Genomic DNA, 56,719 nt, shown 5'->3' on the forward strand with positions numbered 1-56,719 from the left:
AGCAGGCGCGCCAGCGTTTCTGCCAGCAGTGTCTTACCGCTACCGGTTGGGCCGATCAGCAGGATGTTACTTTTGCCCAGCTCAATACCGTTGCTGGTATCGCCATTGCGCAGGCGTTTGTAGTGGTTGTAAACAGCAACCGCCAGCACTTTTTTCGCCTTTTCCTGACCAATAACATAGTCATCGAGATGGTGACGAATTTCGTGTGGCGTTGGCAGAGCGCTACGCTCGCGATGGGGCGCAACCTCTTTAATCTCTTCACGAATGATGTCATTACATAAATCGACACATTCGTCGCAAATATAGACTGACGGCCCGGCAATCAGCTTACGGACTTCATGCTGGCTTTTGCCGCAGAAAGAGCAGTACAGCAACTTACCTGAACCGTCTTTGCGCTTATCTGTCATCAGCTAACCTCTTTTCGTTCTCAGACCTACTCTGGTGTACGGCACTGGCCGTACAACAACGGCCGGTATGCATGCAACTCACCTGCCTGCCCCCCGTTAACTATAGCGTAAGGGCCAGGCAGGTGCGTCTTATTGACGGTGTGTCAGGATAGAGTCAACCAGACCATACTCTACCGCTTCGCTGGCAGAGAGGAAACGATCGCGTTCGGTATCGCGCTCAATCTGCTCCAGTGATTTGCCGGTATGCTCAGCCATCAGCTCATTCATGCGCTGTTTTACTTTCAGAATTTCACGCGCGTGAATTTCAATATCCGTTGCCTGTCCCTGATAGCCGCCCAGCGGCTGGTGAATCATCACGCGGGAGTTAGGCAGGCAGAAACGTTTACCTTTGGTTCCTGCCGTCAGCAAAAACGCGCCCATTGAGCACGCCTGACCCATACAGATGGTGCTGACGTCCGGCTTAATGAATTTCATGGTGTCGTAGATCGACATACCAGCCGTAATCACGCCACCCGGTGAATTGATGTAGAGATAGATATCTTTTTCCGGATTCTCTGCTTCCAGAAACAGCATCTGCGCCACAATCAGGTTCGCCATGTGATCTTCAACCTGACCGGTCAGAAAGATAACGCGCTCTTTAAGCAGGCGGGAATAGATGTCGTAAGAACGCTCGCCGCGCGAGGTTTGTTCGACCACCATTGGCACCAGCGCATTAGTTGGTGCAGTAAATTCACGATCGCCACTGTATGACATTACCGTCTCCTGATAAATTTCATTGGCAACATTCTGTACCGATTCTACGTGAGACGCGCTGCGAAAACTATGCACAGCCGCCTCGTTCCGACATTTCAGGACGGTTAATCAGCCAGCCTCACGGTTCTCTCGCATTCTTCCTCTATCTGGGGATGCTGCCCGGTTGTTTCAAGCATAACAACCTTTTCTCTATTCGCTAACCTGGAAAAAGAGCATAACGGATAATTTGCCGCTTAATTAGTCAAATAGCGGTGCAGGAAGGGGGTTTTTATCATAAATATAAAAAAGCCCGCGACAGGAGGTCGCGGGCTGAGCACATTCCGTTAAGTGATTAATCAGGCCGCAGAGGTCTGGTTCATCAGCTCCTGGAAAGAGGTCGCTTTGTCGGCGACTTTGGCTTTCGCCAGCAGAGCCTCGACCGCCTGCTCTTCCAGCGCAACGTTGCGCATGTTGTTCATCAGCTCGCTGTTCTTGCTGTAGAACTCGATAACTTCCTGCGGATCTTCATACGCAGAAGCCATCTCTTCAATCAGCGTCTTAACGCGATCTTCATCCGCTTTCAGCTCGTTGATGCGGATCACTTCGCCCAGCAGCAGACCTACAACAACGCGACGTTTTGCCTGCTCTTCGAACAGCTCACGTGGCAGTTCCAGCGCCTGCTTCTCATTGCCACCAAAGCGCTGAGCAGCCTGACGACGCAGCACGTCGATTTCGCCATCAATCAGAGCGGCTGGCACGTCGATGTTGTTCGCTTCAACCAGACCATCCAGAACCTGAGACTTCACGCGGTTACGGATAGCGCCTTTGAGCTCGCGCTCCATGTTTTTACGCACTTCTGCACGCAGGCCATCAACTGAACCATCTTCTACGCCGAAACGTTTGATGAAATCAGCGGTCAGCTCTGGCAGTTCACGGGTTTCAACTTTCTTCAGAACGATATCAAACTTCGCATCTTTCCCTTTCAGGTTTTCTGCGTGGTAATCGTCCGGGAATTTAACGTCGATAGTAAAGGTGTCACCCGCTTTCTTACCGGTGATGCCTTCTTCAAAACCAGGGATCATACGACCCTGACCCATCGCCAGTACGAAGTCAGACGCTTTACCGCCTTCAAACTCTTCGCCATCAACAAAACCGTTGAAATCGATGGTAGCGCGATCTTCAGCGGTAGCCGCTGCGTCAGTCTCTTTCCAGGTAGCCTGCTGCTTCTGCAGGGTATCCAGCATCGCGTCAACGTCTGCATCGGTCACTTCAACAACCGGTTTTTCAACTTCGATTGCGTCCAGACCCTGTAATTCCACTTCCGGGTAGACTTCAAACTCAACCGCATAGGTAAAGTCTTCGCCTTCTTTATACTCACCCGGCACGTAATCAGGCGCGCCTGCTGGATTGATTTTCTCTTTGATGATGGCGTCAACAAAGTTACGCGTCATCAGCTCGCCCAGCACATCCTGGCGAACAGAGGCGCCGTAGCGCTGATTGATGATATGCGATGGCACTTTACCTTTACGGAAACCATCGATACGGACTTTCTTAGCCACTTCAATCAGTTCTTTCTTAACTGCAGCGTCAATGCTGTCAGCTGGAATAGTAATCGAAATGCGGCGGCCCAGACCCTGGGTGGTTTCTACTGAAACTGTCATTTTGTTACCTCAAAAAATCACGTGCTCGGTCAACTTCAGACACCACACAATTAATGCGCCGTATCCAATAACCGGGACGGCCTCTGCGGGCAGAACCACATCCCTGTCACCAGAAGCGTCCCGAAGACATTCCGGAAAAATAGACGCCGCATTATAGCGGCATCGCCGGAATGAGTCGAGGCTGCAAACTCACCACTTTTTAACGACTTTGCTGCTTTTTTGCGCCGCAGATCGCGTTTAGCGTCTGAGAAACGAAAAAACGGCCCGCAGGCCGTTTCAGGAAAGGTTGAAGATGCCAGCATCAGGCAAGCGTACCGGCACCCCGGCAGTTAGGCGAAGCCAGGACAGTATCCTGCAGCCCGTGCCACTCTTTTTGCGTGTAGGTATGCAGCGCCAGCGCGTGTACGCTACCTGCCAGTTCCGCAGACAGTTCGCCATAGATGGCGCGATGCCGCTGTAAAAAGCGCTGGCCGGTAAAGTGATCGCTGACAATCACCACTTTAAAGTGACTTTCAGAACCGGCAGGCACGTTATGACGATAGCTTTCATCATGCACTTCGAGGTGTGCAGGTGTGAAAGCGTTGCGCAGCTTTTCTTCTATTTGTTCGCGAATCATTGTTTACACCCTCTCCGGCGAGCGCTGTGCCCCATCTGTTTAAATATTAGTAGGTTTTGCATTACTGCCCGGTAAAAATCAGAAAATATTCCCGCTCTGCAGCGCATCATAACCGGCAATCCGGGCGGGTCAACCTGCGGGTTTTCCTCCGGGCTGAAAAAAGCCTTTACAATCAATTTCCCGGTGGCTGGGGCTTTTTTCACCTCGCTGCAATGCTATGATGACGCCGGATTTATCTCCCAACCTAACGCTAATGAGAATGAGTATGTTGAAAAAACTGTTATTCCCTCTGCTGGCTGCTTTTGTTTTAGCCGGCTGTGCCAGCAACAGTACAACCCTGAACATTCAGCCAAAGATCCAGCTGCCACAACAGGATCCGAGCCTGATGGGCGTTACCGTCAGCGTAAACGGTGCCGATCAGCGCAGCGATCAGGCGCTGGCAAAGGTTAACCGCGATGGACAACTGGTTACGCTGACGCCATCACGCGACCTGCGTTTTCTGCTGCAGGAAGTGCTGGAGAAGCAGATGACCTCCCGCGGATATATGATTGGCCCGAACGGCGCAGTGGATCTGCAGATTGTGGTGAATGGCCTCTACGCTGACGTCACGCAGGGTAACGTGCGCTACAGCATCACCACGAAAGCGGATATCTCTATTATTGCCACGGCGAAAAACGGCAATAAGCAGGTGAAAAACTACCGTCAGACCTACAGCATTGAAGGCGCTTTCAATGCTACCAATGACAAGATCACCAACGCTGTGAATGCGACGCTGAGCGATGTGATCGCCGATATGGCGCAGGACACCAGCGTAAACAACTTCATTAAACAGAACGCACGCTAACCGCTCCGCTGTCATCTGCCCGGCCGTCTGTGCCGGGCACTACCTCAGGCTGGCTATGACCTCTCACTATCTGCGAATATTTACCCAACGTAACGCGGCGGTACTGCTGCTGCTTGGCTTCGCTTCCGGCTTGCCGCTGGCGCTGACCGCAGGCACGCTGCAGGCATGGATGACCGTAGAGAATGTCGACCTCAAAACCATTGGCTTCTTTTCGCTGGTAGGACAGGCTTACGTTTTCAAGTTTCTCTGGTCGCCGGTGATGGACCGCTATACGCCGCCGTTTCTGGGACGTCGCCGGGGCTGGCTACTGCTGACTCAGCTGTCGCTGATTGCCGGCATTGTCGCGCTCGGTTTTATGCATCCGGCTCAGGATTTAACGCTGCTGGCGGCCATCGCCGTGCTGGTCGCATTCTGTTCCGCCTCTCAGGATATCGTTTTTGATGCGTGGAAAACGGATATCCTGCCGCCGGAAGAGCGCGGCAGCGGCGCAGCGATTACGGTGCTGGGCTATCGCCTGGCGATGCTTATCTCCGGCGGGCTGGCACTCTGGCTTGCCGATCGCTATCTGGGCTGGCGCGCAACCTACTGGCTGATGGCGCTGCTAATGATCCCGGGGCTGATTGCCACGCTGCTGGCTCGCGAGCCCGCTGCGGCTAAACGCGAGCCGCATACGCTGCGCCAGGCCGTTACGTTTCCTCTGGCGGATTTTTTTCAGCGTAACAATGCCTGGCTGCTTATCACCCTGATCATCCTTTATAAGCTGGGAGATGCCTTCGCGGCGTCGCTGACAACAACCTTTCTTATCCGCGGCGTCGGCTTCAGCGCGGGCGATGTTGGCCTGGTGAATAAAACGCTGGGGCTGCTGGCGACGATTATCGGCGCACTCTATGGCGGCGTGCTGATGCAGCGTCTGAGCCTGTTTCGCGCTCTGATGCTGTTTGGCATTCTGCAGGCCGTATCGAACGCCGCTTACTGGCTGCTGGCGGTTACCCCGCCCCACCTCTGGAGCATGGCCAGCGCGGTGTTTATTGAAAATCTGTGTGGTGGCATGGGAACAGCAGCCTTTGTGGCGCTGCTGATGACCATGTGTAATAAAGCGTTCTCTGCCACCCAGTTCGCTCTGCTCTCAGCGCTGGCTGCTGTTGGCCGCGTTTATGTGGGTCCGGCCGCCGGCTGGCTGGTTGAGCTATGGGGCTGGTCAGCTTTCTATGCGTTTACCGTTGTGGCTGCGCTACCGGGACTGCTGCTGCTGTGGCTTAGCCGCACCACGCTTCTTCAGATGCAGCAGAGCGGCACGTTTATTCCGCGTACCAGCTGGCCTGTGGGCTATCGCTGGATTGTCCGCCTGTTCACCGCAGGCTGCGCGTTACTGGGCTGCTGGCTGCTGACGCTGGCGCTAACAGCTGCAGGTGCAGAATCGCTGACTGCGCTGCTGACGCCACTGTTTGAGGCGGGCATCGGCATTGCCGTTCTGGCCGTTATGCTGGGCGTGGTACTCGACTGTCTGGCGCTGAGGAAAACCCACCGGCTCGCTGAGCGATAGCCAGACACTATTTGCAGGCGCTATTTATTTTGTTTAAAAATAGCACCTGCGAATTCGCGCAAATAGCATTTTTTTCATCGCGAAATAAAAACATTAATTTAACAACATCGGGCGATATTTAAATCCGGTGAGCAATCAGTTTGTGGAAAAATTATCGCTCAAATGATGCATAATTGTTAAATAAGTGAGCATTAAAAGTACGGTTTATGCTTTCCCTGTTTTTTCTGCGGTTTCTGTCATTGCTTTTTGTTATATTGCCGCCAACTGCTTGTCGCGGTTAATAATTTGTCACTCTGCGTAACATCTGTGACTCCCTTAGCAAAAGGTGTCAACACCCTTCTGACACATCCTTAAGCTGGTTTACACTGCATAAACCTTACCGTAAAATGCGCGCACACTTAAACGACAATAGAGCCCTTGTCATTGAGGTCGTTAAATGAGACTCATGAAATACAATAAATGTTTGGGGATTTTGTCATTAATCGCAGGCGCTGTATTACTCAGCGGCTGCGATAGTGCGTTGTTAAATCCCAAGGGACAGATTGCAATGGAGCAACGTTCACTGATTCTGACAGCCTTTGGCTTGATGATGATTGTCGTTATTCCGGCAGTCTTAATGGCTGTTGTGTTTGCCTGGAAATATCGGGCGACCAATACCGAAGCGAAGTACAGCCCTAACTGGTCACACTCTAACAAAGTGGAAGCCGTGGTCTGGACCATTCCGATCCTGATCATCATCTTCCTCGGCGTGCTGACCTGGAAATCAACGCATGCGCTGGAGCCGGCTAAGCCGCTGGTCTCTGACGTCAAGCCTGTTGAGATCGATGTGGTTGCACTGGACTGGAAATGGCTGTTCATTTACCCGGAACAGGGTATTGCCACCGTTAACCAGATTGCCTTCCCGGCAAATACGCCAGTTAACTTCAAAATCACCTCTAACTCCGTGATGAACTCGTTCTTCATTCCTACGCTCGGCAGCCAGATCTACGCCATGGCGGGCATGCAGACCAAACTGCACCTGATCGCCAATGAGCCAGGAACGTTTGACGGTATCTCATCAAACTTCAGTGGTCGCGGTTTCTCTGGCATGAAGTTCAAGGCCATTGCAACTAAAGATGATGCGGAATTCCAGCAGTGGGTTGCCAAAGTTAAAGCGGCACCTAACACGCTGACCACCATGGATGAGTTTGAGAAACTGGCTTCGCCAAGTGAGAATCATCCGGTGGAATATTTCTCAACTGCGAGTCCTGAACTCTTCAAGCAGATTATTGATAAGTTCAAGATGAGCCACGGGAAAATGGACATGTCACACGAAGGCATGGACATGAATCACGCCGCTGCTGCGGGAACCGGGGAATAATACGATGTTCGGAAAATTAACACTGGATGCAGTGCCGTACCATGAGCCTATTATCATGGTTACGGTCGCCGCTATCATCATTGGTGGTCTGGCGCTGGTTGCCGCCCTCACCTATTTTGGTAAGTGGAAGTATCTGTGGTCAGAATGGCTTACCTCCGTTGACCACAAAAAACTGGGTATCATGTATATCATCATGGCATTCGTCATGCTGCTGCGCGGCTTTGCCGATGCAGTAATGATGCGTACCCAACAGGTTATGGCTTCTGCCGGTGAGGCGGGTATTCTGCCTCCGCACCACTACGATCAGATCTTCACCGCTCACGGCGTGATTATGATCTTCTTCGTGGCAATGCCATTTGTTGTAGGTCTGATGAACATCGCGGTTCCGCTGCAAATCGGTGCCCGTGACGTTGCGTTCCCGTTCCTGAACAACCTGAGCTTCTGGTTTACCGCGGTCGGTGTGATCCTGGTGAACATCTCTCTGGGTGTGGGCGAGTTCGCGCAGACTGGCTGGCTGGCTTATCCGCCGCTTTCTGGCGCGGAATATAGTCCTGGCGTCGGGGTCGACTACTGGATCTGGAGTCTCCAGCTTTCAGGGATCGGGACCACGCTGACCGGTATCAACTTCTTCGTGACCATTCTGAAGATGCGTGCGCCGGGCATGGACCTGTTCAAAATGCCGGTCTTTACCTGGGCATCACTCTGCACCAACGTCCTGATCATCGCTGCGTTCCCGGTTCTGACCGTGACGCTGGCACTGTTGACGCTTGATCGTTACCTCGACTTCCATTTCTTTACTAATGATATGGGCGGTAACATGATGATGTACGTCAACCTGATCTGGGTCTGGGGTCACCCGGAAGTGTACATCCTCGTTCTGCCGGTCTTTGGTGTCTTCTCTGAAGTTACCGCGACGTTCTCGAAAAAGCGTCTCTTTGGTTACACCTCACTGGTGTGGGCAACCATCGCCATTACCGTACTGTCGTTCATCGTCTGGCTGCACCACTTCTTCACCATGGGTGCGGGCGCTAACGTTAACGCCTTCTTCGGTATCATGACGATGATCATCGCGATTCCGACCGGGGTGAAAATCTTTAACTGGCTGTTCACCATGTATCAGGGTCGTATTGAGTTTAACTCAGCGATGCTGTGGACCATCGGCTTCCTGGTGACCTTCTCAGTCGGTGGTATGACCGGCGTACTGCTGGCCGTACCGGGCGCAGACTTTGTCCTGCACAACAGCCTGTTCCTGATTGCACACTTCCATAACGTTATTATCGGTGGTGTTGTCTTCGGTTGCATGGCCGGTGTGACTTACTGGTTCCCGAAAGCATTTGGCTTCACGCTGAACGAAACCTGGGGTAAACGCGCCTTCTGGTTCTGGATCATCGGCTTCTTTGTTGCCTTTATGCCGCTGTACGCACTGGGCTTCATGGGTATGACCCGTCGTCTGAGCCAGGATATCGATCCACAGTTCCACTCGCTGCTGGTTGTTGCAGCTGGCGGTGCGGCGCTGATTGCCTGCGGTATTCTGTGCCAGCTGGTTCAGTTCTGGGTATCGGTACGTGACCGCGATCAGAACCGCGATCTGACTGGTGACCCGTGGGGCGGTCGTACGCTGGAGTGGGCAACCTCTTCACCACCACCGTTCTACAACTTTGCTGTTATCCCTCATATCCACGAGCGTGATGCGTTCTGGGAAATGAAAGAGAAAGGCGAAGCGTACAAGCAGCCAGAAAAATATGAAGAAATTCATATGCCGAAAAACAGCGGCGCGGCCATTGTTATCGCTGCATTCGTAACAGTCTTCGGTTTCGCCATGATCTGGCATATCTGGTGGCTGGCGGGTCTCACTTTCCTGGGCACTATCGTGACCTGGATTGTGAAGAGCTTCGATGAGGACGTGGATTACTACGTTCCGGTTGCTGAAATCGAGCAGATCGAGAAGAAGCACTTTGATGACATCAGCAAAGCAGGTCTGAAATAATGTCGACTCAAACCGTAAAACACCACCACGACGCCCATGCGGAGCATGGGCATCACGATGCAGGAGCCAATAAAGTCTTTGGCTTCTGGATCTACCTGATGAGTGACTGCATTATCTTCGCAACGCTGTTTGCGACCTATGCAGTAATGGTCAACAACACTGCCGGTGGCCCGGCAGGTAAAGATATTTTCGAACTGCCGTTTGTGCTGGTTGAAACCGCGCTGCTGCTGCTGAGCTCCATTACTTATGGAATGGCAGTGATTGCGATGAACAACCAGAACAAAGGTTCGGTCATTGGCTGGCTGGCCCTGACCTTCCTGTTCGGTGCCGGATTTATCGGGATGGAAATCTATGAATTCCATCACCTGATTGCGGAAGGCTTCGGTCCAAACCGTAGTGGCTTCCTTTCTGGCTTCTTTACTCTGGTTGGTACGCACGGTCTGCACGTTACCTCTGGTCTGATCTGGATGGCGGTTCTGATGTTCCAGATCGCTAAACGTGGTCTGACTGAGAGCAACCGTACCCGTATCATGTGCCTGAGCCTGTTCTGGCACTTCCTGGATGTGGTGTGGATCTGCGTATTCACCGTTGTCTATCTGATGGGGGCCATGTAATGAGTCATTCTGTAAACGAACATGGTGCATCACACGGTAGCGTGAAGTCTTACATGATCGGCTTCATCCTCTCTATCATCCTGACGGCGATCCCGTTCTGGATGGTAATGGATGGCAGTGCCTCACACGGCACCATCCTGGGTGTGGTTCTGGTGTGTGCAGTGGTTCAGGTGCTGGTGCACCTGGTCTACTTCCTGCATCTGGACAGCAAATCAGAGGGTGGCTGGAACATGGTGGCCATTGTCTTCTCAGCAATCATCATTCTGATTGTTGTGATCGGTTCACTGTGGATTATGTGGAACCTCAACTACAACATGATGGCCCACTAAAGAGTCACGCGTAATGATTAAGCAATACCTGCAAGTAACAAAACCAGGAATTATTTTCGGAAATTTAATTTCTGTCATCGGTGGATTTCTGCTGGCCTCTAAAGGCAGCATCGATTATCCCCTGTTTCTCACCGCGCTGGCTGGCGTATCGCTGGTGGTCGCATCGGGTTGTGTATTCAACAATGTGATTGACCGCGATATCGACATCAAAATGGAGAGAACGCGGAACCGGGTTCTGGTCAAAGGCCTGATCTCGGCGAAAGTAAGCCTGGTTTATGCCACTGCGTTGGGTATTGCTGGCTTTGCGTTGCTGTATTTCGGCGCCAACCCGCTGGCCATGTGGCTGGCGGTCATGGGCTTCGTGGTCTATGTTGGCGTTTACAGCCTCTATATGAAGCGTCATTCGGTCTACGGAACGCTGATCGGCAGCCTCTCCGGTGCTGCGCCACCGGTAATTGGCTACTGCGCAGTCACCAATGAGTTTGATGCTGGCGCATTAATTTTACTGGCTATCTTTAGCCTGTGGCAGATGCCGCACTCCTACGCGATTGCCATCTTCCGCTTTAAAGATTACCAGGCCGCCAACATTCCGGTTCTGCCGGTGGTGAAAGGCATCTCTGTGGCGAAAAATCATATTACGCTCTACATTCTGGCGTTTATGATTGCCACGCTGATGCTCTCACTGGGTGGTTATGCGGGCTACAAATATCTGATCGTGGCTGCGGCGGTCAGCGTCTGGTGGCTGGGTATGGCACTCTCAGGTTACAAAACCTCAAACGATAAAGTCTGGGCGCGTAAACTGTTTGTGTTCTCTATCATCGCCATCACCGCGCTGAGCGTCATGATGTCAGTTGACTTCATGGCTCCCGCATCCAAAGACCTGCTCACTTACGTCTGGTAAGCGGGCACCGTCACTCTGAGAAAGGGCGCGATTTTCGCGCCCTTTCTTTTTGTTACCACTGCTTAAAAACAAATGTTTTACCCGCCCTCCCCTGCTCCCTAAAATGGGTGCTAAATGCCCGAAATAAATCGATTTGCAGCAACAGGGTGTTACTGGCTGCTGCAGCATGGTGCATGACAGGCAGACACTTACAGAGGTTGGAATGAACGACAATAAAATGACGCCGGTAGAGCTGCGCGCTACATGGGGTTTAGGTACCGTTTTTTCCCTGCGTATGCTCGGAATGTTTATGGTTCTGCCGGTACTTACTACTTACGGCATGGCGTTGCAGGGTGCCAGCGAAACCCTGATTGGTCTGGCAATTGGTATTTATGGTCTGGCACAGGCCATTTTTCAGATCCCCTTCGGGCTGCTTTCCGATCGTATCGGACGCAAGCCGCTGATTGTCGGCGGCCTGCTGCTGTTTGTCCTTGGCAGCGTGATCGCCGCCACGACAACCTCAATCTGGGGCATTATTCTTGGTCGCGCCTTACAAGGCTCCGGCGCTATTGCCGCCGCCGTAATGGCGCTGCTGTCCGATCTCACCCGTGAGCAGAACCGCACTAAAGCGATGGCGTTTATCGGTATCAGTTTTGGCGTGACCTTTGCGATTGCCATGGTGGCCGGACCCATTGTCACGCACGCGCTGGGGCTGCATGCGCTGTTCTGGATGATTGCGCTGCTGGCAACGCTGGGTATCGTTATCACGCTGCTGGTCGTGCCGAACGCGCGCGGTCACGTGCTTAACCGCGAGTCCGGGATGGTAAAAGGCAGCATTCGCGCCGTGCTGGCCAATCCCAGACTGCTGAAGCTTAATATCGGCATTCTCTGTCTGCACGTGCTGCTGATGTCGAGCTTTGTCGCCCTGCCCGGCCAGTTTGAACTGGCAGGCCTCCCGGCAGCTGAGCACTGGAAAATCTATCTGGTGACCATGCTGGTTGCCTTTGTCGCCGTAGTGCCGGTCATTATCTACGCCGAAGTAAAGCGCCGTATGAAGCGGGTTTTTGTCAGCTGCGTGGCGCTGATTATCATCGCGGAAATCGTTCTCTGGGGAGCAGAAGGCCACTTCTGGACGCTGGTGGCTGGCGTGCAGCTCTTTTTCCTCGCGTTTAACGTAATGGAGGCCATTCTGCCCTCGCTGATCAGCAAAGAGTCACCGGCTGGTTATAAGGGCACCGCCATGGGTATCTACTCCACCAGCCAGTTTCTTGGAGTGGCGATTGGCGGCAGCCTCGGCGGCTGGATTTTTGGTCATATTGATGCGCAGACGGTATTTCTCATCGGAGCGATTATCGCTGCGGCCTGGCTGTTTGTCGCGATGTCGATGCAGGAGCCGCCTTACGTCAGCAGCCTGCGGCTGGTACTGAGCGACGCCGTGCTGGCCGTGCCGAATCTGGAAAAACGTCTGAAAGCTCAGCCTGGCGTGGCATCCGTATTTATCGTGCCGGAAGAGAAAAGCGCGTATATCAAAATCGACAGCAAAGTCACGAGCCGCGTTGAGATAGAGGCGCTGCTCGCCAGCTGCTGAATCTGAAGCCCGACCACTGCGTCGGGCTTTTTTTACAGCGATCTATCCGGCATGGTGCGCTGTCGATCTATCGCGGTACGGCGTGCGCCAGAGAGGATTAATCGCGGAAGTTTTTGAACTGGAATGGCTGGCCGAGGTTGCCACCGCGCACCAGCGCCATCGCGCCCTGCAGATCGTCGCGAGATTTGCCGGTCACGCGCAGTTCGTCGCCCTGAATCTGCGTCTGCACCTTAAGCTTGCTGTCTTTGATCAGCTTCACCAGCTTTTTGGCAACGTCGCTTTCAATGCCTTTTTTCAGTTTGGCTTCTACGCTCCAGCTTTTACCGCTGTGTTCAATCTCTTCCGGCACCTCTATCGCAGCGTTTTCAATACCGCGCTTCAGTAGCTTTTCACGCAGAATATCGACAATCTGCTTCACCTGAAAATCGGACTCGGTGGTGATTTTAATCGTCTCGTTCTTCTCATTCAGCTCAACGCTGGCGGTGACGTTACGAAAGTCGAAGCGGGTTGAGAGTTCACGGTTGGTATTTTCTACCGCGTTGCGGACTTCCTGCAGCTCGACTTCGGAAACGATATCGAAAGATGGCATCTTTTCTTCTCCTGATACTAAAGTGACATGCATAATACGCGTCTTGCTGCGCTAATAAAACACGCGGCAGCTCAAAGCTATACTGAGTATGTGATGTGAAAATACCCCGCCAGCAGGAGGCAGAATGAAAATTACCGTGCTGGGTTGCGGCGCGCTGGGGCAGGTCTGGCTGACTGCGCTGGCCCGTCAGGGTCACGACGTACAGGGCTGGCTGCGCGTGCCGCAGCCCTACTGTTCCGTTAACGTCACCGATCTGCAGGGCGAAGTGAGCAATCACACCTTTATCGCCAACGATCCGCTGTTTCTGGCGCGCAGCGACCTGTTGCTGGTTACCCTGAAAGCGCCACAGGTTTCGCCAGCAATTAAAAATCTTCAGAGCGTGCTGCGCGCGGACATGCCGGTTTTGCTGCTGCATAACGGTATGGGAACGCTGGAGGAGCTGCGCGATTTGACGCAGCCGCTGCTGCGCGGCATCACCACCCATGCGGCGATGCATGACGGGACAGTGATCCGCCACGTGGCGGCTGGCATCACGCATATCGGACCGGTCAGCTGTGACGCCGCGCCGTTGAGCCATCTCGCGGATCTGCTGCATCAGGCATTACCTGACGTTGCCTGGCATGATGATATTGCTTCCGCCTGCTGGCGCAAGCTGGCGGTGAACTGCGTTATCAATCCGCTAACGGTAGAGCATGAGTGCCTGAACGGCGCGCTGCGCGCCTGGCCGGAGCAGATCGATACGCTGTGCGACGAGCTGGCGCTGCTGCTGACGCGTGAAGGACAGCATATGGATGCAGAGACGCTACGCGCCATTATTTATGACGTTATCGACACGACTGCCGCCAATGTCTCTTCTATGCTGCAGGATATCCGTACGCAGCGACAAACTGAAATTGATTATATTACCGGCTATCTGCTGCGCCGCGCGCGCAGTCAGGGCATTACGCTGCCGGAGAATAGCCGCCTTTATGATCTGGTAAAACGTAAGGAGTCACAATATGAACGCCAGCCCATCCGTACTGGTATGCCTCGCTCATGGCAGTGAAGAGACCGAAGCGGTTACCACCATCGACGTGCTGGTGCGCGGCGGCATCACTGTCACTACCGCCAGCGCAGAGAGTGACGGCACACGGGAAATTATATGCTCGCGCGGCGTGCGCCTGCTGGCTGATGCCCCTCTGGCAGAAGTGGCAGATAACGATTTTGACGCCGTTGTTCTGCCCGGTGGTCTGAAAGGTGCGGAGACGTTCCGCGACAGCCCGCTGCTGGTGGAAACGGTGCGCCAGTTTCATCTGACAGGCAAAATTGTGGCGGCTATTTGCGCAGCGCCAGGCACGGTACTGGTGCCGCACGATCTTTTTCCGGTCGGGAATATGACCGGCTTTCCGGGCCTGAAAGAGACAATTCCGGATGCGAAATGGATGGAGCGCCGCGTGGTATGGGATCCGCGCGTCAATCTGCTCACCAGCCAGGGACCGGGTACAGCGTTTGATTTTGCATTAAAGCTGGTGGATCTGCTGCAGGATAAAGAGACCGCACGCGAAGTCGCCTCACAGCTGGTGCTGGCGGCAGGCATTTATAATTATCAGGAGTTCGACGAGCGCGAATAAAGTGCGCCTCTGCGAATTCCGTTGCGCGAAATTAATTCCGGTATCACCGTAGGGGGTGCATTAATGCGCCCCTGGGCCGAATCGGATGCCGCACATAAACCAGGGCGCCATTAATGGCGCCCCTACGAAGCCAGACGTAGGGGGCGCATTAATGCGCCCCAACAAATTCCGGTGATATCCCGGCGGATAATCCCGGTGGCGCCCCTGACGTGCTATGGGCGATAAACTTTCACGTTTGTAAAACCCTGCTCGTGCAGATAAAGCGCCTGCAGTTTGCTCATCACGCCACGATCGCAATAGAGCAGCCAGGTCCGGTTCTGATCCAAATCGCCAAACTGCGTGCTGAGCTTATAGAACGGCAGCGACTTCACCTCCACGCCGCTGAGATCCAGCGGGGAAGCGTCCTGCTCGTCAGCGGCACGGATATCGAGCACCACATCGTTAGTGCCAAAAGAGTCCACGGTCTCTACTTCCACCACTTCTTCTTCGGTCTGTTCAGCAATCTCGCGGATATCGAGATTAGTCGCTTCCTGCACCACGCGCTGAAGAATATCGAAGTTGAAATTCTGCTCTTCCGCTTCAATTTTGCCTTTCACCGCTTTAACCGTCGGGCTCTTTGAGATAACGCCGCAGTATTCCGGCATGGTGCGGGCGAAATCTTCCGTACCGATCTGCCGCGCCACGTTAATAATATGCTCTTTATCGTGTGAAATCAGCGGACGCAGGATCAGCGTATCGGATGCGTTATCGATCAGGCGCAGGTTGGTCAGCGTCTGGCTCGATACCTGACCCAGCGCTTCGCCGGTCACCAGCGCCTGTACACCGTAGCGCTCGGCAATCATTGACGCAGCGCGAACCATCATGCGCTTCAGCACCACGCCCATCTGCCCGTCATCAACGTTTTCCAGAATCTCGCCGACGACCGGCTCAAAATTGATGGCGACAAAGCGCACGCGGTGTGAGCGGCCAAAACGATTCCACAGATAGTGTGCTACCTGACGCACGCCAATCTCATGCGCCGCGCCGCCAAGATTAAAGAAGCAGTAATGTACGCGGCAGCCGCGTCGCATCAGCATATAGCTCGACACACCGGAATCAAAACCACCGGAGATCAGCGACATCACATCTTCCTGCGTGCCGATTGGAAAGCCGCCCAGCCCTTCAAAGCGACCGGTGATCAGCAGCAGACGATCGTCTTCAATCTCCAGATTAACCGTCTCATCCGGCTGCTTCAGCTGCACGCGCGCGCTGGCGATATGCTGATTCAGGCCGCCGCCTACATAACGCTCCACATCCTGTGAACTGAAGCTGTGGGTGCCGCGACGTTTTACGCGCACGCTGAAGCTTTTATTTTCCAGGCGCTCACGATTCAGCGCCAGCGTCTGCTCAAAGATATCGTGCATATCGGTGTAAGCACGATCTTCAACGGCGAGCACGTGGTGGATACCAGGAATACGCGTCAGCTCATCCACAATGGTTTCACGCAGCGCTTCGTTTTTGGCGCGTACTTCAATGTGATCCCAGTGGCGCACCACCTTGATATCCTCATTCAAAGAACGCAGGGTATTGCGGATATTGCCAGTAAGAATTTTGATAAAGCGCAGCCGCACCGACTGACTTTTGATGGTGATTTCAGGGAAGAGCTTGATGATAAACTTCATGGCGACACAGCTTCGTTGGGCAAATAAGTGCTAAAATCATCAGCACTTAGCTGGTAAGATCATAATATTGCGGGGATCGCGAGAGCGTCCGCATCCGAGGCGCAAAAGTATACCACCTTTACTGCGTGACTGCTTCTGCTACCGCAATCACATTCAACATTTTGCTTATTATTCCCCGTCGGCTACCATGACCGATTGCACGAAGATGTCCCAAACTGTGAGTCGACACTGATTATGCCGAAAAAAGCCGAAGCGCCTGTGAGTTTTGAAACCGCCCTGCAGCAGCTGGAGCAGATTGTGAGCCGGCTGGAAAGCGGCGAGCTGCCGCTGGAAGAGGCGCTGAATGAGTTTGAGCGCGGTGTGCAGCTGGCGCGCAGCGGTCAGCAGACGCTGCAGCAGGCTGAACAGCGCGTACAGATCCTGCTGAGCGATGATAAAACGGCCGACCTTACCCCTTTTACGCCGGATAACGACTAATGGATTTTGTCCAGCTACAGCAAACCTATCATGAGCGCGTAAATCAGGCGCTGACACGTTTAATAGATCCACTGCCTTTTCAGAGTTCCCCGCTGGTGAATGCCATGCATTATGGGGCACTATTAGGAGGTAAGCGTCTGCGTCCTTTTCTGGTCTATGCCACCGGTGAAATGCTTAACGCCGACGCAGCCAGCCTTGATGCGCCTGCCGCCGCCACAGAGTGTATTCACGCCTATTCGCTGATCCATGACGATCTGCCGGCAATGGATGATGACGCGCTGCGCCGCGGACAGCCTACCTGTCATATTCGTTATGGTGAAGATACGGCCATTCTGGCGGGCGATGCGCTGCAAACGCTGGCCTTCTCTATTCTGGCTGATGAACCGATGCCGGGCGTCAGCGCGGCAACGCGCGTGAGAATGATCTCTGAACTGGCGCAGGCCAGCGGCGTTGCCGGTATGTGCGGCGGCCAGGCGCTGGATTTAGCGGCCGAAGGCAGACAGATCGATCTGGCGCAGCTTGAGCAGATCCATCGCCATAAAACCGGCGCACTGATCCGTCTTGCCGTGCGTCTGGGTGCGCTGGCTGCAGGCGAGCCGGCTCGCCTGGCGCTGCCGCTGCTGGACACCTATGCTGATGCTATCGGCCTGGCGTTTCAGGTGCAGGATGACATTCTGGATGTCACCGGCGATACCGCCGTGCTGGGCAAAACCCAGGGCGCCGATCAGGCGCTGGGCAAAAGTACCTACCCTGCCCTGTTAGGGCTTGAGGGCGCGCGTACAAAAGCGCAGGCGCTCTATCAGGAAGCTTTGGGGGCGCTGGAGATCCTCGCCGGCCAGGGCTATGACACAAGCGTATTACAAGCGCTGGCAAGCTTCATAATTGAACGCGATAAATAACTTTCATAATGAGTCTCTGATGAGTTTTGATATTGCAAAATACCCGACACTGGCGTTAGCAGGCACGGTGCAGGAATTACGTTTACTGCCGAAAGAGAAACTTCCGGCCCTGTGCGACGAGCTGCGTCAGTATCTGCTGGATAGCGTCAGCCGCTCATCCGGCCACTTTGCGTCGGGTCTGGGCGTTGTCGAGCTGACCGTCGCATTGCATTACGTCTACAATACTCCGTTTGACCATCTGGTCTGGGACGTAGGCCATCAGGCTTATCCGCATAAAATTCTGACCGGACGCCGCGATCGCATCGGCACCATCCGGCAGAAAAACGGCCTGCACCCGTTTCCGTGGCGCGGTGAGAGCGAATATGACGTCCTGAGCGTCGGACACTCTTCTACCTCCATCAGCGCCGGTCTCGGCATGGCGGTCGCCGCCGAGCGGGAAGGTAAAGGTCGCCGCACCGCCTGTATCATTGGCGACGGCGCAATTACCGCCGGAATGGCGTTTGAGGCGATGAACCATGCCGGCGATATCAAGCCCGATATGCTGGTGATCCTCAACGACAATGAGATGTCGATCTCCGAGAACGTCGGCGCGCTGAATAACCGCCTGGCGCAGATCCTCTCCGGTAAAACCTATTCGCGCCTGCGCGAAGGCAGCAAGCGCGTGCTGGATGGTCTGCCGCCGATTAAAGAGCTGGTGAAGCGCACCGAAGAGCATCTGAAAGGCATGGTGGTGCCCGGCACGCTGTTCGAGGAGCTGGGCTTTAACTACATCGGTCCGGTTGACGGCCATGATGTGCTGACGCTGGTCAGCACGCTAAAGAATATGCGCGATCTTAAAGGTCCGCAGTTCCTGCATATCATGACCAAAAAAGGCAAAGGCTATGCCCCTGCCGAGCAGGATCCTATCGCCTGGCATGCCGTACCGAAGTTTGACCCGGCCAGCGGTGCGCTGCCAAAAAGCGTGCCTGGTCTGCCGAGCTACTCGAAGATTTTTGGCGACTGGCTGGGCGAGATCGCCGCTGACGATCCGCGCATGATGGCGGTCACGCCGGCAATGCGTGAAGGGTCCGGCATGGTGAGTTATTCGCGCGCCTATCCGCAGCAATATTTTGACGTGGCGATTGCTGAACAGCACGCCGTGACCTTTGCTGCCGGCATGGCGATTGGCGGTTACAAGCCGGTCGTGGCGATTTACTCCACCTTCCTGCAGCGCGCTTACGATCAGGTGATCCACGATGTGGCGATTCAGCAGCTGCCGGTGCTGTTTGCTATCGACCGCGGCGGTATTGTCGGCGCGGATGGTCAGACGCATCAGGGCGCATTTGATATAGCCTATCTGCGCTGCGTGCCCGGCATGGTGATTATGACGCCAAGCGACGAGAATGAGTGTCGCCTGATGCTCTACACCGGCTATCACTATCAGGCGGGTCCGAGCGCGGTGCGCTATCCGCGCGGTACCGGTACCGGTGCCACGCTTGAGCCACTTACCAGTCTGCCGCTGGGCAAAGGGGTGGTGAAGCGTCAGGGTGAAAAGCTGGCGATCCTCAATTTCGGCACGCTGCTGCCGGATGCGCAGGCCGCGGCTGAAGCACTGAACGCCACGCTGGTAGATATGCGCTTTGTGAAACCGCTGGATGAAACCCTGATTCGCGAGCTGGCGCAGAGCCATGATGCGCTGGTGACGCTGGAAGAAGGTGCCATCATGGGTGGCGCCGGCAGCGGCGTAAATGAGTTTGTGATGGCGAAACGCCTGGCCGTGCCGGTGCTCAACCTTGGCCTGCCAGATGAGTTTATTCCACAGGGTACTCAGGAAGAGGTGCGTCACGACTATCAACTGGATGCCGCCGGCATTCAGCAGCAGATCGCTGCCTGGCTCGCGCAATAACTCCCCTCTTCGCTCCTGCTGCTATGCTTACGGAATCCTTTTCCCACGCATAAGAGCAGGAGCTCTCAATGAAAACCGTTCGTTTAGGCCAGACCGATCTCCAGGTATCCCGACTCTGCTTAGGCTGCATGACCTATGGCGATCCGATGCGCGGCAACCACGCCTGGACGCTGCCGGAAGAGAGCAGCCGGCCGCTGATCAAACAGGCGCTGGACGCGGGGATCAACTTTTTTGATACCGCCAACAGCTATTCTGACGGCAGCAGCGAAGAGATCCTCGGACGCGCGCTGAAAGATTTCGCGCGGCGCGATGACGTGGTGGTCGCGACCAAAGTTTACTTCCCGCTCAGCAACCTGTCGCAGGGCCTGTCACGGCAGAATATTCTGCAGTCGATCGATGACAGCCTGATGCGACTCGGCATGGATCATGTGGATCTGCTGCAGATCCACCGCTGGGACTATGCAACGCCCGTTGAAGAGACGCTGCAGGCGCTGGATGAGGTCGTGAAAGCGGGTAAGGCGCGTTATATCGGCGCCTCTTCCATGCACGCCTCTCAGTTTGCTCAGGCACTGCAGCTGCAGCAAGATCATGGCTGGGCGCGCTTTGTCAGCATGCAGGATCAATACAATCTGATCCAGCGCGAAGAGGAAAAGGAGATGCACCCGCTCTGTCAGCGTGAGGGCATCGCCGTGCTGCCGTGGAGCCCGCTGGCGCGCGGCAAACTGACGCGCCCCTGGGGGGAAACTACCGCACGCTCGGTCTCTGATAATGTGATGGAGAAGTTGTATACCGGTACAGAAGAGAACGACGCCGCGATTGCGGAGCGACTGGCCACCATTGCCGCGGAGAAAAAGGTGACGCGCGCGCAGGTCGCACTGGCATGGCTGCTGCATAAACCCGCCGTGACCGCCCCTATTATCGGCGCTTCACGTGAGCAGCAGTTTGCCGAATTGGTTAAAGCGGTTGACGTTGAATTGAGTGCGGAAGATATCGCCGAGCTGGAGATGGTCTATCAGCCGCATCCGGCTGTAGGGTATGAGTAAGCAATTGATATCCGCATAAACCAGGGCGGCATAAATGCCGCCCCTACAAAAACATGACGTAGGGGGCGCATTTATGCGCCCCTGGCCGAGCCATGTACCGCGGTTATACGTATCGATGCGCCTGAAACCAGGGCGGCATAAATACCGCCCCTACAAAATATACGTAGGGGGCGCATTCATGCGCCCCTGGCCGAATCATATACCGCGGGTTATACGCATTAATGTGTCCCTGGCCGCCCTTACAGCAGCAGGCCGGCGCCGTATAATACGGCTGCGGAGACTACGCCGGCGATGATATCGTCGACCATAATGCCCATTCCGCCATGAACGTTCTTATCGAACCAGCGAATAGGCCACGGTTTCCAGATATCAAAAATCCGGAAGATGACAAAACCAGCCAGTACCCACCAGCCGTTAAGCACCGGGATCGCCATTAGCGTGATCCACATGCCGACAAACTCATCCCAGACGATGCTGCCGTGATCGTGTACGCCCATGTCACGCGCGGTGCGATGACAGAGATAGACGCCCACGCTGATACCCACCAGCACCACCAGCGAATAGAGCTGCAGCGGCAGAAACGTCATCAGCCACCAGAACGGGATCGCGGCCACCGAGCCTACGGTACCCGGCATAAAAGGGCTTAATCCGCTGCCAAAACCGGTTGCCAGCAGATGCCAGGGATTGCGCATCCGCAGGCGACTTTTCGCTACATCTTTATCGCGCGTCAAAATGGTCAAATCCTTTATGGTTAAAGCGGCGCGGCTTGCCGTGCTCCAGCAGCGTCAGCCCTTCCGCTTCCGGGGCGATCTGTCCGATACAGGTATAAGGTGCGCCAAGCCGGCCCAGCGCCACATCCAGCGCGCCGCGGTTAACTTCAGGCACCGTGAAGCAGAGTTCATAATCTTCACCGCCGCTCAGCGCCCAGCGCAGCACCTGCTCCGGCGCAAAATGATCGCGCAGCGTAGCGGAGAGCGGCAGCGCGTCGAGATTCAGGCGTGCGCCAACCCGGCTGGCCGTCAGAATATGGCCAAGATCGGAAATCAGGCCATCAGAGATATCGATTGCCGAGGTAGCAAGGCTGCGCAGCGCCTGGCCCTGCAGCACGCGCGGCATCGGACGCAGATGACGCTTGATCAGCACCTCGTGCACCGCCGGATCGTCAAGACGATGATGATGCTGCAGCAGCGACAGTCCCGCCGCGCTGTCACCCAGCGTGCCGGTAACGTAGATCCAGTCACCTGGCTTTGCACCGGAGCGCTTCAGCGCGCGCCCGACAGGCACCAGCCCGTGAATACCCAGCGTCAGGCTGAGCGGACCGCGCGTGGTGTCGCCGCCAATCAGCTGCATATCGTAGTAGTCGAGCAGCTCAAACAGGCTGTCGCTGAAGCCCGCCAGCCAGGTCTCATCGACCTCAGGCAGCGTCAGTGCCAGCGTCAGCCATGCCGGATCGGCGCCCATCGCAGCTAAATCGCTGAGGTTTACCGCCAGCGCTTTGTAGCCGAGATCGGCCGGATGGATATCGCGTAAGAAATGGACGCCCGCTACCAGCGTATCGGTGCTGATAGCGAGGGTCTGTTTGTCAGGAACGTTCAGTAACGCACAGTCATCACCAATGCCCTTCTCCACGTCGCGACGGGAGCTGGTTACACGGTTGAAATAGCGTGCGATCAGTTCAAATTCACCACAGGACATAAATCAGGTCTCAATGAAAAAAGGCCGGTCACCCGGCCTTCTGCACTACTTTCTGTTTGGTCGTATTTGCGGAGCGGCTTTATCCAGCACGCCGTTGACAAACTTATGGCTGTCTTCAGCGCCAAACACTTTTGCCAGCTCAATACCTTCGTTGATGGCGACTTTATAAGGCACATCCGCACGCTTGCTCAGCTCATAGAGCGAGAGGCGCAGGATCGCTTTTTCTACCTGACCCAGCTCTTCAAGCTGGCGCGACAGCCAGGGTTTCATCAGGCCATCCAGGTACGCGCTGTTGGTCGCCACACCGGCCAGCAGTTCGCGGAAATAGCTAATATCGACGTCTTTGACGTCTTGTTCCGCCAGAAACTGGTATTCCACATCGGCAATGTCGTTGTTGGACAACTGCCAGGAGTAGAGCGCCTGGACAGCGCACTCACGGGCGCGACGACGAGCAGCAGGTTTCACAAAATTCCCCTTACAAAAATCAGGCTTTAATGGCTTTCAATACGTTGATCATTTCAAGTGCGGTCAGCGCGGCTTCTGCGCCTTTGTTACCCGCTTTCGTGCCGGCGCGTTCAATCGCCTGCTCGATATTTTCGGTGGTCAGAACGCCGAAGGTGACCGGGATTTCGCAGCTCATTGCCACGTTAGCGATACCGGAGCTCGCTTCACCTGCCACATATTCGAAGTGGGCAGTGCCGCCACGGATCACCGTGCCCAGCGCAACAATCGCGTCGTGCTTACCGGTATTCGCCAGCGCGCGCGCGGCCAGCGGCAGCTCATAGGCGCCCGGCACCCAGACCACGGTGATGTTTTCAGCTTTAACCTGACCGATACGCTTCAGCGCATCTACCGCGCCATCCAGCAGACTGTCATTGATAAAGTTGTTAAAACGCGCAATCACGATGGCAATTTTAGCATCAGGCGTGGCAACAGCAGCTTCGATAACGTTCATACATATCCTTTGGGTGTGTGTTTTATAGCCCCCGCAGAAGGGGGCGGATTCTATCATACTCTTTAGCCGGGCGCTCAGGCTTTTCCGTGCATGCTTAACGCAGGGTCAGGGTAAGACGCAGATCGTCACCCACTTTGCGCACATCACGAAAATCGAGGCGCGGCGCGGCGCTCAACGCCTCCAGCCCGGGGAGCGTACAGAGCCCGCGTCCGGCGTCGCCAAGCAGTATCGGTGCGATATAAACAATCAGCTCATCCACCAGTCCGGCCTGAATCAGCGCGCCCGCCAGGCCCGCTCCCGCCTCGACCCAGACGCTGTTAATCTGACGCTGACCGAGCAGCATCATCATCGCGACCAGATCAAGCTGTTCGCCGCGCGGCGGCACCGCAATCTGCGTTACGCTCTCCGGCCACGCGGCGTCATCGGGAGCGGTACGCATCAGCCAGCTCTCACCCGGCTGATGAATCAGCCGGTGCTGCGGCGTCACGCGCTGCTGGCTGTCAACCACCACCCGCACCGGCTGCCGCAGAGTCTGCGTATCCAGCTGCTGGAGAACGCTGTCGCTGAGTTCATCTGCGCGTACCGTGAGTGACGGATCGTCGGCCAGCACGGTGGCACTGCTGGTAAGAATGGCGGAACTCTGCGCGCGGAACTGCTGCACATCCCGGCGGGCGGCCGCCGAGGTGATCCACTTGCTCTCACCGCTCGCCATCGCTGTGCGGCCATCCAGTGAAGCGCCAAGCTTGAGCTGTATCCAGGGAAACCCGGTGCGCATACGCTTGAGAAACCCGCGATTGAGCGCTTCCGCTTCCGCCATCATCAGCCCGTGACTGACTTCAATTCCCGCCTGCTGCAGGCGCCAGAGACCGCGCCCTGCGACCTGCGGGTTAGGATCCTGCATGGCGACCACCACGCGGCTGACGCCAGCAGCAATCAGCGCATCGCAGCAGGGTGGCGTCCGGCCATGATGGCTGCACGGCTCCAGCGTAACGTAGGCGGTTGCGCCGCGCGCCTGCTCTCCGGCCATGCGCAGCGCATGCACTTCAGCATGCGGTTCACCCGCGCGCTGATGCCAGCCTTCGCCGACAATTGTGCCGTCACGCACGATCACGCAGCCGACGTTGGGGTTGGGCGTGGTGGTGAAACGACCGCGTCGCGCCAGTTCCAGCGCGCGCGCCATATAGCGAGCATCGGTCATGATTCAGTCCTGTAAGCGGGCGATCTCTTCGCCAAAGTCGCGAATATCTTCAAAGCTGCGGTAGACCGAGGCGAAGCGGATGTAAGCGACCTTATCCAGTTTTTTTAGCTCTTCCATCACCAGATTGCCAATCAGCTTGCTGGCAATCTCACGTTCGCCGGTCGCACGCAGCTGGGTTTTAATGTGATTGACTGCGCTATCGACCGCATCAGCACTGACGGGGCGCTTCTCCAGCGCCTTCATCATGCCGCTGGTCAGCTTATCTTCGTTAAAAGGCTCACGCACGTCGTTGCTTTTTACCACGCGCGGCATCACCAGCTCCGCCATCTCAAACGTGGTAAAGCGCTCATGGCAGACCAGACACTGACGGCGGCGGCGCACCGAGGAACCTTCACTGACCAGGCGTGAGTCGATCACTTTGGTATCCACAGCGGAACAGAATGGGCAATGCATGACGTTTCCTGTCGCGAGATTTTGGGCCACATAGTGTAACGCGAACTCACATTTAACAAAACAGAGGCCGCCTGCGTGGCGGTTTTTTCAGCGCTCATAACCGCTTCTGCCAGCAAATGTCAAAAACGCACTACGCTTAAAGAGCCAATCCGGCACAATCACAGGAGGAACTATGGGTCTGTTTAACTTCGTCAAAGAAGCAGGAGAGAAACTGTGGGACAGCGTGACAGGCGGTGATGACTCCAGCAAAAAGCTGCAGGATCACATCAACAAGCTCGGCCTGCCAGATAGCGATAAAGTCAACGTCAATGTGCAGGGTGATACCGTAACCGTCAGCGGCGATGGCATTTCACAGGAGCTTAAAGAGAAGATTCTGGTGGCAGCCGGTAACGTTGCCGGCATCACTAAAGTGGATGATAAAGTTACCGTCAGCGACACCGCACGCGAAGCCAACCTCTACACAGTGAAGAAAGGCGACACCCTGAGCGCTATTTCCAAACAGGTCTACGGCGATCCGAATCAGTACAACAAAATCTTCGAAGCTAACAAGCCGATGCTGAGCCATCCGGACAAAATCTATCCGGGCCAGGTACTGCGTATTCCGGAATAAGGTGCGGGAGAGAGCATGAGACTCCTCAGGAGCTTACCGGTTCCGGCGGTGCTGTCGCTGCTGCTGCTGAGCAGCTGCAGCGCCCCGCCTCCTGCCCCTCAGGTCAGAGAGCTGCATCAGGAGGTGAGCCAGCTCAATCAGCAGATGCGTCATCTCACCCGCCGCGCCGGCGCGCTGGAGCAGCAGGGCCAGCTTAACAGCCGCTCCACTCAGGGCGCATGGCTGGTACCCGGTTCCGCGACGCCGGTTGATCTGGAGACGCAGCTGGGTACGCTGCGTCTCGCACTGCTGAACGTGAGTGCAGAAGCAAACGGCAGCCAGGCCAGCCTGGTTATCCGCTCTGCTGATGACAAGCCGGTACCCGCGCTGAGCGCGACCGTGGTGTGGGGTGAAAGCGATCCCGCCAGTGGTCAGCCGCTGGCCGCCGACAGCCTGAGTCAGCGCATCAGCGTGCCCGCCAGCCTGATGCCGCGCAGCACGGTAACAGTGCCGCTGCACCTGAGTGGCCTGACACCGGATCGGCTCGGCTATGTGCGCGTACATGAGGTAACGGCAGACGCCGCGCCATAAAAAAAGGCCCTTCCGGAGAAGGGCCTTTTTGCATCGGTCAGCGCCGGGCTTACGGCAGAATAGAAGGCTGATCGGCGCCCTCTTTTTCCACTTTCTGCACCAGCATATGCTCACGCTTCATCCCCAGCTTCAGCGCCAGCGCTGAAGAGACGTAGATGGATGAGATCGTACCGATCGTCACACCAATCAGCATCGTGAGCGAGAAGCCTTTCAGCAGCGCGCCGCCAAAGATGAACAGGATCAGGATCATCGCCAGCGTGGTGATAGAAGTGATCAGGGTACGGCTCAGCGTCTGGGTCAGCGACACGTTGGTGATATCGTAAGAAGAACCGCGACGGATCTTACGGAAGTTCTCACGAATACGGTCAGAAACCACAATCTTATCGTTAAGCGAGTAACCAATCACCGACATCAGCGAGGCAACGATGGTCAGATCGATTTCAATGCTGAATAGCGCCAGCAGGCCGCAGGTGATGATAACGTCATGCGCCAGCGCCAGCACGGTGCCCAGCGCCAGACGCCATTCAAAGCGAAACCCGATGTAGATAAGAATAGCGATCAGCGCAGAGAGCAGCGCCATCGCCCCCGCCTGCGCCAGGTCGCTACCTACGCTTGGTCCGACAAACTCAATGCGTTTTACCGTCGCGTTCTGCTGCGTGGTCTGATTGATAGAGGACAACACCTTGTTGCCCAGCTCCTGACCCGCATTGCCGGTCGCAGGTGGCATCCGCACCATCACGTCGCGGCTGCTGCCGAAGTTCTGCACCAGCGGCTCGTCAAAGCCCGCTTTTACCAGACCTTCGCGCAGCGCATCGAGATCTGCAGGTTTCTCCAGGTTAATCTCAATCACCGTACCGCCGGTGAAATCGAGTCCCCAGTTAAACCCGCGCACGCCGATAATGGCGATTGACGCCACGATCAGCAGACCCGAGATGATAAACGCCAGCGTATCCCAGCGCATAAAGTCTACGACCTTACGCCCGTGGTTCAGCTGTTCAATACTATATTCCTGTGCCACAACGCACTCCTCAGATAGACAGCTTGTTGATGCGTTTGCCGCCGTACACCAGGTTAACGATGGCACGGGTGCCGACGATAGCGGTAAACATCGAGGTTGCAATACCGATAGCGGTGGTGATTGCAAAGCCTTTGATGGAGCCGGTACCCACCGCATAAAGAATGATGACTTTAATCAGCGTGGTGACGTTGGCGTCGACGATACTGGAGAAGGCGCCTTTGTAGCCCTCATGAATCGCCTGCTGTACCGAGCGTCCGTTACGCAGCTCTTCTTTAATACGTTCGTTAATCAACACGTTGGCATCTACGGCAACCGCCAGCGTCAGCACGATACCGGCAATGCCCGGCATGGTGAGCGTGGCGCCTGGCAGCAGCGACATGATGCCGACAATCAGCACCAGGTTACACAGCAGCGCGCTGGTCGCAATCAGACCAAACTTTTTGTAGAACACCACCATAAAGATGATCGAAGCGATCAGACCCCACAGGCAGGCTTCCAGACCCTGGGTGATGTTCTGCTGACCCATAGTCGGGCCAATGGTACGCTCTTCGACAATCTGAATCGGCGCAATCAGCGCACCGGCACGCAGCAGCAGCGACAGCTGACGCGCTTCGTTCGGGTTGCTGATACCGGTGATGCGGAAGCTATTACCCAGCCGTGACTGAATGTTCGCCACGTTGATCACTTCTTCCTGCTTCGCCAGAATCGCTCTGCCGTTGGCATCTTTCTTGCCGCTGTCCTTGTACTCCACAAACAGGGTCGCCATCGGCTTGCCGATGTTGTCCTTGGTGAAATTCGACATGATGTTACCGCCCGCGCCATCCAGTGAAATATTCACCTGCGGCTGGTTGTACTCATCCATGCTGGACGTGGAATCGGTGATGTGATCGCCGGTAAGAATGACACGCTTATAGAGCACAACCGGCTGCCCTTCCCGCGTTTTCTTCACTTCTGAGTCACCCGGCACGCGTCCATTTGCCGCAGCACCCGGATCTACGCTGGTATTAACCAGACGGAACTCCAGCGTCGCGGTGGCACCAAGGATCTCTTTTGCCCGCGCGGTATCCTGGATACCCGGCAGCTCAACCACGATGCGGTCGGCACCCTGACGCTGCACCAGCGGCTCAGCAACGCCCAGCTGGTTAACACGGTTGCGCAGGATATTAATATTCTGCTGTACCGCATATTCCCGCGCTTCACTCAGGCGCGCATCGGTCATCACCGCGCGCATTGCATCGCTGCCCGCACTGGTGAATACCATATCGCGGTGGCGTGGCGTCAGGTAGCCGATCGCGTCATCGCGGCTTTTGGCGTCGCGGAAACGCACTTCCACACCGTAGTTAGCGAGTTTGCTGACGTTGGTATAAGGAATATTCTTTTCACGCAGATCGCTGCGCAGGCCGTCTGCATTCTGCTCCTGCAGCTTGCCCAGCGCGGTATCCATATCCACTTCCATCAGGAAGTGCACCCCGCCCCGCAGGTCCAGACCGAGTTTCATCGGTTCCGCTGCCAGCAGAGTGAGCCAGCGCGGCGTGGCCGGTGCGAGATTGAGGGCTACCACGAAATCGTCACCCAGCGCAGTTGTAAGCGCTTCGCGCGCGCGCAGCTGCACATCGGTGTTAGCGAAACGCGCCAGAATAGCGCCATTTTCCAGTGCGAGGGATTTGCTCTGAATGTTGTCTTGTTTGAGTACGTTCTGGATCTGATCCAACGTCTGCTCACTGGCGGCGCTTCCGCGCGCACCAGTGATCTGAACGGCCGGATCCTCACCATAAAGGTTAGGAAGCGCATACAGCAGGCCGATAAGAATAACGGCGACCAGCATGATGTACTTCCACAAAGGATAACGGTTTAACACGGCAGTTCCCTTCGGGAAGATAAAATTACAGCGCCTTCATCGACCCTTTCGGCAGGACGGCGGCCACGAAATCACGTTTAATCACTACTTCAGTGGTGTCGTTCAGGGCGATAGCGATATAACCGGTATCAGCAACTTTAGTGACACGACCCACCAGGCCGCCGTTGGTCAGCACTTCATCCCCTTTCGAGATGGAGTCCATCAGCTTTTTATGATCTTTGGCGCGCTTCTGCTGCGGTCGCAGGATCATGAAGTAGAAAATCAGACCAAAAACCACCAGCATGATCACCAGAGAATACGGACTTCCCTGTGACGGAGCGCCCGCTGCTGCGACGGCGTCAGAAATGAAAAAGCTCATTTAATTTCCCTCATTGATAGAATAATCAGACGTTTAACGGTGGAACCGCTTTGCCCGTCCGTAGGTAGAACTCGCTAACAAAGTGCTCTAATTTACCCTCTTCGATAGCCTGGCGTAAACCCGCCATCAGACGCTGGTAATAGCGCAGATTGTGAATCGTATTCAGGCGTGCGCCCAGTATTTCGTTACAGCGATCAAGATGGTGCAAGTAGGCGCGACTGTAATTGCGACAGGTGTAACAATCACACTCCGCATCCAGCGGCGCGGTGTCATCTTTATACTTCGCGTTGCGGATTTTCACCACGCCGTCGGTAACAAACAGATGACCGTTGCGCGCGTTGCGGGTAGGCATAACGCAGTCAAACATATCGATACCGCGGCGTACGCCTTCCACCAGATCTTCTGGCTTTCCGACGCCCATCAGATAGCGCGGTTTATCCTGCGGAATTTGCGGACAGACATGTTCCAGAATACGGTGCATATCCTCTTTCGGCTCACCCACCGCGAGGCCGCCCACAGCGTACCCATCAAAGCCAATCTCTACCAGACCTTTGACGGAGACATCTCGTAAATCTTCGTAAACACCGCCCTGGATAATCCCGAACAGCGCATTTTTATTACCGAGTGAATCAAAGCGATCGCGGCTGCGTTGTGCCCAGCGCAGCGACATCTCCATCGAACGTTTTGCATAATCCCAGTCAGCCGGATATGGCGTGCACTCATCGAAAATCATCACGATATCGGAGCCGAGATCGTACTGGATCTCCATCGATTTTTCCGGATCGAGGAAGATCGGATCGCCGTTGATCGGGTTGCGGAAATGCACGCCCGCTTCGGTGATCTTACGGATATCACCCAGGCTGAATACCTGGAAGCCGCCCGAATCGGTCAGAATCGGTCCCTGCCAGTTCATAAAGTCATGCAGATCGCCGTGCAGCTTCATGATCTCCTGCCCCGGACGCAGCCAGAGGTGGAAAGTGTTGCCCAGCAGGATCTGCGCACCGGTCTCTTTCACTTCTTCCGGCGTCATGCCTTTAACGGTGCCATACGTGCCCACCGGCATAAATGCCGGAGTTTCAACCACGCCGCGATCGAAAACCAGACGTCCGCGACGCGCGCGTCCGTCTGTTGTATCTAATTCAAATTTCACATTAACCTCATCAGAGAAACAGTCTGATTTACCCGACTGTAGCCGTGCCACCCGCAGGCGGCACCGGAACATTAAGGGTGTGTGCTTCCGACAGGTTCGTCAGGAGCGTGCGGATTACGGGTGATGTACATCGCATCCCCGTAGCTAAAGAAACGGTACTGTTCGGCCACCGCGCTCTGGTACGCCGCCATGGTGTTTTTATAGCCGGCAAACGCAGAAACCAGCATAATCAGCGTCGATTCCGGCAGATGGAAGTTGGTAATGAGCGCATCGATAATCTGGTAGCGATAGCCAGGATAGATAAAGATCTGCGTGTCATCAAAGAAAGGCGCCAGCGGCGCATCCTGACTCGCCTGAGCGGCGCTCTCCAGCGAGCGCACCGACGTGGTCCCTACCGCGACAACTTTATTGCCGCGTGCTTTACAGGCCAGCACCGCGTCAACCACATCCTGCGGCACCTCTGCATATTCCGAGTGCATGATATGGTCATTGATATTTTCAACGCGCACCGGCTGGAAGGTACCGGCCCCGACGTGCAGCGTCACAAACGCCATCTCTACCCCTTTGGCTTTCAGCGCCTCCAGCAGCGGTTCATCAAAGTGCAGCCCGGCGGTTGGTGCTGCCACCGCGCCAGGACGGGCGCTGTATACCGTCTGGTAAAGCTCGCGATCGGCCTCTTCATCCGGGCGATCGATATAGGGCGGCAGCGGCATATGGCCTACGCTATTGAGAATATCGAGCACCGCGCGTTCATCGGTAAAGGCGATCTCAAACAGCGCATCGTGCCGCGCCACCATGGTCGCTTTTACGCTCTCATCGTCGCCCAGCAGCAGCTCAGTGCCCGGCTTTGGCGCCTTTGAGGCACGCACGTGCGCCAGCACCCGCTTATCATCCAGCATACGCTCTACCAGCATTTCAATCCGGCCGCCGCTGGCTTTACGTCCATAGACGCGCGCCGGGATCACCCGCGTATTATTGAACACCAGCAGATCGCCGGGATTAAGCTTCTCCAGCACATCGGTAAAGACACCGTGCGTCAGGGCGCCGCTCGGGCCATCAAGGGACAGCAGACGGCATCCGCTGCGCTGCGCCTGGGGATAGTGGGCAATCAGGGATTCGGGCAACTCAAAGCTAAAATCGGCGACACGCATGTATAACTTTTCCGGACTCAAAAACAGGCGGCATAGTTTAGCGGAAAAGTGGGAAATTCTGAACAACTGGCTGCAGAGACGCGATTCTGCCTATAATAGCGCATGAATTTTCTTGCTCACCTTCATCTTGCCACGCTGGCAGAAAGCTCGCTGCTGGGCAACCTGCTGGCCGACTTTGTGCGCGGCAACGTTCAGGCGCAGTGGCCGGCACCGGTTGCAGCGGGGATCGCCCTGCACCGCCGTATCGATGTGCTGACGGACAACCTGCCTGAAGTGCGTACCGCCCGGCAGTGGTTTCGTCCGGAAACGCGGCGCGTAGCCCCGATTACGCTTGATGTGATCTGGGATCATTTTCTTGCGCGCCACTGGCAGCAGTTCCAGCCCGATATCTCACTCGCCGCCTTTAGTGAGGCTGCACAGCAGCATATTGTGCCGCAGCTGGCGGGAACGCCAGAAAGCTTTATTGAGCTCAACGCGGTGATGTGGCGCGAACGCTGGTTTGAACACTACGCCGAACCGGCGCGGCTGGAGCGGGTGCTGCGCGGCATGGCGTATCGCCGTCCCCGTCTTGCGGCGCTGCGCGACTCCTATCAGGATTTTGTTGATCACTATGACGCGCTGGAAGCGCTGTTTTTTGCTTTCTATCCGCGTCTGATGGCGGATGCTCGCGCACAGCGCCTCTGAATCCGTAATCCGCGCCAATACCTCCTCTCCCCTCTTGCCAGCCGCATATATCTGCGGCTTAATGAAGCCTTTCTTAACTTTACCAGACCCGGCCACACCACCATTCCGCCTGTTCAGGCACGTCTGGTTACTACACCAGCCAGAAAATGATAAGAGGGAAACATGTCATCAGCTACGTTAACTGAATTAGAGGCGCGCTATCAGTTTGCCTGCGAGGTCGCCAGAGCCGCTGGCAGTCGCGCCATGTCGTGGTATCAGCAGCGTAACCAGCTGGTTGCAGAATATAAGAAGGATTTACAGGATCTGGTCAGTGAGGCTGACCGCAACGTTGAGGAGTTAATCCGGCACCTTATCCTTGAACGCTTTCCTGAAGACGCGGTTATCGGTGAGGAGAGCGGCGGAGACGCCGGACAGGCACGCTTTATCTGGGTAGTTGACCCGATTGATGGCACCAGCAACTTTCTCAGCGGTCTGCACAACTGGTGCGTGGCGCTGGCGATTGTGTGTGAAGGCGAACCGGTTATTGGCGTGGTATGCGATCCCAATCATCAGGAGATCTTTCACGCCTGCCGGGGCAAAGGCGCATGGATGAACGAGCAGCGTATCCGGGCACACAGCGCCGGCCAGCTGAGCCAGGGGCTGTTTGGTCTGGGCTGTTCCACCAGTCAGCCTGCGGCTCCGCTGCTCGACTTTATCAGCGCGCTGCTGCAGCAGGGCGGCATGTTTATCCGCAACGGTTCCGGGGCGCTGATGAGCGCGTGGGCGGCGGCCGGGCGGCTGACCGGCTATTACGAAGCGCGTATGCAGCCGTGGGACGGCCTGCCTGGCATCGTACTGATGCGGGAAGCGGGTGGAGAGACCAACCGTTATGAGCAGAATAATGGCCTGACGCAGGGCAATCCGGTGCTGCTGGCTAACGCCACGCTCTGGCCGCAGATCAATGCGCTGCTGGCGGAGCCGCTGACGTGAAATCGCTGCTGATATTGCTGCTGCTGCCGCTGCCGCTGCTCGCCACCGCAGCCGATCCCTGGCAGCTGGAAAAGGTGGTGGAGATCGGCCGGCACGGCGTACGTCCTCCGACGGCGGCTAACCGGGCAGAGATTGAAGCGGCCACGCAGCGCCCCTGGCCGCGCTGGAGCACGGCGGATGGCGAGCTTACCGGTCACGGCTACAGCGCGGTGGTCAATAAAGGACGCTGGCAGGGTAACTACTACCGTCAGGCGGGCCTGCTCCACGCGGGCTGCCCTGACAGCCGGCAAATTTATGTGCGCGCCAGCCCGCTGCAGCGCACGCGGGCCACGGCACAGGCGCTGACTGACGGCGCGTTTCCCGGCTGCGGTGTGCCGGTGCACGTTGTTGCCGATGGGGCGGATCCCCTGTTTCAGAGCGATAAATTTCCATTTGCCCGGACCGATCCTGCCCGCGAGCAGGCAGCGATTGCCGCACGGGCTGGCGACCTTGCTGCGCTGCAGCAGCGGCTGCAGCCGGCGATCCGGCAGCTAAATGCGGCAGTCTGTGACGGCGATTGCCGCTTTTTTTCGCGCCCGTGGCAGCTGAAGCAGACCCGGAGCGGCCACAGCTATATCCAGGGATTAAGCGTCATGGCGAGCATGGTGGAAACGCTGCGTCTCGGCTGGAGTGAAAATCTGCCACCAGAGGCGCTGGCGCAGGGGCGCCTGAACAGCGCGCAGCAGATTACGGCGCTGCTGCCACTGCTCACCGCAAATTACGATCTGAGTAACGATGTCCCTTATCTGGCACAAAAGCGCGGCTCAATATTGCTCGATGCGGCGATCGCGGCGCTCGAAGATCGTCCCGGCTCGCCCGATACCCGCTGGCTGCTGCTGGTAGCCCACGATACCAATATCGCAATGGTGCGCACCCTGATGAATTTCAGCTGGCAGCTGCCGGGCTACGCGCGCGGTAATATCCCGCCGGGCAGCAGCCTGGTGTTTGAGCGCTGGCGCGATACGCGTGACAACAGCCGCCGGCTGCGCATTTACTTTCAGGCGCAGAGTCTGGATGCGCTGCGCCAGCTCGCGCCGGTGGATCGGCAGCACCCTTTACTGCAGGCAGAGTGGCATCAGCCAGACTGTCACGACAGCGCCATCGGCACGCTCTGTCCTTATCAATCGACGCTGGCTCAGCTCAGGCAGGGAGTCGACAGCAGCGCCCTCGCCCCCGTCACATGGGCTCCCTGAGTCAGTTGCACCTTTGTTCAGCCCGCCATGCGGGCTTATCAGTTTCCCGGCCGCCTCTTCGTTCTGCTGAAGCGTTTTTATGGCTGAATTGCGATAATTCTATATTTGTCCGCTGTGACATAACGCTATGAAATTTAGCGTATTCTGAGTGCGTCAATCATCCCTTAGTTTTGACCTATTTTTCCGTTTTGGTTCTATTTTTCGGCGACAGGATGCGCCGAATACTTTTTTTCCCATAAAAAAAGTCGCCACACAGGGCGACTCTTTTCTTTTTAGCCTGACGCTCAGCGTTTCTGCTTTTTCACCAGCGGCCACGCCAGCAGCAGCAGCACAATCCAGGCAAAGCCCACGTAGAGTGAAATTCGCGTATCAGGGAAATAGCCAATCAGCGCAATGATAAAGGCGAGAAACAGCACGCCTGCCCAGGTGGTGGCACTGCCGCCCGGTACGGCAAACTGCAGCTGCGCCGCCTGCGCCTTGCCAATTTTGCGCCGGAATGCGATCTGCGACAGCAGGATCATGATCCATACCCAGACCGTGGCAAAGGTCGCCAGCGAGGCGATCACCAGGAAGACTTTTTCCGGCATCAGGTAGTTCAGATAAACGGCGATAAGCATCGCAAACATCATCACCACCACCGTCACCCACGGGATGCCGCGCGAAGAGACTTTCTGGAACACTTTAGGCGCATGGCCCTGCTGCGCCATACCGTGTAGCATACGCCCCACGCCAAACACATCGCTGTTGATGGCAGATAGCGAAGCGGTCAGCACCACAAAGTTAAGAATTGACGCCGCCGCAGCGATACCCAGATGCTGGAACGTCAGCACAAAGGGGCTGCCCTCGGTACCGACCTGATTCCACGGGTAGATCGACATGATGACAAAAAGCGTACCCACATAAAACACCAGGATACGCAGCGGCACCGAATTGATCGCGCGCGGAATCGATTTGGCGGGCTCATCCGCTTCACCGGCGGTAATACCGATGATTTCGATCCCGCCATAGGCAAACATCACCATCTGCAGCGAGAGCAGCATACCCACAATACCGTGGGCGAAAAAGCCGCCGTTGCTCCAGAGATTATGGATCCCGGTCGGCGTTCCGCCGTTGCCGATGCCCCAGAAAATCATGCCAAAGCCCGCCACAATCATGATGATAATGGTGGCGACCTTAAAGAAAGAGAACCAGAACTCTACTTCGCCAAACACCTTCACGCTCATCAGGTTGATGGCGCCGATAATCAGCACTACCGACAGCACCCAGATCCAGTGCGGTACATCCGGAAACCAGACGCCCATATAGATGCCAAACGCGGTGACATCCGCGATCGCCACAATCAGGATCTCAAAGCAGTAGGTCCAGCCGGTGATATAGCCCGCCAGCGGACCGAGATAATCCTGCGCATAGCGCGAAAAGGAGCTTGATTGCGGATTGTTAACCGACATCTCCCCCAGCGCACGCATGATGATATAGGCCACCGCGCCACCAATAATATAGGCCAGTAAAACGCTGGGCCCCGCCATCCTGATAGCATCCGCCGAGCCGTAAAACAGCCCGGTACCGATTGCCGATCCCAGCGCCATAAAGCGAATATGGCGCGTGCTCAGTCCGCGTTTGAGCGTGTTGGTTTCTTGCATAACAAACAGGTCCTGTGAAAATGAAAAAACCACGGGCAAGCCCGTGGTCGGAATGAACAGCCGTGTCGTTTACTGCCGGACGACTACCTGCTGTGGTCCTTTAACGCGATCCACGACGGCAGCAATCACCATCATTGCCAGCGAAGGCGGCAGCCAGGCGAGTCCCTGATCGGCCAGCGGCAGATGCTGGCTGAACAGCGGCAGTATCTCTTTAAAGCTGGTGGTTTTGATTGCATCCACAATGCCAAACAGCAGGCTGACCAGCATGGTTGGCGCAATAATACGCGCGCTGCGGTTCCACCAGTTGAGGGTGAAGCTTAGCACTATCAGCACGATACAGGGCGGATAAATTGCTGTCAGCACCGGGATGGAGATCTGAATCAGATGGCTCAGCCCCAGATTTGACACCACCATCGAGAACAGGCCCAGAATAAACACCAGCGCTTTGTACGAGAGCGGCAGATACTGTGCAAAGAACTCAGCGCAGGCGCAGGTCAGGCCAACGGCCGTTACCATGCAGGCGATAAAGATCAGCGCCGCGAGGAAGAAGCTGCCCATGCTGCCAAACGTCTGCTGTACATAAGCGTGCAGAATAGCGGCGCCGTTGGCATTCTGGTCAACCAGGCCAGCGCTGCCGGAGCCAAGCTTGAACAGGCTCAGGTAGACCAGCGTCAGTCCGACACCGGCTATCAGGCCAGCCAGCATGGTGTAGCGCGTCAGCAGTTTCGCATCTTCAACGCCGCGCGAACGCGCCGCATTCACAATCACGATACCAAACACCAGGGCGCCCAGCGTATCCATGGTGAGATAGCCATTTACAAAACCGGTAGAGAACGCCGCGCGCTGATAGTCTGCCGTCGCAGGCGCAATACCGCCCGCCGGCCAGACCAGCGCGGCAACGCCGAGTATGGTCAGCGCGACAATTTTCAGCGGCGCCAGCACGTGCCCGACGGTATCCAGCAGCTTGCCCGGATAGAGGGAGATCCCGATAACCAGCGCAAAGTAAATAAGGCTATAGATAAACAGCGGCAGCGGGCCGTCACCGGTCAGCGGAGCGATACCGACTTCAAACGAAACGGTCGCGGTACGCGGCGTCGCAAACAGCGGTCCCACGGCCAGATAGCAGACCGTCGCCAGCAGCAGACCCGCTGCTTTACCGATTGGCGAACTGAGCGCATCGATGCCGCCGCCAACGCGCGCCAGCGCGATCACGGTCATGACCGGCAGGCCGACCGCGGTCGCGAGGAAGCCGAGTGCGGCGACCCAGACGTGTTCACCAGACTGAATTCCCACCATCGGTGGAAAGATAATGTTGCCTGCGCCAACGAACAGGGCAAAGGTCATAAAGCCCAGCGCAAGGATGTCCCTCGAGGTTAAACGGTATGTCATAACTTCTGTCGTGCCTGTAGCTGATGTTGCGGTGGAAGTTGAGTTTGTGTTGTCCCCTGATTGCGCGATAACAATGGCTTAGCTGGATTACCCAGTGCGAAATGCGGGCCGAATCGAGACAGCGCAGGTGATTTAATCTGCTTTTCTTCTGTTCACAGAGGGATGAATCGACAACGGCGCAAATTAAAACGTTTATAGCGGAGAAAGACAATACGGGATCGGAAAACCAGAAGGATATCGCGCATAAGCGTACGCAGGCAGTGAATATGGGCGAAATAGCCGCTAAACACCCCAGATGATTTGTTTAAAATTCAGACAAAGCGAAAGTTGTTCTTGCATAAGTGCGGTTCAGGATGCACAAAAGGCGCGATTTACGCGCCTGTCTGCACAACTTTACACTCTCACCACACCTGTTTAGCGATATCCACCACCAGACGGATCTTCTGCCACTGCTCCGCTTCGCTCAGGCTATTACCCTCTTCGGTGGAAGCAAAGCCGCACTGCGGGCTGAGGCAGATCTGATCGAGGCTGACGTACTGCGCCGCTTCCTGCAGCCGCGCTTTAACCTGTTCAGGATCTTCCAGCGCGCCGGTTTTAGTCGTGATAAGGCCGAGTACCGCTTTCTGATGACCTGGCTTAATAAAGCGCAGCGGCTCAAATCCGCCGGAGCGTTCGTTGTCATACTCCAGGAAAAAGGCGTCGATATTCACGCCGCCAAACAGGATCTCCGCTACCGGCTCATAGCCGCCTTCTGATATCCAGGTCGAGCGAAAGTTACCGCGGCACACGTGCAGCCCGACGGTGAGATCGGCCGGTTTATCTGCCAGCGCCGCGTTCAGCACCTGGGCATAAGTGCGGGCCAGCGCCTGCGGATCGTCGCCGCGTGCGCGGATCTGCTCCTGCTGCTCCCCGGAGCAGAGATAGGCCCAGACGGTATCGTCCAGCTGCAGATAGCGGCAGCCGGCAGCATAAAACGCGGCAATGGCGTCTTTATAGGTCTGCGCCAGATCGGCAAAGTAGGCATCCAGATCGGGGTAAACCGTGGCGTCGATAACCTTGCGGCCGCCGCGGAAATGCAGCACGCTCGGGCTGGGAATCGTCATTTTAGCGACCGCGTCGCCGGCGATACTCTGCAGAAAGCGGAAGTGTTCCAGCATCGGATGCGCCGGATTAAACGAGACTTTACCGGTGACTTTTACACCGTGCGCTTTGGTCTGTACGCCGTTGAACTGGATCCCCTGCTCCGCTTCGAACAGCTCTACGCCATTCAGATCGCCAAAGAAATCGAAGTGCCACCACGCGCGACGGAACTCGCCGTCAGTGACAACCTGCAGGCCATTGGCACGCTGCTGCGCGACAACATCGCGAATAGCCTGGTCTTCCACTTCGCGCAGCTGCTCAGCGCTAATCTCACCACGGGCGTGCTGTTCGCGCGCCTGTTTGATCGCAGCGGGACGCAGAAAACTGCCGACGGTATCGGCGCGGAACGGGGCGTGCTGAGCGGGCATAGATTCTCCTTGCAGACCGGTAGTTGCGGTCAGGTATAATTTCTTCTGGTTTTTTCAGCCATCTGGATGGCTATATGTCCAAAGAGTGCCACGCTTCCGCGCGCGGGGCAACGGAAGAATTTTCAGCAGACATGAAGAAAATTCATTTTCCTGAGCACGCGCTTGCTGCTTATTCAATGGCCGCCCGCGCAGCGGAGATTTGCGCATCGGAGAGAGGTAAATAGCCCGCTTCCGCCACCCGCCGCTGTCCCTGCGACGACAGTACCTGATGCAGAAATGCCGCCACCAGCGGCGGCAGCGGCTTGCCCGGTGGTTTGTTCACGTAAATATAGAGCGGCCGGGACCAGGGATAGCGACCGCTGCGGATGGTATCGGCATCGGGCATGATGCTTTCGCCGGTCCGGGTGACAATCGGCACGATCTTCACACCGCTGAGATGAAAGCCAAAGCTGGCGTAGCCGATACTCTCTGGCGTGGTCGCAACCGCCTGCACCACGGCAGCCGAACCGGGAAACTCCGCCACGTCAGCGCGAAAATCGCCGCGGCAAAGCGCCTGCTGCTTGAAGAACCCCCAGGTGCCGGAGGCAGAGTTGCGGCCAAAGCGCTGGATGCGCCGCTGCGCCCACTTATCATCTGTCACGCCCGTATCGCCCCAGCGCTGCGGAACCTGCGTGCCGCCGCACAGCCGGGTAACAGAATAGAGCGCATCAAGCTGCGGCTGGCTGATACGCTGCAGCGGATTAGCCTGGTTCACCACCACGACCAGCGCATCCATGGCGACCGGTACGGCGAGCGGCGGATAGCCGTAGCGGGCAATAAACAGCTGTCGCTCATCGTTCTGCATCGGCCGGCTCATCGCGCCCAGCTGTGCGGCTCCCGCTGCCAGCGCCGTTGGCGCGGTCGAAGAGCCCGCCGCCTGTACCTGAACGTTGACGCCGGGCGCCTGCAGGCTGAAATCTTCCCCCCACAGCGTCATCAGATAGCCCAGCGTATCTGACCCGGCGCTGCTGAGGTTGCCGGTCAGCATCGCTTTTTGCGCCTGCGCCAGCACAGAGAAGAGCAGCAGAAGTGTGAACAGCAGAGATTTCAGCATGGAGCCGCCGTCAGAGAGAAGAAGAGCGCTATTGTGGCAAGCCTGCGAAAACGGCGCAATGCAGATTACCCCGCCCGCTCCTGCGCGGCCTCTTCCACAATCAGACGCGACGGCAGCAGAAAGCGAAAGCAGGTCTCCTGATGCGGCCAGCTGCTGATCTCCAGCCGCGCACCGTGATGGCTCAGCGCATGCTTGACGATCGCCAGCCCCAGTCCGCTGCCCCCGGTAGCGCGCGACCGCGCTTTATCAACGCGGTAAAAACGCTCCGTCAGGCGCGGCAGATGCTCCTCGCTGATGCCGGGACCGTTATCGCAGACTTTAAACTCCGCTCCCTGCCGCGTGCGCAGCCAGCTGATATGAATATGCGTGCCTTCCGGCGTGTGGTTAACCGCGTTATAGACCAGGTTCGAGATAGCGCTGCGCAGCTGCTCGTCGTTACCCAGTACGCGCAGGTGAGGATCGGTATGGAAGTGAATAACATGGCGCCCCTGGCTCAGCGTTTCCGCTTCGCGCTGCAGCAGATGCAGCATGGCCGGTACATCGACCCGCTCTTTGAGATCGAGCGCCGGGGCCGCCTCGATGCGCGACAGCGTCAGCAGCTGCCTGACCAGGCTGTCCATGCGCCGGGTCTGCTCCTGCATCGTGCCCAGCGCTTTGCTGCGCGTGCGCGCATTCATCGCCTCATCGTCCATCATCTCCAGATAGCCCTGCAGCACCGTGAGCGGCGTACGCAATTCATGACTGACGTTGGCAAAAAAGTTGCGGCGGGCGCCCTCCAGCTGATGCATCTGGGTCACATCGCGCGCCACCATCAGCCACTGCCCCTCGCTGTAAGGCATCACGCGGAACTCCATGTGCCGCTGATTATTCAGCACCACCGTCAGCGGCCGGGCAAAGTCGCGCTGGCGGATATAGCGGGAGAATTCAGGATAGCGCAGCAGGTTGAGAATATTCTGGCCGTTATCCTCCGGCCAGCGCAGCCCCAGATGCTGCTGAGCGAGGCCGTTGCACCAGAAAATGGTGCCCTCTTCGGTGGTGAGCACCACGGCATCCGGCAGCGACTCCGCGCCGCTGCGAAAACGCCTGATCAGGTTTCCCAGCTCGCGGCGGCGACGGCGGTTACGCAGCTGCATCTGGTAGAGGCCATAAAACAGCGGTTCCCAGCTGCCGCGCCCGGTGGGCGGCGTCATTGAGCGGTCGACCCACAGCCAGTGGGAGAGCCGCATCAGATTAGTAAAGTGCCAGGCCAGAACGCCTGAGACGGCTGCCAGCAGCCACCACGGCAGATAACCAAACAGCAGGCCGAACAGCAGCGCAGGCAGACAGGCCAGCGCCAGCTCGGTCAGTAATCGCTTCCAGGAGAGGCGTTCCAGCACGGTAGCAGGCTCCGTTTAGTAGCGGGCAGAGAAACGATACCCTGTTCCGCGTACGGTTTGCACCATACGATCGTGGCCGGAGATTTCCAGTGCTTTACGCAGGCGACGAATATGCACATCTACGGTGCGATCTTCGACATAGACGTTGGTGCCCCAGACGTGGTTCAGCAGCTGTTCGCGGCTGTAGACCCGCTCCGGATGCGTCATGAAGAAATGCAGCAGCTTATATTCGGTTGGCCCCATCTCCAGCGGCGTGGTCTCTGACATCACGCGGTGTGAGGAGGGATCGAGACTCAGCCCCTGCATCTCAATCACCTCTTCGACCGCCATCGGAGAGATGCGCCGCATGACGGCTTTGATACGCGCCATCAGCTCTTTCGGTGAGAACGGCTTGGTAATGTAATCATCTGCGCCTACTTCTAGTCCACGTACGCGATCCTCTTCCTCACCGCGCGCGGTCAGCATCATGACCGGGATATCGCGCGTCATGGCTTCGCGCTTCAGATGCTTGATAAACTGGATGCCGCTGCCGCCGGGCAACATCCAGTCCAGCAGGATCAGATCGGGCCAGGGTTCAATCAGCCGGCTAATCGCGCTGTCATAATCTTCCGCTTCAATAGGCTGATAGTCGTTCTGTTCCAGCACAAAACATAACATTTCCCGGATGGGCGCTTCATCTTCCACAACCAAAATGCGCTTGGCCATTATTGCTCCTGCGAGTGTGACGGGATGTCACTAGGATATGCGGCGTCATTATGCGTCAGTTTTATGACACTTTTATGAAAAACCCGACCGGTAAGCAAGAGATAAAAACCACCCTCGCACCGGCAAAAACGTCTTTTTTCCTTTGTGCCCGAAGCCGTTATACTGGCCGCCAGCTTTCAGGCAGGACACCCCATGCGCATTATTCATACCGCAGACTGGCACCTCGGTCAGTTTTTTTACAGCAAGAGTCGCGCCGCCGAACACCAGGCTTTTCTTGACTGGCTGCTCCGGCAAATTGCTGAGCATCAGGTTGATGCACTGATCGTGGCAGGCGATCTGTTTGATACCGGTTCGCCCCCCAGTTACGCCCGTGAAATGTTTAACCGGTTTGTGGTCGCGCTGCAGCCCAGCGGCTGTCAGCTGGTTGTGCTGGCGGGCAATCACGATTCAGTCGCCACGCTGAATGAGTCGCGCGAACTGCTGGCCTGCCTTAACACCCAGGTGATCACCAGCGCTACCCCCGGCGGTGAACAGCAGGTGCTGACGCTGACGCAGCGCGACGGATCGCCGGGCGCGCTGCTGTGCGCCATCCCCTATCTGCGCCCGCGCGATATTCTGCGCAGTCGGGCCGGTCAGTCCGGTCGCGACAAGCAGTTATCGCTGCTGCAGGCGATCGAGCAGCATTACCAGCACTGCTATAGCGCCGCCGTGGCAGAAAGAGAACGGCTGGATGAGCCGCTGCCAATCGTCGCCACCGGCCACCTCACTACCGTGGGCGTGACCAAAAGCGACGCGGTACGCGATATCTATATCGGCACGCTGGATGCGTTTCCGGCGCAGGCGTTTCCGCCCGCAGACTACATTGCACTCGGCCATATTCACCGCGCGCAGCGGATTGCCGGCACGGAACATATTCGCTACAGCGGCTCACCGATCCCGCTCAGTTTTGATGAGAGCGGACGTGATAAAAGCGTCTGGCTACTCGATTTTGGCCGCACGCTGGAGAGCGTAACCGCGCTGACCATACCCGCCTTTCAGCCGATGCAGATGCTAAAAGGTTCGATGGCAGAGATTGAGGCGCAGCTGGCCCAGTTTGCCCGCTATGAGGGATCGCTGCCGGTATGGCTGGATATCGAGATCACCACGCAGGAGTACCTCACCGATCTGCAGCGGCGTATTGAACAGCTCACGGCCACGCTGCCGGTAGAGGTGCTGCTGGTGCGCCGCAGCCGCGCGCTGCGTCAGCGCAGCCTGGAACGGCTGACAAATGAGACGCTGAGCGAACTGAAAGTCGAAGAGGTTTTTGCCCGTCGCCTGGCACAGGAGTCAGAGCTGGACGCGCAGCAGAGTGACGGACTGACCCGCCTGTTTCGCAGCGCGCTGGCCGCCCTCGAGGATCCATCCGCATGAAAATTCTGACGCTACGTTTTAAAAATCTCAACGCGCTGCGCGGTGAATGGCTGATCGACTTCCGCCAGGAGCCGTTCGCCAGCAACGGTCTGTTTGCCATCACGGGCGCTACCGGCGCCGGCAAAACCACGCTGCTGGATGCGATCTGCCTGGCGCTCTATCACCAGACGCCGCGCCTTGGCGGGCTGTCGCAGAGTGAGAATCAGCTGATGACGCGCGACACCGCCGAGTGTCTGGCTGAAGTCGAGTTTGAAATCAAAGGTGAAGCCTGGCGCGCCTTCTGGAGCCAGAACCGGGCGCGCGGTCAGGCTGACGGCAAGCTGCAGGCGCCGCGCGTGGAGCTGGCGCGGGTCGCTGATAATCAGATCGTGGCGGATAAAGTCGGCGATAAGCTGAAAGCCATAGAGTCGCTCTCCGGGCTCGATTTTGCCCGCTTCACCCGCTCAATGATGCTGTCACAGGGTCAGTTTGCCGCGTTTCTCAACGCCCGGCCCGGCGAGCGTGCCGAACTGCTGGAGGAGCTGACCGGTACCGAAATTTATGGCGATATCTCCATCCATATCTTTGAACGCTGGCGCGCGGCGCGCGGCGCGCTTGAGACGCTGCGCGCCCGTGCCGGCGGCATCGCGCTGCTGGATGAGGCGCAGCGGGCGTCGCTCACACAGCAGCTGGAGACCTTAAGCGCGGAGGAGCGCGCGCTGAATGCACAGCTTACGCAGGCGCAGACGCAGCAGCAGTGGCTGGCGCAGGCACAGCAGCTGACGCAGGAGCAGCAGGACGCTGACGCGGCGCGCCAGGCAGCGGAGCAGGCGTGGCAGCAGGCGTCCGCAGAGCGCCAGCAGCTGGCGCGCGCCGAGCCGGCAGAGAAGCTGCGCGCCGGACTGCAGCTGCGTGAACAGCTGCAGCAGGACAGTGATGCACAGCAGCAGCTGGTCCGGCAGCTACAGGCGCAGCAGCAGCAGGCTGAAACCACGCTGCAGCAGGCGGAACGCGATTATCAGCAGGCGCTGCAGAAGCGCGATGAGGCGGTGGAAGCCGGACAGCAGCTCGAAACGCTGCTGACTGAACAGGTGCTGCCGCTCGATCAGCAGATAGCGCGCACCGCGCAGCAGCTGAGTGAACAGCAGCAGCAGCTGACGCAGCAGCAACAGGCGGTCGCCCGCAGCGAACAGGCGCTGCAGCAGCAGCAACAGGTGAGTGAACGCTTACAGCTACAGCTGGCTGAACAGCAGGCGTGGCGCACGCGCGAAGCGGCTACCGCCGGCTGGGGGCCGGAGCTGGCGCGCTGGCAGGCTGATATCGGACACCTTGAGGAGCGTGAACAGGCGGCGACGCAGCTTGCCGGACAGCAGCAGCGGCAGCAGCAGCAGCTGGCGCAGCTACAGCAGACGCTGGCAGCGCGTGAACAGGCGGCTAAGCCATTAGCGCAGGCGGAGACGGAGAGCCGCCAGCGGCGCGAACAGGCTGAGCAGGCGCTGACCTCTCTGGAAAATCAGCAGCGCAGCGCCGATCTGCGCAATGCTCTTGCGCGCTATCAGCAGCAGCGCGCCCCGCGTCAGCAGCTGACGCTGCTGGCCGCGCAGTGGCAATCGCTGCAACCGCAGCGCGTACAGCGGGCTGCCCGGCTGACGCAGCTGCAGCAGAGTTACCTGCAGGGTGAAGAGACACTGCAGAAACTGCGCGACAGCTGGAAGCGCGAGCATCAGGCGCTGCTCGATCTGCGTCGCCTGTGCGAACTGGAACGGACCATTGCCCGGCTCTCTGATGAGCGCGCCAGACTACAGCCTGACGCCCCCTGCCCGCTGTGTGGTTCCTGTCAGCACCCGGCGGTAGCGGACTATCAGCAGCTCCGGCCGGATGAGAATCAGCAGCGGCTTACCGCGCTGGAGACGGCAGTGGCGCAGCTGAAAGAGGCGGGCACGGCACAGGGCGAACAGCAGAAACTCTCTCTGCAGCAGCAGCAGGCGCTGGAAGAGGAGCTGGCTGAACTGGATCGCCAGCTGGCCACCATCGATACCAGGTGGCAGGCGCTGTGCACCCCGCTGGGGCTGCACTTTACGCCGGCGCAGCATGCAGAGTTCACTGCCTGGCAGCAGCAGCTGGAGGCGCAGGAGCTGACGGAGCAACAGCAGCTGCAGGCGCGTGAAGAGGCGGCGGCAGTGCTGCAGCAGGCTAAAGATGCCCATCAGCAGCAGCAGCAGCGGTGGCAGCAGCATCTGCAGGAGCAGCAGCTTGCACAGCAGCAGCGGGAGAGCGCACAGCAGCAGCTGGCCGATCTGGAGCAGCGTTTCAGAGATGAACAGCAGGCGCTGCAGCACGCTGCGGCGCGGCTGACGGAGCAGCTCGCGGCCCATCAGCTTCGCCTGCCGGAACCCGCCGGACGCGCCAGCTGGTTTGCCGCACAGCAGCAGCGCTGGCTGCGCTGGCAAGAGAGTGAGCAATTACTGACTTCTCTGCAGCCGCAGATCGCCAGAGCGGGGAGCGAGCAGCATAGCCTGCAGCAGACGCTGCAGCGTGAACAGCAGCAGCAGGAGAGCCTGCAGCACGCTCTGACGCTGATGCAGCAGCAGCAGCAGGATCTGCAGCAGCAGCGCAGCCAGCTGTTTGGCACGCGCAGCGTAACGGAGGCGCGCCGGCAGCAGCACACGCTACTGCAGCAGCTGGAACAGGCGCTGGCAGGCGCGCTGCAGCAGTGGCAGCAGGCGCAAAGCGGACTGCACAGCCTGCAGGGTCAGCTGGCGCAGACGTACAGCCAGCAGGCCGCCCTGACGGAGCGCCTGCAGCAGGCGCAACAGCAGTTCAGCCAGGCGCTGCGGCAGAGCGAATTTGCTGATGAAGCAGCACTGCACGCGGCGCTGCTGCCGGAAGAGGTGCTGCTGCCGCTGCGCGCCCGTCTGCAGCAGCTGGAGCAGCAGCGTTTGCAGCAGATTGCTCTTTATGAACAGCTGGAGCAGCGGCTGGCGCAGCATCAGCAGCAGCGTCCCGCTGGCTTCAATGATGAACAGGCTGCCGCTCTCAGCCAGCAGCTGGAGACATTACGCCTGGCGCTGCGTGATAACGCGCGCCAGCAGGGAGAAGCGCAGCAGCAGCTGCAGAGTGATGCACACCTGCGTCAGCAGCAGCAGGCGCTGCTGGCAGAGATCGCCGCCGATGAAGCTGAGCTGGTGCAGCTGAGCCGCCTCAACGATCTGATCGGTTCAGCCAAAGGTGACAAGTTCCGCCGGTTTGCGCAGGGGTTAACGCTGGATCATCTGGTCTGGCTGGCGAATCGTCAGCTCGATCGCCTGCATGGTCGCTATCTGCTGCAGCGACGCCTCAGCGATGAGCTGGAGCTTGAGGTGGTGGATACCTGGCAGGCGGACGCAACCCGCGATACCCGGACGCTTTCGGGCGGTGAGAGTTTTCTGGTGAGTCTGGCGCTGGCGCTGGCGCTCTCCGATCTGGTCAGCCACAAAACCCGCATCGAATCTCTGTTCCTTGATGAAGGGTTTGGCACGCTGGATGCTGAGACGCTCGATACCGCACTCGACGCGCTGGATGCGCTTAACGCCAGCGGGAAAACCATCGGCGTGATCAGCCACGTTGAGGCGATGAAAGAGCGTATCCCGGTTCAGATCCGGGTGCGGAAAATGAATGGTCTGGGATACAGCAAGCTGCAGCTGCCGGGGGAGTAACCTGCGACTGATTCTGGTTCTGCAGAGAGTCAGAGGAATGCCATAGCTTTCCGCCCGGCGCGCGGTAGACTCAGCGGCTGGCTCCCGTTTTTCAGGTTCTGTTATGAGAATAAATTTGATCGCCGCCGCAGCCGGTCTGCTGCTGGCAGCGCTGACGCTGACTGGCTGCGCCCGTCCGCCTGCCACGCCGCCAGCCGCATTAAGCAACCTGTGCGAGCCGGACGTGGCACCGGAAAGCGCCTCCTGCCACTGGACGCGCAGCGTTCAGCATCAGCTTAACCAGCAGTTTCGCGATGCGGCGCACTACGCCGGACAGCAGTGCTGGCTGCGGCTGGAGTGGCAGGCCAGCGGGCGCTTTGCCGTTACCCAGACGCAGGGAGATGAGGCGCTGTGCCTGCGCGCCTGGCAGCTGGTTGGCCAGTCCGCCGCGCTACCGCCGCCGCCCGATCGCACCCAGCCAGCGTGGTTTGGCTTTGCACCGCGTAAGTCATAACGTCGCCTGTCCCTCCAGCGGCCAGAGCCACGCTGCGCCGCGAACGCCGCTGGAGTCGCCGTGCAGCGCTTTACGCACCGGCGTTTCACACTCGCGGCCAAACACCCAGGGTTGCATCAGGCCGGGCAGCGTCTGGTAAAGACGATCCACATTGCTCATTCCGCCGCCCAGCACAATCACGTCGGGATCGAGCAGATTTACCACCTGCGCCAGCGATTTCGCCAGCCGCTGTTCGTAGCGGCTCATCGCCTGCTCTGCCAGCGGATCCTGCTGCGCAATCAGCTGCATAATCTCCGCACCGCTGAGCGCCTGCCCGCTTAATCGCTGGTAATCGGTGGCAAAACCGGTTCCGGAGACAAAGGTTTCAATACATCCCCGTAAGCCGCAGTAGCACGGTACCTCCTGCTGAAAGCGCTGCTCATCGGCATCCATCCACGGCAGCGGATTGTGCCCCCACTCGCCGGCGTTGCCATTGAGCCCGATACGCGACACGCCGTTCATGGCGATCCCCGCGCCGGATCCGGTGCCGATGATCACCGCAAACACCAGCGGCTGACCGGCGCCGGCGCCGTCGGTGGCTTCAGAGACCGCCAGACAGTTTGCATCATTGGCAATACGCACCTCCCGGCTCAGCGCCTGCGCCAGATCTTTATCCAGCGGCTGTCCGTTCAGCCAGGTGGAGTTGGCATTTTTAACCCGCTGCGCATAGGGCGAAATCGAGCCGGGAATACCGACCCCGACGCTGCCCCGCTCTCCGGTCTGCGCTTCGGCCAGACGAACCAGATCCGCCATCACGCCGACCGTAGCAGCGTAGTCGTTGCGCGGGGTATTCACGCGATGACGGAACAGCTGCGTGCCGTCATCCGATAAAGCAATAACCTCTGTCTTGGTGCCGCCTAAATCGATACCGATACGCACGGGTTATTCCTCATTATTCACATGGGGTGGAGATACAGTAGAGGGGCGATTCGGGAAAGGCAATGAAACCCGGCGCAGGTTTCGCTATCATGCGCGCTCCCTGTTTGAGACTTGTGCGCCCGATCGCACCCACGGTAAGGAATCCCGATGTTGTGGTTTAAAAATATGATGGTTTATCGTCTGAATCGTGACCTTCCGCTGTCCGCAGACGATCTGGAAAAACAGCTTGATGCATTTACGTTCTCACCGTGCGGAAGTCAGGATATGGCCCAGACCGGCTGGGTATCGCCGATGGGTAACCGCGGGGAAGCGCTGGCCCATGAGGTCAACGGACAGATAGTGATCTGCGCCCGTACCGAGCAGAAAATTCTGCCTTCACCGGTCGTGAAGCAGGCGCTGGATGCCAAAATTGAGAAGCTGGAGGCGGAACAGAGCCGCAAGCTGAAGAAAACCGAAAAAGATTCGCTGAAAGATGAAGTGCTGCACAGCCTGCTGCCACGCGCTTTCAGCCGTTTCAGTCAGACCTTTCTGTGGATCGATACGGTCAATAACCTGATCGCTGTTGACTGCGCCAGCGCCAAAAAAGCGGAAGATACGCTGGCGCTGCTGCGCAAAAGTCTCGGCTCGCTGCCGGTCGTGCCGCTGACCATGGAGAAGCCGATTGAGCTGACGCTGACGGAGTGGGTGCGCGGCGGCGACCTGCCCGCAGGCTACGCCCTGATGGATGAGGCGGAGCTGAAAGCGCTGCTGGAAGATGGCGGCGTGATCCGCTGCAAGAAGCAGGATCTGATCTCCGATGAGATCGCCAACCACATTGAAGCGGGCAAAGTGGTGACCAGACTGGCGCTCGACTGGCAGGAGCGAATTCAGTTTGTGATTGCTGATGATGGTTCAGTAAAGCGCCTGAAATTCAGCGATACGCTGCGTGAACAGAATGATGATATCGATCGCGAGGATTTCGCTCTGCGCTTTGACGCTGACTTTACGCTGATGACCGGCGAACTCGCTGCGCTGATCGCCAGCCTGACCGACGCACTCGGCGGCGAAGCACCACGCTAATCAGGCATAAAAAAAGCTGCAGCCTGAAGGTTGCAGCTCTGTCTCTCTTGCGCCGTTTACAGGTAGCGGCAGAGATAGGAGGTAGGCTCAGCTACCTGCAGATGAAACTCACTGTGGCCAGGGACATTAAATGTGCTGCCCGCCTCATACCACTTCCACTCCGCCTCACCTGGCAGCAGCACTTTCAGTGCGCCGCTCACCACCGTCATCTCTTCCGGCTGGCCGGTGCCAAAGGTGTACTCGCCTTCAGCCATAACGCCTACGCTGGCGCGGCCGATGGTCACGCTGTCGAACCCGATCGATTTCACTTTTCCGTCGAAATAATCACTGACATTGAGCATGCTTTTTCCTCGCAGCACATGAAGGTTATCAGCAGATTACAAGGGAAGCCCTCAGGGTGTCACGCAAATAAATCGCTGCTGGCGCAGCGGCAGGAAAATTCAGGAGAGTGCGGAGAATTCACTGGCGTCCCTGCCAGTGCGGCTTATTCTTTTTCCACATCTTCGTAGCGATCTTTCGCATCCTGCGCTTCCTGCTCAGATTCATGCTCGCTGATCAGGGAGTTCTCTTTAGGATGATCGGCACGCAGTTCATACCAGGTAACTTTTTTACCTTCGGGCCCTTTTTCGACGGCCACAACACGGGCTTCACGCGGATAGGGTGGTCTGGATGGCATCGTTTTCCCTCTCTTATCAGTGTTCCACACGGCAGTGGCGATCCGCTGCCTGTTACTGAGTATAGACCAGCATGCATTGATGCCAGTAAAGCGGGAGTTTTCTGATAAAAATCAGCTGGCGCGGGCCAGCGCGAGCGAACGGATGATCTGTTCTGCAACCTGCTCTGGCGGCTGCATGGCATCAACCTGATAGTGGGCCGCCTGCTGATAGAGCGGCGCGCGCAGGCGCAGGATCTCATCCATCTCCTCGGCAATTGGCTGGCCGGTAAGCGTGGGCCGCTGCGCGGTTTCAGGCTGCTGCTGCAGCCGGTTCGCCAGCGCTTCCGCCGGTGCGCTGAGCCAGATCACATGCCCCCGCTCGCGCATAAAGCGGCGGTTCACTTCAGCCAGCACCATCCCGCCGCCGGTGGCTATCACCGCTGCTGGCGTGGTGACGGCGCGCAGCGCCTCGGTTTCGCGCGCGCGGAAGCTCTCCCAGCCTTCGCTGGCAACAATTTCAGCCACGCTGCGCTGCGCGGCCTGCTGCAGGTAGTGGTCGGTATCGCAGAAGGTGTAATTCAGCATGCGCGCCAGCACCTGGCCGATAGTGGTTTTGCCGCATCCGCGTGCGCCGATAAGATAGATGGGTAATGACATCCGGGCTTATTCTCCGCCGTGCTCTGCCGCGCCGGCAGGCGATCAGGTCAATAATGCATCGCATAATATCCGGATTTTATTTCAGCAGCCAGTTTCAAAGCACAAAATACGCGCACTCTGGCGGCTGCTATAATTAGCTCACTGAATTTACAGCGAAAAACCATGCGCATTTTGTGCATTACCCGGGCGGTGTAAGCGGGCAACATTTGCTTACCACGTCAGTGATTTACTTTCGCGCCCCCTGCCCGCATATAGATAGCCTTAACGCCAACGGAGGTTCACCATGCAAAATCAGGAACAGCAACTCATTGAAAATCTCTTTAGCCGGTTAAAACAGGCCGGTGAGCAGAGTGGCCCGCGCGATGCGGGCGCGGAACAGCTTATCCGTCAGCATCTGCAGAACCAGCCCGACGCGCCCTACTACATGGCTCAGGCGATTCTGATTCAGGAAGCTGCGCTGAAAAAGCTGAATGCCCGCATCACCGAGCTGGAAAATAACCAGGCACAGCAGCAGGCTCCGCAGCAGAGCGGCGGCTTTCTTTCCGGTTTATTTGGCGGCGGTTCGCGTCAGCAGCAACCGCAGCAGCAGCAGCCTGGCTGGAACAGCCCGCCCCCGCAGTATGCGCAGCAGCCAGCCGCACCGGCCCGCGGCACGGGCTTTCTCGGCGGCGCGCTGCAGACGGCCGTGGGCGTGGCAGGTGGCGTGGTGATGGCGGATATGCTCACCAGCCTGTTTCATCACTCGCAGCCGGAGGAGATCGTGAATATTATCAACGAACCGGCGCTGCCGCAGGTGGATGAGAACCTGGATACGTTCAACGGCAACGACAGCAGCAATGCGTTTCTCAGTGACAACAGCAGCTGGAATGACAACAGCTTTGCCGACAACAGCGATCTGAATGATTTTGACAACGGCGGCTTTGATGATGATGACAGCTTTGTCTGATCAGCGCTGACGCAGCCACTTGTCGAGTTCGTTGGCAAACAGCTGGCGGTCACGCGGGCTCAGCGCCGCCGGACCGCCGCTCTGAATGCCGCTGGCGCGCATCGTTTCCATAAAATCGCGCATGGTCAGGCGCTGCCGGATGGTATCAGGCGAGTAACGCTCGCCGCGCGGATTCAGCGCGGCAGCCCCTTTTTCCAGCACTTCTGCCGCCAGCGGAATGTCGCCGGTGATCACCAGCTCGCCGGGCTGCACGCGCTTCACAATTTCATTGTCCGCCACGTCAAAACCGGCCGCGACCTGCAGCGTCTTCAGAAAGGGTGAAGGCGGCACGCGCAGCGGCTGGTTAGCGACAAAGGTCACCGTCACTTTTGTCCGTTCGGCAGCGCGGTAAAGTACCTCTTTAATGACCACCGGACAGGCGTCAGCATCGACCCAGATTGACATAATGGTTTCCCTGTAATGAATCACAGGCGCGATCTTGCCGCGCTGGTCAGGAAAGGCAATCGATATTTTGCCGGCACTTGTTATTCACGAGCGCTGACGTAAGCTAACCCGCAGCGAAATCAATACGATTAAGGAGAGAGCGATGCTGGAGAAAAAAATCGGCTTTATCGGCTGCGGCAATATGGCCCGGGCGATTATCAGCGGCCTGGTCAACAGTGGGCTTATCGCCCCGGCCAATATTCTGGTATGGGACCGCAAAGCGGAAACCAACCAGCAGATGGCGCAGCAGTACGGGATCAGCGCGGCGGAGAGCGCAGAAGCACTGGCGCGCGAGGCGGATATCCTGTTTGGCGCGGTCAAACCTGATGTGATTCTGAAAGTGCTCAGCGATCTGGCGGGCGTGATGAAGAAGGATGCGCTGGTGGTCTCGATTGCCGCAGGCGTGACGCTGGATTCGCTGGCCGGCGTGCTGGGTCACGATCGCAAAATTGTGCGGGTGATGCCCAATACGCCGGCGCTGGTCAATGAGGGCATGACCTCGGTGACACCTAACGTGCTGGTGGAGCCGCAGGAAGTGGACGATATCGTCGCTATTTTTGAAAGTTTCGGGAAAGCCGCCGTGGTCAAAGAGTATCTGATCCACGCGGTTGTGGGCGTCAGCGGCTCTGCTCCGGCATATGTATTTATGTTTATTGAAGCGATGGCCGACGCGGCCGTGCTGGGCGGCATGCCGCGCGCGCAGGCGTATCAGTTTGCCGCGCAGGCGGTGAAAGGTGCTGCGCAGATGGTGATCGAGACGGGCACACATCCTGCTGAGCTAAAAGATCAGGTCTGCTCGCCCGGCGGCACCACGATTGAGGCGGTAAAAGCGCTGGAAGAGAATGGTTTTCGCGCGGCGGTGATGAACGCCATGCAGCGCTGCATGGCGAAGTCAGAGGCGCTGAGCAAAGCGTAATCGCAGCCCTCTTCTGTCGGCGATCCGGTCCTCTTTCCTGAACTGAGGACCGGAATTAAGCCGGGCAGTTACGCGGTGTACTGCTCATAGAGCGCCACGCCCTGCGCCAGCGTCAGCGGCTGCTGCATCTGTTCGATTAGCGCGGCGGTAAGCGTGTACAATCCGGCCGAGCAGACCGCTGCAATTCTCCCCTGCTGGCAGTAGAACGCAATAAACGTCTGGTCATCCAGCGAACCCAGCAGACGATATTCATCCCACTCTTCGGCATGCCCGAGATATTCGTAACGGGTGCCGTAGTGCGCCGTCCAGAAAAAAGGTACGCGGTCGTACTCAATCTGCTTATCCAGCATATTCAGCGCGGCAATCCGCCCCTGCTGGTGAGCCACGCGATAGTGCTCGATGCGCTGTTCGCCATCGGCGGTGGGATAGGTGGCGATATCGCCGGCGACCCAGACGCTATCCGTAACCCGCAGCTGGCGATCGGTCAGGAGGCTGCTATCCTCCTGCAGCGTTAAGTCATGCACAAACCCGGTTGCAGGTCTGACGCCGGTGCCGAGCAGCACCCGCCGCGCGGGCAGCGTTTTGCCTCCTTTCAGGCGTACCGCAGTGACTTCACGCTCTCCCTCCAGCGCCTCCGGCTCACCCTGCTCAAAGATAACGCCGTTGCTGCGGTGCAGCGCATAAAAATGCTCCGCTATCTCTTTGCCAAACTGTTTTACAAACGGCAGACGCTGGCGGGCAACCACGGTGACCTTGACGTCACGACTGCGCAGCGCTCCGGCAACTTCCATACCGATAAAACTGTTGCCGACAATCACCAGCTCCTGCGTTTCATCGACATCGTTCAGCAGCGCCTCAGCCTGATCGCGCGAACGCAGCAGGTGAACGCCGGCCAGATCCCGGCCGGGAATATCCGGCGCCTGCGGTACGCCGCCGGTCGCCACCAGCAGCCGGTCAAACCTCACCTGCTCTCCGCTTTTCAGCGTTAGCGTCTTTGCACGCGCCTGCAGCTGCACCACCTCATCCTGCAGCAGTTCGACCGGCCCCAGCACATCCTGCTCCAGCAGCGCAGGGACATCCTCAATAGCCATTTTGCCCGACGGCACAAACTTGCTGAGCGCGGTACGGTCATACGGGGCCGCGGCCTCCCGCTCGATACGAATAATCTGTCCGCTGAATCCCTCATCGCGCAGCGTCCAGATTGCCGCGGCGCCCGCCGCTCCGCTGCCGAGAATGACATAGACTGGCGCGCTATCTGCCGCAGCGGGTGCGGATGCCTCAGAAAGCGGCTGTTCACTGACCAGCACCTTGCCCTGCTCGATCCGCACCGGATAACGCGTCAGGTTGGCCAGCGCCAGCGGTTCACACATTTTTCCATCCTGCAGCTGAAATACCGCTTTGTGCCACGGGCAGATCAGTTTGCCGTCACAGACGGCCCCTTCCGCCAGCGGCGCGCCGGCGTGCGGGCATTTGGCCTGAAACGCCTGCACCTGATCGCCATCGCGAATCAAAATAATGTCGGTCTCGCCCACGCTGAACGGCGCGGGCTGCTGCTGCGCCAGCGCGTTAAGCTCTGTGATAGATTGATAGCTCACACCTTGCTCCTTTATTATTTTCGGATGCGGGATGACAAACCCCTGCAAAGAGTAAGTGTGGCAAAGCGTGGGAAACTGGCAGGAAAAATAAAGCAAGCGGCAGCTAAGTCATTAATCAGATGCCGCTTTTATCATCAGGCGCTTTTTTTCAGGCAGGTGCTCATAAAGGTTTTGCGCGCATCGCCCGAGAGATCTTTTTCCCCGGCTGCACTGTTGCAGCTTTTCATTTTCAGCTGCTGCGGCGTCATATTGCCGAGCTTGCTCTCTTTTTTCAGGCAGTCGCTCATAAACGTTTTGCGCTCATCGCCTTTCAGATTTTGCGTGGCGGCGAGCTGATTACAGCGCGCCATCTTCTCCTGCTGCGGCGTTTTTTCTGCAGCGCCGGCGCTGCCGACGGTAAACAGCAGCGCAGCGCCAGTCAGAATCAGTAACGAATTTTTCATTGCCGGGATCTCCGTGTAGGGGGGCTTTATCAGTCTGGCACGAAAATCAGTAACACAGCGGCAAATCGCTTACGCGCGCTTACTGGCGAGGGTATTTGAGTAATTTTTCGATGTAATTTCGCAGCAGCACCGCATCAGCGCTCTCAGCAACCGGCGCGGCGGGCGGCATCGCGTTTTTAATCGCGCTGGCGATTTGATGGTGCTGTTCCGCATCCAGCTGGCGCAGCATGGCAGTCAGTACTATCTCCAGCGCCTCGATCTGTACCACCAGATCTTTGGACGCCTCTTCTTTCTCCGCCAGCCTGAGCAGGAGTTCTGCAATCAGATTTTTCATGCAATGAACTCGATAAGGAAAGGAGTGCTGACGTTAGCACTGAGCAGAAGAAAACAACAAGCGCTTTTCCTCACTTTTGTGAATAAATAAGCCTTAAAAAAGCGTAACAATTCAACATCTAATGGCGAAACGTTTTGCTGCAGCAGGCAGCCTGCTGCAGATCCTGCTTTTTTGTCACGGTTTCAGCAAAGACCGCTTTACAGCTGATGCTATTTCCATCAATGTGAGCGCATTACAATTTCAGAGATATCATCATGACTTCTGCGCTCTCCTTAGCGGCTATTCTGGCGCGTCGCGACTGGGAAAATCCGGTTATCACCAGCCTGCACCGTCTCGATACCCATCCGCCCTTTGCCAGCTGGCGCGATGAACAGGCCGCCCGCGAGGATCGCCCGTCGCCTTCCCTGCAGTCGCTGAACGGTGAGTGGCAGTTCAGCTATTTTACCCAGCCTGAAGCGGTGCCGGAGAGCTGGCTGCAGCAGGATCTGCCGGATGCTACGGCGCTTCCGGTACCGGCTAACTGGCAGCTGTACGGTTATGATGCGCCAGTTTATACCAATGTGCAGTACCCTATTCCGGTTAATCCGCCGTTTGTGCCGCAGGCCAACCCTACCGGATGCTATTCGCTCACATTTACTGTTGATGAGCAGTGGCTGCAGCGGGGCCAGACGCGCATTATTTTTGACGGTGTTAATTCGGCCTGCTTTGTGTGGTGTAACGGACACTGGCTTGGCTACTCTCAGGACAGCCGTTTGCCGGCGGAGTTTGACCTTAGCGCCGCGCTGCAGGCAGGCGAAAA

Annotated in this window: 57 protein-coding genes (2 of these 57 cut by a window edge); 26 read left to right on the forward strand and 31 right to left on the reverse strand. The window is 57.3% G+C overall.

The features are described 5' to 3' along the window. The 4 genes from clpX to bolA all read right to left on the reverse strand — a co-directional run. Positions 1-407, reverse strand: partial view of an ATP-dependent protease ATP-binding subunit ClpX gene (gene clpX / locus DBY66_RS06880; RefSeq protein WP_039382987.1) — the beginning only. It extends 865 nt beyond the left edge of the window; the window shows 407 of its 1,272 coding nt (coding positions 1-407); the start codon lies at positions 405-407; the stop codon falls past the left edge of the window. A gap of 129 nt (positions 408-536) precedes the next feature. After that, positions 537-1,160, reverse strand: coding sequence for an ATP-dependent Clp endopeptidase proteolytic subunit ClpP (gene clpP / locus DBY66_RS06885; protein WP_010616837.1), 624 nt, complete (start codon positions 1,158-1,160; stop codon positions 537-539). Between the two features lie 335 nt (positions 1,161-1,495). Next, positions 1,496-2,800: a trigger factor gene (tig, locus tag DBY66_RS06890; RefSeq protein ID WP_108569660.1), complete on the reverse strand. Its 1,305-nt coding sequence runs from the start codon at positions 2,798-2,800 to the stop codon at positions 1,496-1,498. A 301-nt stretch (positions 2,801-3,101) separates the two neighbouring features. After that, entirely contained in the window at positions 3,102-3,416 is a 315-nt protein-coding gene (bolA, locus tag DBY66_RS06895) for a transcriptional regulator BolA (protein WP_039382985.1), read from the reverse strand. 265 nt (positions 3,417-3,681) lie between these two features. On the opposite strand from bolA, the gene DBY66_RS06900 reads away from it, so the two are divergent. The 8 genes from DBY66_RS06900 (at position 3,682) to DBY66_RS06935 (ending at position 12,561) form a co-directional block, all read left to right on the forward strand. After that, on the forward strand, positions 3,682-4,260 hold the full coding sequence (locus DBY66_RS06900; protein ID WP_039382984.1) for a lipoprotein: 579 nt from the start codon (positions 3,682-3,684) through the stop codon (positions 4,258-4,260). Positions 4,261-4,315: 55 nt separating this feature from the next. Further along, complete coding sequence (gene ampG / locus DBY66_RS06905) at positions 4,316-5,803, forward strand: muropeptide MFS transporter AmpG (RefSeq protein ID WP_108569659.1); 1,488 nt, start codon at positions 4,316-4,318, stop codon at positions 5,801-5,803. A gap of 436 nt (positions 5,804-6,239) precedes the next feature. Continuing rightward, the gene (gene cyoA / locus DBY66_RS06910; protein WP_108569658.1) at positions 6,240-7,163 is read left to right on the forward strand and encodes a cytochrome o ubiquinol oxidase subunit II; all 924 of its coding nucleotides are present in this window, start codon (positions 6,240-6,242) and stop codon (positions 7,161-7,163) included. Positions 7,164-7,167: 4 nt separating this feature from the next. Then, complete coding sequence (gene cyoB / locus DBY66_RS06915; RefSeq protein WP_065649951.1) at positions 7,168-9,150, forward strand: cytochrome o ubiquinol oxidase subunit I; 1,983 nt, start codon at positions 7,168-7,170, stop codon at positions 9,148-9,150. After that, entirely contained in the window at positions 9,150-9,764 is a 615-nt protein-coding gene (locus tag DBY66_RS06920; protein ID WP_039382980.1) for a cytochrome o ubiquinol oxidase subunit III, read from the forward strand. The genes cyoB and DBY66_RS06920 overlap by 1 nt, the downstream gene beginning before the upstream one ends. Next, positions 9,764-10,093 (forward strand): cytochrome o ubiquinol oxidase subunit IV, encoded by a 330-nt coding sequence (locus DBY66_RS06925; RefSeq protein ID WP_039382979.1) that lies wholly within the window; start codon positions 9,764-9,766, stop codon positions 10,091-10,093. The genes DBY66_RS06920 and DBY66_RS06925 overlap by 1 nt, the downstream gene beginning before the upstream one ends. Positions 10,094-10,106: 13 nt before the next feature. Beyond that, complete coding sequence (cyoE, locus tag DBY66_RS06930; RefSeq protein WP_039382978.1) at positions 10,107-10,994, forward strand: heme o synthase; 888 nt, start codon at positions 10,107-10,109, stop codon at positions 10,992-10,994. Between the two features lie 202 nt (positions 10,995-11,196). Beyond that, positions 11,197-12,561, forward strand: coding sequence for an MFS transporter (locus tag DBY66_RS06935; protein WP_094111498.1), 1,365 nt, complete (start codon positions 11,197-11,199; stop codon positions 12,559-12,561). Positions 12,562-12,658: 97 nt separating this feature from the next. Here the strand turns inward: DBY66_RS06935 and DBY66_RS06940 are convergent, their stop codons facing one another. Further along, positions 12,659-13,150, reverse strand: coding sequence for a YajQ family cyclic di-GMP-binding protein (locus tag DBY66_RS06940; protein WP_039382976.1), 492 nt, complete (start codon positions 13,148-13,150; stop codon positions 12,659-12,661). A gap of 124 nt (positions 13,151-13,274) precedes the next feature. Here DBY66_RS06940 and panE point away from each other — a divergent pair, with 124 nt between their 5' ends. Next, complete coding sequence (panE, locus tag DBY66_RS06945) at positions 13,275-14,195, forward strand: 2-dehydropantoate 2-reductase (protein ID WP_108569657.1); 921 nt, start codon at positions 13,275-13,277, stop codon at positions 14,193-14,195. Then, positions 14,149-14,760 carry a protein deglycase YajL gene (gene yajL, locus DBY66_RS06950; protein ID WP_039382974.1) on the forward strand — a complete coding sequence of 204 codons (612 nt, stop codon included), beginning with the start codon at positions 14,149-14,151 and terminating at the stop codon, positions 14,758-14,760. Before panE ends, yajL begins: the two co-directional genes overlap by 47 nt. A 212-nt stretch (positions 14,761-14,972) precedes the next feature. Here the strand turns inward: yajL and thiI are convergent, their stop codons facing one another. Next, positions 14,973-16,421, reverse strand: coding sequence for a tRNA uracil 4-sulfurtransferase ThiI (gene thiI / locus DBY66_RS06955; RefSeq protein WP_039382973.1), 1,449 nt, complete (start codon positions 16,419-16,421; stop codon positions 14,973-14,975). A gap of 234 nt (positions 16,422-16,655) precedes the next feature. On the opposite strand from thiI, the gene xseB reads away from it, so the two are divergent. The 4 genes from xseB (at position 16,656) to DBY66_RS06975 (ending at position 20,725) form a co-directional block, all read left to right on the forward strand. Next, positions 16,656-16,898 (forward strand): exodeoxyribonuclease VII small subunit, encoded by a 243-nt coding sequence (xseB, locus tag DBY66_RS06960; RefSeq protein WP_039382972.1) that lies wholly within the window; start codon positions 16,656-16,658, stop codon positions 16,896-16,898. After that, the gene (gene ispA, locus DBY66_RS06965; RefSeq protein WP_039382971.1) at positions 16,898-17,797 is read left to right on the forward strand and encodes a (2E,6E)-farnesyl diphosphate synthase; all 900 of its coding nucleotides are present in this window, start codon (positions 16,898-16,900) and stop codon (positions 17,795-17,797) included. The genes xseB and ispA overlap by 1 nt, the downstream gene beginning before the upstream one ends. Positions 17,798-17,816: 19 nt before the next feature. Next, the gene (gene dxs / locus DBY66_RS06970) at positions 17,817-19,682 is read left to right on the forward strand and encodes a 1-deoxy-D-xylulose-5-phosphate synthase (protein WP_108569656.1); all 1,866 of its coding nucleotides are present in this window, start codon (positions 17,817-17,819) and stop codon (positions 19,680-19,682) included. Between the two features lie 68 nt (positions 19,683-19,750). After that, on the forward strand, positions 19,751-20,725 hold the full coding sequence (locus DBY66_RS06975; protein ID WP_039382969.1) for an aldo/keto reductase: 975 nt from the start codon (positions 19,751-19,753) through the stop codon (positions 20,723-20,725). Positions 20,726-20,964: 239 nt separating this feature from the next. On the opposite strand, the gene pgpA is transcribed toward DBY66_RS06975, so the two are convergent. From pgpA to nrdR, 6 genes are all read right to left on the reverse strand, one after another. Further along, the gene (gene pgpA / locus DBY66_RS06980) at positions 20,965-21,456 is read right to left on the reverse strand and encodes a phosphatidylglycerophosphatase A (RefSeq protein WP_039382968.1); all 492 of its coding nucleotides are present in this window, start codon (positions 21,454-21,456) and stop codon (positions 20,965-20,967) included. Beyond that, on the reverse strand, positions 21,443-22,420 hold the full coding sequence (gene thiL, locus DBY66_RS06985) for a thiamine-phosphate kinase (RefSeq protein WP_039382967.1): 978 nt from the start codon (positions 22,418-22,420) through the stop codon (positions 21,443-21,445). Before thiL ends, pgpA begins: the two co-directional genes overlap by 14 nt. A gap of 45 nt (positions 22,421-22,465) precedes the next feature. Further along, positions 22,466-22,885: a transcription antitermination factor NusB gene (nusB, locus tag DBY66_RS06990; protein WP_039382966.1), complete on the reverse strand. Its 420-nt coding sequence runs from the start codon at positions 22,883-22,885 to the stop codon at positions 22,466-22,468. A gap of 19 nt (positions 22,886-22,904) precedes the next feature. Beyond that, complete coding sequence (gene ribE / locus DBY66_RS06995) at positions 22,905-23,375, reverse strand: 6,7-dimethyl-8-ribityllumazine synthase (protein ID WP_039382965.1); 471 nt, start codon at positions 23,373-23,375, stop codon at positions 22,905-22,907. Positions 23,376-23,469: 94 nt separating this feature from the next. Next, positions 23,470-24,573, reverse strand: coding sequence for a bifunctional diaminohydroxyphosphoribosylaminopyrimidine deaminase/5-amino-6-(5-phosphoribosylamino)uracil reductase RibD (gene ribD, locus DBY66_RS07000; protein ID WP_039382964.1), 1,104 nt, complete (start codon positions 24,571-24,573; stop codon positions 23,470-23,472). 3 nt (positions 24,574-24,576) lie between these two features. After that, positions 24,577-25,026 carry a transcriptional regulator NrdR gene (gene nrdR / locus DBY66_RS07005; RefSeq protein WP_039382963.1) on the reverse strand — a complete coding sequence of 150 codons (450 nt, stop codon included), beginning with the start codon at positions 25,024-25,026 and terminating at the stop codon, positions 24,577-24,579. 172 nt (positions 25,027-25,198) lie between these two features. Between nrdR and lysM the strand changes: the two genes are divergently transcribed. Together lysM and DBY66_RS07015 are read left to right on the forward strand one after the other, a co-directional pair. Continuing rightward, entirely contained in the window at positions 25,199-25,636 is a 438-nt protein-coding gene (gene lysM, locus DBY66_RS07010; protein ID WP_039382962.1) for a peptidoglycan-binding protein LysM, read from the forward strand. Positions 25,637-25,651: 15 nt separating this feature from the next. Beyond that, entirely contained in the window at positions 25,652-26,206 is a 555-nt protein-coding gene (locus DBY66_RS07015) for a DUF3251 domain-containing protein (protein ID WP_108569655.1), read from the forward strand. A 49-nt stretch (positions 26,207-26,255) separates the two neighbouring features. Here the strand turns inward: DBY66_RS07015 and secF are convergent, their stop codons facing one another. The 5 genes from secF to queA all read right to left on the reverse strand — a co-directional run bounded on the left by secF (position 26,256) and on the right by queA (position 31,741). Then, positions 26,256-27,224 carry a protein translocase subunit SecF gene (secF, locus tag DBY66_RS07020; protein ID WP_065649969.1) on the reverse strand — a complete coding sequence of 323 codons (969 nt, stop codon included), beginning with the start codon at positions 27,222-27,224 and terminating at the stop codon, positions 26,256-26,258. A gap of 10 nt (positions 27,225-27,234) precedes the next feature. Beyond that, a complete protein-coding gene (secD, locus tag DBY66_RS07025) occupies positions 27,235-29,082 on the reverse strand; it encodes a protein translocase subunit SecD (protein WP_071668617.1) in 1,848 nt (615 codons plus the stop codon). A gap of 25 nt (positions 29,083-29,107) precedes the next feature. Beyond that, a complete protein-coding gene (gene yajC / locus DBY66_RS07030) occupies positions 29,108-29,440 on the reverse strand; it encodes a preprotein translocase subunit YajC (protein ID WP_039382958.1) in 333 nt (110 codons plus the stop codon). Positions 29,441-29,465: 25 nt separating this feature from the next. Beyond that, on the reverse strand, positions 29,466-30,590 hold the full coding sequence (gene tgt, locus DBY66_RS07035; protein WP_039385736.1) for a tRNA guanosine(34) transglycosylase Tgt: 1,125 nt from the start codon (positions 30,588-30,590) through the stop codon (positions 29,466-29,468). Positions 30,591-30,661: 71 nt separating this feature from the next. After that, positions 30,662-31,741 (reverse strand): tRNA preQ1(34) S-adenosylmethionine ribosyltransferase-isomerase QueA, encoded by a 1,080-nt coding sequence (queA, locus tag DBY66_RS07040; RefSeq protein ID WP_094111493.1) that lies wholly within the window; start codon positions 31,739-31,741, stop codon positions 30,662-30,664. A gap of 102 nt (positions 31,742-31,843) precedes the next feature. Here queA and DBY66_RS07045 point away from each other — a divergent pair, with 102 nt between their 5' ends. The 3 genes from DBY66_RS07045 (at position 31,844) to DBY66_RS07055 (ending at position 34,626) form a co-directional block, all read left to right on the forward strand. Then, positions 31,844-32,425: an ACP phosphodiesterase gene (locus DBY66_RS07045; protein WP_039382956.1), complete on the forward strand. Its 582-nt coding sequence runs from the start codon at positions 31,844-31,846 to the stop codon at positions 32,423-32,425. Between the two features lie 162 nt (positions 32,426-32,587). After that, positions 32,588-33,394, forward strand: a complete 807-nt coding sequence (locus DBY66_RS07050) for an inositol monophosphatase (RefSeq protein ID WP_039382955.1) — start codon at positions 32,588-32,590, stop codon at positions 33,392-33,394. Positions 33,395-33,399: 5 nt separating this feature from the next. Continuing rightward, positions 33,400-34,626 (forward strand): histidine-type phosphatase, encoded by a 1,227-nt coding sequence (locus DBY66_RS07055; RefSeq protein ID WP_233499577.1) that lies wholly within the window; start codon positions 33,400-33,402, stop codon positions 34,624-34,626. Between the two features lie 284 nt (positions 34,627-34,910). Here DBY66_RS07055 and proY read toward each other — a convergent pair whose 3' ends face one another. From proY to phoB, 6 genes are all read right to left on the reverse strand, one after another. Next, on the reverse strand, positions 34,911-36,266 hold the full coding sequence (proY, locus tag DBY66_RS07060) for a proline-specific permease ProY (RefSeq protein ID WP_039382953.1): 1,356 nt from the start codon (positions 36,264-36,266) through the stop codon (positions 34,911-34,913). Positions 36,267-36,335: 69 nt separating this feature from the next. Then, positions 36,336-37,655: a branched-chain amino acid transport system II carrier protein gene (gene brnQ / locus DBY66_RS07065; RefSeq protein WP_039382952.1), complete on the reverse strand. Its 1,320-nt coding sequence runs from the start codon at positions 37,653-37,655 to the stop codon at positions 36,336-36,338. Positions 37,656-38,056: 401 nt separating this feature from the next. Beyond that, the gene (locus tag DBY66_RS07070) at positions 38,057-39,163 is read right to left on the reverse strand and encodes a cobalamin-independent methionine synthase II family protein (RefSeq protein ID WP_039382951.1); all 1,107 of its coding nucleotides are present in this window, start codon (positions 39,161-39,163) and stop codon (positions 38,057-38,059) included. A 169-nt stretch (positions 39,164-39,332) separates the two neighbouring features. Further along, the gene (locus DBY66_RS07075) at positions 39,333-40,253 is read right to left on the reverse strand and encodes a phosphate ABC transporter substrate-binding protein PstS family protein (protein WP_108569736.1); all 921 of its coding nucleotides are present in this window, start codon (positions 40,251-40,253) and stop codon (positions 39,333-39,335) included. Positions 40,254-40,321: 68 nt separating this feature from the next. Then, positions 40,322-41,632: a phosphate regulon sensor histidine kinase PhoR gene (gene phoR, locus DBY66_RS07080; protein WP_071668615.1), complete on the reverse strand. Its 1,311-nt coding sequence runs from the start codon at positions 41,630-41,632 to the stop codon at positions 40,322-40,324. A gap of 15 nt (positions 41,633-41,647) precedes the next feature. Continuing rightward, the gene (gene phoB, locus DBY66_RS07085) at positions 41,648-42,337 is read right to left on the reverse strand and encodes a phosphate response regulator transcription factor PhoB (RefSeq protein ID WP_039382949.1); all 690 of its coding nucleotides are present in this window, start codon (positions 42,335-42,337) and stop codon (positions 41,648-41,650) included. A gap of 192 nt (positions 42,338-42,529) precedes the next feature. Between phoB and sbcD the strand changes: the two genes are divergently transcribed. The 3 genes from sbcD (at position 42,530) to DBY66_RS07100 (ending at position 47,914) form a co-directional block, all read left to right on the forward strand. After that, positions 42,530-43,747, forward strand: a complete 1,218-nt coding sequence (gene sbcD, locus DBY66_RS07090) for an exonuclease subunit SbcD (protein ID WP_108569653.1) — start codon at positions 42,530-42,532, stop codon at positions 43,745-43,747. Then, on the forward strand, positions 43,744-47,421 hold the full coding sequence (locus DBY66_RS07095; RefSeq protein ID WP_108569652.1) for an AAA family ATPase: 3,678 nt from the start codon (positions 43,744-43,746) through the stop codon (positions 47,419-47,421). The genes sbcD and DBY66_RS07095 overlap by 4 nt, the downstream gene beginning before the upstream one ends. Before the next feature lie 103 nt (positions 47,422-47,524). Then, on the forward strand, positions 47,525-47,914 hold the full coding sequence (locus tag DBY66_RS07100; RefSeq protein ID WP_082032647.1) for a cell envelope integrity TolA C-terminal domain-containing protein: 390 nt from the start codon (positions 47,525-47,527) through the stop codon (positions 47,912-47,914). Here DBY66_RS07100 and mak read toward each other — a convergent pair. Further along, positions 47,909-48,832, reverse strand: a complete 924-nt coding sequence (gene mak / locus DBY66_RS07105) for a fructokinase (RefSeq protein ID WP_108569651.1) — start codon at positions 48,830-48,832, stop codon at positions 47,909-47,911. The two genes, DBY66_RS07100 and mak, sit on opposite strands and share 6 nt — an antisense overlap. A 147-nt stretch (positions 48,833-48,979) precedes the next feature. Between mak and rdgC the strand changes: the two genes are divergently transcribed. Beyond that, entirely contained in the window at positions 48,980-49,891 is a 912-nt protein-coding gene (gene rdgC / locus DBY66_RS07110; protein ID WP_039382945.1) for a recombination-associated protein RdgC, read from the forward strand. 56 nt (positions 49,892-49,947) lie between these two features. On the opposite strand, the gene ppnP is transcribed toward rdgC, so the two are convergent. The 3 genes from ppnP to aroL all read right to left on the reverse strand — a co-directional run bounded on the left by ppnP (position 49,948) and on the right by aroL (position 51,203). Next, positions 49,948-50,232, reverse strand: a complete 285-nt coding sequence (gene ppnP, locus DBY66_RS07115; RefSeq protein WP_039382944.1) for a pyrimidine/purine nucleoside phosphorylase — start codon at positions 50,230-50,232, stop codon at positions 49,948-49,950. Positions 50,233-50,375: 143 nt separating this feature from the next. Continuing rightward, a complete protein-coding gene (locus DBY66_RS07120) occupies positions 50,376-50,567 on the reverse strand; it encodes a YaiA family protein (RefSeq protein ID WP_039382943.1) in 192 nt (63 codons plus the stop codon). A gap of 111 nt (positions 50,568-50,678) precedes the next feature. Next, positions 50,679-51,203, reverse strand: coding sequence for a shikimate kinase AroL (gene aroL / locus DBY66_RS07125; RefSeq protein ID WP_039382942.1), 525 nt, complete (start codon positions 51,201-51,203; stop codon positions 50,679-50,681). A 283-nt stretch (positions 51,204-51,486) separates the two neighbouring features. Between aroL and DBY66_RS07130 the strand changes: the two genes are divergently transcribed. Beyond that, a complete protein-coding gene (locus tag DBY66_RS07130; RefSeq protein WP_039382941.1) occupies positions 51,487-52,149 on the forward strand; it encodes a DUF2076 domain-containing protein in 663 nt (220 codons plus the stop codon). On the opposite strand, the gene DBY66_RS07135 is transcribed toward DBY66_RS07130, so the two are convergent. Continuing rightward, positions 52,150-52,593 carry a YaiI/YqxD family protein gene (locus DBY66_RS07135; RefSeq protein ID WP_039382940.1) on the reverse strand — a complete coding sequence of 148 codons (444 nt, stop codon included), beginning with the start codon at positions 52,591-52,593 and terminating at the stop codon, positions 52,150-52,152. Between the two features lie 142 nt (positions 52,594-52,735). Here DBY66_RS07135 and proC point away from each other — a divergent pair, with 142 nt between their 5' ends. Continuing rightward, a complete protein-coding gene (gene proC / locus DBY66_RS07140; RefSeq protein ID WP_104084623.1) occupies positions 52,736-53,548 on the forward strand; it encodes a pyrroline-5-carboxylate reductase in 813 nt (270 codons plus the stop codon). A 68-nt stretch (positions 53,549-53,616) separates the two neighbouring features. On the opposite strand, the gene DBY66_RS07145 is transcribed toward proC, so the two are convergent. The 3 genes from DBY66_RS07145 to iraP form a co-directional block, all read right to left on the reverse strand. Continuing rightward, positions 53,617-55,143, reverse strand: coding sequence for an FAD-dependent oxidoreductase (locus tag DBY66_RS07145; RefSeq protein WP_108569650.1), 1,527 nt, complete (start codon positions 55,141-55,143; stop codon positions 53,617-53,619). A 134-nt stretch (positions 55,144-55,277) separates the two neighbouring features. Then, the gene (locus tag DBY66_RS07150; protein WP_039382937.1) at positions 55,278-55,586 is read right to left on the reverse strand and encodes a PsiF family protein; all 309 of its coding nucleotides are present in this window, start codon (positions 55,584-55,586) and stop codon (positions 55,278-55,280) included. A gap of 79 nt (positions 55,587-55,665) precedes the next feature. Then, positions 55,666-55,920 carry an anti-adapter protein IraP gene (gene iraP, locus DBY66_RS07155; protein WP_094112120.1) on the reverse strand — a complete coding sequence of 85 codons (255 nt, stop codon included), beginning with the start codon at positions 55,918-55,920 and terminating at the stop codon, positions 55,666-55,668. A 254-nt stretch (positions 55,921-56,174) separates the two neighbouring features. Between iraP and DBY66_RS07160 the strand changes: the two genes are divergently transcribed. After that, positions 56,175-56,719: the 5' portion of a beta-galactosidase gene (locus DBY66_RS07160; protein ID WP_108569649.1), read on the forward strand. The gene runs 2,548 nt beyond the window's last position; the window shows 545 of its 3,093 coding nt (coding positions 1-545); its start codon is at positions 56,175-56,177; its stop codon lies beyond the right edge, outside the window.

The sequence above is a fragment of the Pantoea sp. RIT413 genome (assembly GCF_003057675.2).
Taxonomy (GTDB): Bacteria; Pseudomonadota; Gammaproteobacteria; order Enterobacterales; family Enterobacteriaceae; genus Pantoea; species Pantoea eucrina.

What these genes read in the sequence shown, in the direction of transcription:
- clpP (WP_010616837.1), bottom strand. Translation starts at nt 1,160, where the DNA reads ATGTCATACAGTGGCGATCGTGAATTTACTGCACCAACTAATGCGCTG.
- tig (WP_108569660.1), bottom strand. Translation starts at nt 2,800, where the DNA reads ATGACAGTTTCAGTAGAAACCACCCAGGGTCTGGGCCGCCGCATTTCG.
- bolA (WP_039382985.1), bottom strand. Translation starts at nt 3,416, where the DNA reads ATGATTCGCGAACAAATAGAAGAAAAGCTGCGCAACGCTTTCACACCT.
- DBY66_RS06900 (WP_039382984.1), top strand. Translation starts at nt 3,682, where the DNA reads ATGTTGAAAAAACTGTTATTCCCTCTGCTGGCTGCTTTTGTTTTAGCC.
- ampG (WP_108569659.1), top strand. Translation starts at nt 4,316, where the DNA reads ATGACCTCTCACTATCTGCGAATATTTACCCAACGTAACGCGGCGGTA.
- cyoA (WP_108569658.1), top strand. Translation starts at nt 6,240, where the DNA reads ATGAGACTCATGAAATACAATAAATGTTTGGGGATTTTGTCATTAATC.
- cyoB (WP_065649951.1), top strand. Translation starts at nt 7,168, where the DNA reads ATGTTCGGAAAATTAACACTGGATGCAGTGCCGTACCATGAGCCTATT.
- DBY66_RS06920 (WP_039382980.1), top strand. Translation starts at nt 9,150, where the DNA reads ATGTCGACTCAAACCGTAAAACACCACCACGACGCCCATGCGGAGCAT.
- DBY66_RS06925 (WP_039382979.1), top strand. Translation starts at nt 9,764, where the DNA reads ATGAGTCATTCTGTAAACGAACATGGTGCATCACACGGTAGCGTGAAG.
- cyoE (WP_039382978.1), top strand. Translation starts at nt 10,107, where the DNA reads ATGATTAAGCAATACCTGCAAGTAACAAAACCAGGAATTATTTTCGGA.
- DBY66_RS06935 (WP_094111498.1), top strand. Translation starts at nt 11,197, where the DNA reads ATGAACGACAATAAAATGACGCCGGTAGAGCTGCGCGCTACATGGGGT.
- DBY66_RS06940 (WP_039382976.1), bottom strand. Translation starts at nt 13,150, where the DNA reads ATGCCATCTTTCGATATCGTTTCCGAAGTCGAGCTGCAGGAAGTCCGC.
- panE (WP_108569657.1), top strand. Translation starts at nt 13,275, where the DNA reads ATGAAAATTACCGTGCTGGGTTGCGGCGCGCTGGGGCAGGTCTGGCTG.
- yajL (WP_039382974.1), top strand. Translation starts at nt 14,149, where the DNA reads ATGAACGCCAGCCCATCCGTACTGGTATGCCTCGCTCATGGCAGTGAA.
- thiI (WP_039382973.1), bottom strand. Translation starts at nt 16,421, where the DNA reads ATGAAGTTTATCATCAAGCTCTTCCCTGAAATCACCATCAAAAGTCAG.
- xseB (WP_039382972.1), top strand. Translation starts at nt 16,656, where the DNA reads ATGCCGAAAAAAGCCGAAGCGCCTGTGAGTTTTGAAACCGCCCTGCAG.
- ispA (WP_039382971.1), top strand. Translation starts at nt 16,898, where the DNA reads ATGGATTTTGTCCAGCTACAGCAAACCTATCATGAGCGCGTAAATCAG.
- dxs (WP_108569656.1), top strand. Translation starts at nt 17,817, where the DNA reads ATGAGTTTTGATATTGCAAAATACCCGACACTGGCGTTAGCAGGCACG.
- DBY66_RS06975 (WP_039382969.1), top strand. Translation starts at nt 19,751, where the DNA reads ATGAAAACCGTTCGTTTAGGCCAGACCGATCTCCAGGTATCCCGACTC.
- thiL (WP_039382967.1), bottom strand. Translation starts at nt 22,420, where the DNA reads ATGTCCTGTGGTGAATTTGAACTGATCGCACGCTATTTCAACCGTGTA.
- ribE (WP_039382965.1), bottom strand. Translation starts at nt 23,375, where the DNA reads ATGAACGTTATCGAAGCTGCTGTTGCCACGCCTGATGCTAAAATTGCC.
- ribD (WP_039382964.1), bottom strand. Translation starts at nt 24,573, where the DNA reads ATGACCGATGCTCGCTATATGGCGCGCGCGCTGGAACTGGCGCGACGC.
- nrdR (WP_039382963.1), bottom strand. Translation starts at nt 25,026, where the DNA reads ATGCATTGCCCATTCTGTTCCGCTGTGGATACCAAAGTGATCGACTCA.
- lysM (WP_039382962.1), top strand. Translation starts at nt 25,199, where the DNA reads ATGGGTCTGTTTAACTTCGTCAAAGAAGCAGGAGAGAAACTGTGGGAC.
- DBY66_RS07015 (WP_108569655.1), top strand. Translation starts at nt 25,652, where the DNA reads ATGAGACTCCTCAGGAGCTTACCGGTTCCGGCGGTGCTGTCGCTGCTG.
- yajC (WP_039382958.1), bottom strand. Translation starts at nt 29,440, where the DNA reads ATGAGCTTTTTCATTTCTGACGCCGTCGCAGCAGCGGGCGCTCCGTCA.
- queA (WP_094111493.1), bottom strand. Translation starts at nt 31,741, where the DNA reads ATGCGTGTCGCCGATTTTAGCTTTGAGTTGCCCGAATCCCTGATTGCC.
- DBY66_RS07045 (WP_039382956.1), top strand. Translation starts at nt 31,844, where the DNA reads ATGAATTTTCTTGCTCACCTTCATCTTGCCACGCTGGCAGAAAGCTCG.
- DBY66_RS07050 (WP_039382955.1), top strand. Translation starts at nt 32,588, where the DNA reads ATGTCATCAGCTACGTTAACTGAATTAGAGGCGCGCTATCAGTTTGCC.
- proY (WP_039382953.1), bottom strand. Translation starts at nt 36,266, where the DNA reads ATGCAAGAAACCAACACGCTCAAACGCGGACTGAGCACGCGCCATATT.
- brnQ (WP_039382952.1), bottom strand. Translation starts at nt 37,655, where the DNA reads ATGACATACCGTTTAACCTCGAGGGACATCCTTGCGCTGGGCTTTATG.
- DBY66_RS07070 (WP_039382951.1), bottom strand. Translation starts at nt 39,163, where the DNA reads ATGCCCGCTCAGCACGCCCCGTTCCGCGCCGATACCGTCGGCAGTTTT.
- phoB (WP_039382949.1), bottom strand. Translation starts at nt 42,337, where the DNA reads ATGGCCAAGCGCATTTTGGTTGTGGAAGATGAAGCGCCCATCCGGGAA.
- sbcD (WP_108569653.1), top strand. Translation starts at nt 42,530, where the DNA reads ATGCGCATTATTCATACCGCAGACTGGCACCTCGGTCAGTTTTTTTAC.
- DBY66_RS07095 (WP_108569652.1), top strand. Translation starts at nt 43,744, where the DNA reads ATGAAAATTCTGACGCTACGTTTTAAAAATCTCAACGCGCTGCGCGGT.
- DBY66_RS07100 (WP_082032647.1), top strand. Translation starts at nt 47,525, where the DNA reads ATGAGAATAAATTTGATCGCCGCCGCAGCCGGTCTGCTGCTGGCAGCG.
- rdgC (WP_039382945.1), top strand. Translation starts at nt 48,980, where the DNA reads ATGTTGTGGTTTAAAAATATGATGGTTTATCGTCTGAATCGTGACCTT.
- ppnP (WP_039382944.1), bottom strand. Translation starts at nt 50,232, where the DNA reads ATGCTCAATGTCAGTGATTATTTCGACGGAAAAGTGAAATCGATCGGG.
- DBY66_RS07120 (WP_039382943.1), bottom strand. Translation starts at nt 50,567, where the DNA reads ATGCCATCCAGACCACCCTATCCGCGTGAAGCCCGTGTTGTGGCCGTC.
- aroL (WP_039382942.1), bottom strand. Translation starts at nt 51,203, where the DNA reads ATGTCATTACCCATCTATCTTATCGGCGCACGCGGATGCGGCAAAACC.
- DBY66_RS07130 (WP_039382941.1), top strand. Translation starts at nt 51,487, where the DNA reads ATGCAAAATCAGGAACAGCAACTCATTGAAAATCTCTTTAGCCGGTTA.
- DBY66_RS07135 (WP_039382940.1), bottom strand. Translation starts at nt 52,593, where the DNA reads ATGTCAATCTGGGTCGATGCTGACGCCTGTCCGGTGGTCATTAAAGAG.
- proC (WP_104084623.1), top strand. Translation starts at nt 52,736, where the DNA reads ATGCTGGAGAAAAAAATCGGCTTTATCGGCTGCGGCAATATGGCCCGG.
- DBY66_RS07150 (WP_039382937.1), bottom strand. Translation starts at nt 55,586, where the DNA reads ATGAAAAATTCGTTACTGATTCTGACTGGCGCTGCGCTGCTGTTTACC.
- iraP (WP_094112120.1), bottom strand. Translation starts at nt 55,920, where the DNA reads ATGAAAAATCTGATTGCAGAACTCCTGCTCAGGCTGGCGGAGAAAGAA.